Below are 57,671 nucleotides of genomic sequence, written 5' to 3'. Positions count from 1 at the left end.
CACGGTGCCGAGAACGCTTGGGCAGTCGGCGGTCAGAATCCATGTGTCTGGGGCGCGGCTCATAGTCGTGTTTCTCCTCTGATCGTTCCCACGCTCTGCGTGGGAATGCCGCCATGGACGCTCTGCGTCCGCCTTTATGTGACGCGGAGCGTCACGGGATGCATTCCCACGCAGAGCGTGGGAACGATCATTACGCCTGAACGCTTAGGCCGTATTCGGCAGCCGCATCCTGCAACCACAACCACCAATAATCCGAGAAGCTGCGACGAATCAGCAGTTCCCAGGTGTCTTCGGCGGTATGGCGGATCACCAGTTGCGACTTGGCAAACACGGTGCCCACGGCCTTACCCACCGGGAAACTGTTGGGGTGCACGTCGTAGCTGGTGGACTTCATCAGCACCTGGCGCACGTTCGGGCCGCTCAGTTCGAGGATCTGCTGGCCGCCGCTGACGTTGGTGATCGCGATGTGCAGATCGCCCAGCGCTTCGCGCAGCTTTTGCTCGGCGGCGAATTCTTCACCGGTCGGCACGATCAGCAGCCATTCATCCGGCCCCATCCATTGCAGGCTGGTTTCGCCTTTGACGACGACGGTCAGCGCACCCGGCAATTCGATACCGAGGGCCTTGTGCACGCCAGCGGCGAAGGCAGCATCGTGGCCATCGCCACGGATGGTCAGGTGGCCGAGGAGTTTTTTCTCACGCACGGTCACTCCGGCGCTTTTGCGGCCCTTGCCCACCAGGCTGGCGAGGTCGGCGTGATGCAGCGACGACTCGGCCTTGGCCCCGGTGGTTGGGCGTTGTTGGTAAACATTGGCTGTGGTCATAAAGCACCTTTCCTGAATTCTTGCATTTCACCTGTGGGAGCGAGGCTTGCCCGCGAAGGGAGCCACGCGGTCTGGCTGATGCACCGCGTTATCGTTCTTCGCGGGCAAGCCTCGCTCCTACAGGGGCGGTGGTGTTAAATGTTCTGGCGATCGCCTTTCGGATCGAAGAACACCGAAGAAACGATTTCCGCCTCGATCACGCTGCCATCCGCCAGCGGTGCGAACACGCGCTCACCGATGCGCTTCAAACCGCCCTTCACCACACCCATGGCAAACGAATAGCCGAGGGAGTTGTGCAGGTAGCTGGATGTCACGTGGCCGACCATCGTCATCGGAATCGCTTGCTTGGTGTTGAACACCAGTTGCGCGCCTTCCGGCAGCCATTTGGTCGGATCGATCGGCTTCAGGCCGACCAACTGTTTGCGCTGATCACGCACGCAGTCTTCACGGTTCATGCCACGCTGGCCGATCCATGAGAAAGGTTTAGTGCGACCGACGCACCAGCCCATGTTCAGGTCGTCCGGAGTCATCGAGCTGTCAGTGTCCTGCCCGACGATGATGAAGCCCTTCTCGGCCCGCAGAACGTGCATGGTTTCAGTGCCATATGGCGTCAGGTTGTACTGCTTGCCAGCATCAACAATTTTTTCCAGCACGCCCATCGCATAGTCGGCTTGCACGTTGACTTCGTACGACAGCTCACCGGTAAACGAAATCCGGAACACCCGCGCCGGCACACCGCCGACCAGGCCTTCTTTCCAGGTCATGAACGGGAACGCTTCGTTGGTCAGATCGATGTCGGTGACTGCGCTGAGCAGCTTGCGGCTGTTCGGCCCGGACAAGGTCATGGTTGCCCAGTGGTCAGTCACGGAAGTGAAGTACACCTTCAGGTCTGGCCATTCGGTCTGGGAGTAGATTTCCAGCCATTGCAGCACGCGTGCCGCGCCGCCTGTGGTGGTGGTCATGACGAAATGGTTGTCGGCGAGGCAAGCGGTGACGCCGTCGTCGAAGACCATGCCATCTTCTTTGCACATCAGGCCATAACGCGCCTTGCCCACGTCGAGCTTGGTCCAGGCGTTGGTGTAGATGCGGTTGAGGAACTCACGCGCATCCGGGCCCTGAATGTCGATCTTGCCCAGGGTCGAAGCGTCCAGCAGGCCGACGCTGTCGCGCACGGCTTTGCATTCGCGTTTCACGGCGGTATGCAGGTCTTCACCGGTTTTCGGGAAGTACCAAGGACGTTTCCACTGACCGACGTCTTCAAACTCGGCGCCGTTCTTCACGTGCCAGTGATGCAGCGCGGTGAAACGAACCGGCTCGAATATGTGCCCACAGTGACGGCCGGCCACGGCGCCGAAGGTCACCGGCGTGTAGTTCGGACGGAACATGGTAGTGCCCATCTGCGGGATGGTCACGTTCAGCGAACGGGCGGCGATGGCCAGACCGTTGACGTTGCCGAGCTTGCCCTGGTCAGTACCAAAGCCCAGTGCGGTGTAGCGTTTGACGTGTTCGACCGACTCGAAGCCTTCGCGGGTCGCCAGTTCGATGCCGGCCGCAGTGACGTCGTTCTGCAGATCAACGAATTGCTTCGGTCCGCGTGTCGTGCCTTTTTCGTGCGGCACCTGGAACAGCGCCAGAGTCGGTTCTTCCAAACGGCTCAGGGCTTTCGGCAAAGTGCCTTCGACCACGCTGAAACCGGCTTCGCTGGCCGCGCGAGCGCCGCCTTCAAAACCATCGGCCAGGGAATCGCCGAGACCGTAGACGCCATTGATGCCGCCGACGCACACGCGTTTCTGCGGTGCTTCGCCCGGTACGAAACCGAGGATGTCTTCACGCCAGGTCGGCTTGCCGCCCAGGTGCGAGGCCAGGTGAACCACCGGGCTGTAACCGCCGGAACTGGCAATCAGGTCGCAATCAAGCCACTCACCAGGACTGGTCACAGCGTGCGCTTTGACATCGATCGCGGCAACGCGAGCAGCGGTCACGCGCTTGCTGCCACGGGTTTCGATTACAGCGCTACCGGTCAGGATGCGGATGCCTTTGGCGCGCGCTTCTTCAACCAGCGCACCGCGCGGGTTGCTGCGGGCATCGGCGATGGCCACGACTTGCAGGCTGGCGTCGAGCCAATCCAGAGCAACACGGTAAGCGTGGTCGTTGTTGGTCGACAGCACGAGCTTTTTGCCCGGTGCCACGCCATAACGACGCACGTAAGTCGACACAGCGCCAGCGAGCATGTTGCCCGGCACGTCGTTGTTGCCATAAACCAGTGGACGCTCGTGAGCGCCGGTCGCCAGCACCACACGCTTGGCGCGAACACGGTGGATGCGCTGACGCACCTGGCCAATCGGTGCGCGGTCGCCGAGGTGATCGGTCAGGCGCTCGTGAATGGTCAGGAAGTTATGGTCGTGGTAACCGTTAACCGTGGCGCGCGGCAACAGCAGCACGTCCGGGGTGTCTTTGAGTTCGGCGATGACGCTGGCGACCCATTCGGTAGCCGGTTTGCCGTCGAGACTTTCGCGGGAGTCGAGCAGGCTGCCGCCGAACTCTTCCTGCTCATCGGCGAGGATGACGCGGGCACCGCTGCGAGCTGCTGCCAGTGCGGCGGCCAGGCCTGCGGGGCCACCGCCGACGATCAGCACGTCGCAGTGCTGGTTCATGTAGTCGTAGGTGTCCGGATCGTTCTCGGTCGGCGAGCGGCCAAGACCGGCGGCCTTTCGAATGTACTTTTCGTAAGTCATCCAGAACGATTGCGGGTACATGAAGGTTTTGTAGTAGAAGCCCGGCGGCATCAGCTTGCCGCCGACCTTGCCGAGAATCCCCATCATGTCGTTGTTCACGCTCGGCCAGCCGTTGGTGCTGGTGGCGACCAAACCTTGATACAGCGCTTGTTGCGTGGCGCGTACGTTCGGGATCTGCGTGGCTTCGGTCGCGCCGATCTGCAGCACGGCGTTCGGCTCTTCAGCACCGGCGGCAAAGATGCCGCGCGGACGGGAGTACTTGAAGCTGCGGCCGATAATGTCGACACCGTTGGCCAGCAAGGCGGCGGCCAGGGAATCACCTTCAAAGCCTTTGTAGGTCTGGCCGTTGAAGGTGAAGCTCAGCACTTTGTTGCGGTCGATCCGTCCGCCGTTGGACAGGCGATTGATCTGGCTCATACCTTCTCTCCCAGAGCCGTCGTGGCCGCTTTCGGGCTATCGGTCTTGTCGGTGAACTGCGGCTTGGCGCCGATCTTGTAGGTTTCGAGAATCTCGTAGGTCACGGTGTCACGGGTGGCGTTGAAGTACTGACGGCAACCGGCGACGTGATCCCACAATTCGTGGTGCAGACCGCGAGGGTTATCGCGGAAGAACATGTAGTCGCCCCACTCCTCGTCGGTGCAGGTCGTCGGGTCCAGTGGGCGCGGGATGTGCGCCTGGCCGGATGCATGGAATTCCTCTTCGGAGCGCAGCTCGCCGCAGTGAGGACAGAAGATATGCAACATGGGGATTTCTCCTGTTAGTGGGCAACCGCAGCAGCGCCGTGTTCGTCGATCAACGCACCGTTGTGGAAACGGTCGATGGAGAAAGGTGCAGCCAATGGGTGCATTTCACCCTTGGCCAGACTCGCGGCAAACACGTTGCCCGAGCCAGGTGTTGCCTTGAAGCCACCGGTGCCCCAACCGCAGTTGAAGAACATGTTCGGCACAGGTGTTTTCGAAATGATCGGGCACGCATCCGGCGTGGTGTCGACGATGCCGCCCCACTGACGGTTCATGCGTACGCGGGACAAGACCGGGAACATCTCGACGATGGCCTGAACGGTGTGCTCGATCACCGGGTACGAACCACGCTGGCCGTAGCCGTTGTAGCCGTCGATGCCGGCGCCGATCACCAGGTCGCCCTTGTCGGACTGGCTGATGTAACCGTGTACGGCGTTGGACATGATCACGCTGTCGATAATCGGTTTGATCGGTTCGGACACCAGCGCTTGCAGCGGATGGGATTCGATCGGCAGACGGAAACCGGCAAGTTTGGCCATGTGCCCAGAGTTACCGGCGGTCACTACACCGACGCGTTTGGCGCCGATGAAGCCTTTGTTGGTTTCAACGCCGATGCACACGCCGTTTTCCTTGCGGAAACCGATCACTTCGGTCTGTTGAATCAAATCCACGCCCAGTGCGTCGGCGGCACGGGCAAAGCCCCACGCCACGGCATCGTGACGGGCCACGCCGCCGCGACGCTGGACGGTTGCACCCATCACCGGGTAGCGCGTGTTCTTCGAGCAGTCGAGGTACGGAATCTCGTCGGCCACTTGTTTGGCGTCGAGCAATTCGCCGTCCACGCCGTTGAGGCGGTTGGCGCTGACCCGACGCTCGGAATCACGAATGTCCTGCAGGGTGTGGCACAGGTTGTAAACGCCGCGCTGGGAGAACATCACGTTGTAGTTCAGGTCCTGGGACAGGCCTTCCCACAATTTCATCGCGTGTTCGTACAGGTGCGCCGACTCATCCCACAGGTAGTTGGAGCGAACGATGGTGGTGTTGCGCGCGGTGTTACCGCCGCCCAGCCAGCCTTTCTCGACCACGGCCACGTTGGTGATGCCGTGCTCTTTGGCCAGGTAGTAGGCGGTCGCCAGACCATGCCCGCCACCGCCGACGATGACCACGTCATAGACCTTTTTAGGGGTCGGCGTGCGCCACATTTTCTGCCAGTTTTCGTGATGGCTGAGGGAGTGTTTGAAGAGGCCGAAGCCCGAGTAGCGTTGCATAGTCATTTACTCCAAAACCGCGCTCAGCGATAAACCGGGAAGTCCGCGCACAGGGCCGAAACTTGCTGGGCGACGTTCGCTTCAACATCGGCGTCGCCGAGGTTGTCGAGGATGTCGCAGATCCAGCCGGCCAGCGTGACGCACTGGGTCACCTTGAAGCCGCGAGTGGTCACCGCCGGGGTGCCGATGCGCAGACCGGAGGTGACGAACGGCGACTGTGGATCGTTCGGCACAGCGTTCTTGTTCACGGTGATGTGGGCGCGACCGAGTGCTGCATCCGCCTCTTTACCGGTGAGGCCCTGACGGATCAGGCTGACCAGGAACAGGTGGTTGTCTGTGCCGCCGGACACTACATCGTAGCCGCGTTTTATAAAGATGCTGGCCATGGCCTGGGCGTTGTCGATCACTTGTTGCTGATAGGCCTTGAAACCAGGCTCCAACGCTTCCTTGAAGCACACCGCCTTACCGGCGATCACGTGCATCAACGGGCCGCCCTGACCACCGGGGAATACGGCAGCGTTGAATTTCTTTTCCAACTCTTCATTGGCCTTGGCCAGGATCAGACCGCCACGAGGACCGCGAAGGGTTTTGTGAGTAGTGGTAGTGACCACATCAGCGTACGGCAGCGGGTTCGGGTACAGCCCGGCAGCGACCAGACCGGCCACGTGAGCCATGTCGACAAAGAGATAAGCGCCGACTTTGTCAGCGATCTGACGGAAGCGCGGGAAGTCCAGGGTCTTCGAGTAAGCGGAGAACCCGGCGATGATCATTTTCGGCTTGTGCTCGACCGCCATGCGCTCGACTTCGTCGTAATCGATCAGGCCGGTGACGGTGTCGATGCCGTACTGCACAGCGTTATAGAGCTTGCCGGAGAAGCTGACCTTGGCGCCGTGGGTCAAGTGACCGCCGTGGGCCAGGCTCATGCCCAACACGGTGTCGCCCGCCTGCAGCAGCGCAAGGAATACCGCGGCGTTGGCCTGGCTGCCGGAGTGCGGCTGAACGTTGGCGTAATCGGCGCCGAACAGCTGCTTGGCGCGTTCGATGGCCAGCGCTTCAACCTTGTCGACGTGCTCGCAGCCGCCGTAGTAGCGCTTGCCCGGATAGCCTTCGGCGTATTTGTTGGTCAGGCCACTGCCTTGCGCTTCCATGACGCGTTTGCTGGTGTAGTTTTCGGACGCGATCAGCTCGATGTGATCTTCCTGGCGTTGCTCCTCGGCATTCATCGCCGCCAGCAGTGCATCGTCGTAACCCTGGATCTGGTCTTGCTTGCTGAACATCGCGTCTCTCCCAGCGGCGGCGGTGCGCCATTCGTCTCGGTGAGGCACGTACCTTTCGGCAGTGCCCTTTGGATGCGATGGTATGACCGGCGCAGACAGGTCAAATGCCTATGGACGCCACGCAAAGGTGCGTTTACGACATGGGCTGAAATGGCTGTTCAGACACAGCCCTCTAATCAGCGAAGAACCCTGTGGGAGCGGGCTTGCTCGCGAATGCAGTGTGCCAGTCGACAACAATGCTGAATGACACACTGCATTCGCGAGCAAGCCCGCTCCCACAGGGTTATGCGAGAACTTCGCGCAAGGCCAGCAGCAGCAGGAAATGCGCGGGATAGAGCGCGTACGCCCAGCGACGCATCGGTGGTGGCGGTTTCAGTCGGCCGGCATGTCGCAACAGCAGCAAGCCAGCCAGTGGCGCGATCAGACAAGTGGTGATGCCGAGGATGGCCGCACGGTTACCAAATCGAGCGGAGTCATACAGCACCTCCCATTGGTTGGCGGCCAGACAGACCAGTCCGGGCAGCAGACTGAAGTACCAGGGCCGCTTGATCACCAGCAACATCACCAGCGGTAACAATACGCCGAAGAAACCGAACATCAGTCGCTCCGGGAACAGCGCCGCCAGCGTTAGGGCGCCGACCGCGAGTAGTCGCGATTGCAGCGTTTCCTGCTGCCAGCCACGCGCTACCAATAGCCCCAGAACCAGCGTGGGCAGCACGTTCAAGGTGTTGGGATCAGGAATGTACATCCGGTAGGGAATTTCGCTGATAGCGCTAAACAGCAGCAACCAACCCAGATAACGCCACTGGCCGTCAGTCGTCACCGCGCGGGGCCGCGCCAGGTTTGCGGCCATCGCCAGACAGAACCACGGAAAGGCCAGCCTGCCCGGAACATACAGAATATCGACGGAATAACCGACATATCGCAGGTGATCGAGCACCATACTCAACAGCGCCAGCCACTTGAGCAGGTCCAGTGCCCCATCCCTTTGCGTCATGTGCATAATTGCCCGGCGTCTTTGTATTTTTCTGACAGCATCATCGCGTGTGCTCTCCTGACGATCTTGGGTAAAGTGCGCACCATCATTGACCACGAAGCTCTTCACCATAAGAGTTTCGACCACGGAAGCCGGCCATGACCGATAAGAGCCAACAATTCGCCAGCGACAACTATTCCGGTATCTGCCCTGAAGCCTGGGCTGCCATGGAACAGGCCAACCACGGCCACCAACGCGCCTATGGCGACGACGAGTGGACCGCACGCGCGTCCGACGATTTCCGCAAACTGTTCGAAACCGATTGCGAAGTATTCTTCGCCTTCAACGGCACCGCCGCCAACTCCCTGGCCCTGTCGTCGCTGTGTCAGAGTTACCACAGCGTGATCTGCTCGGAAACCGCCCATGTCGAAACCGACGAATGCGGCGCACCGGAATTCTTTTCCAACGGCTCCAAGCTGCTCGTCGCCCGCACTGAAAACGGCAAGCTGACCCCGGAATCGATCCGCGAAATCGCGCTCAAGCGCCAGGACATCCACTACCCGAAACCGCGCGTAGTCACCCTGACCCAGGCCACCGAAGTCGGCAGCGTCTACACCCCGGAAGAAATCCGCGCCATCAGCGCCACGTGCAAGGAACTGGGCCTGAACCTGCACATGGACGGCGCGCGGTTTTCCAATGCGTGTGCGTTCCTCGGCTGCTCGCCAGCGGACCTGACCTGGAAGGCCGGCGTCGACGTGTTGTGCTTCGGCGGCACGAAAAACGGCATGGCAGTGGGTGAGGCGATTCTGTTCTTCAACCACGCACTCGCCGAAGACTTCGACTACCGCTGCAAACAGGCTGGGCAACTGGCCTCGAAGATGCGTTTCCTCTCGGCACCTTGGGTCGGGATTCTGGAAAACGGCGCCTGGCTCAAATACGCCAAACACGCCAACCACTGCGCGCAGTTGCTGGCTGAACTGGTGAGCGATATTCCAGGCGTGGAACTGATGTTCCCAGTGCAGGCCAACGGCGTGTTCCTGCAACTCTCGGAACCGGCGATCGCCGCACTGACGGCCAAGGGCTGGCGCTTCTACACCTTCATCGGCAACGGCGGCGCACGCTTCATGTGCTCGTGGGACACCGAAGAAGAACGCGTACGGGAACTGGCGGCGGATATTCGCGAGGTCATGTCCCGCTAATCTCCCACATGATCGTTCCCACGCTCCGCGTGGGAATGCCTCTCGGGACGCTCCGCGTTCCAGCTTCACCACCGGCGCAATGCCGAACGCCGTTTTGACGCAGAGCGTCACGGGCTGCATTCCCACGCGGAGCGTGGGAACGATCTTTATCCTGCCCTTGGTGCTGATCATTCCTACGTTCCACTCGGAAGCTACCGTCTAGCCACCCTGCAACAAACCCCGCAACCTGATCGTTCCCACGCTCCGCGTGGGAATGCAGCCCGGGACGCTCCGCGTTCCATCCCGCCGCACTACAAGATTCAAGGACGAATCCCATGGGTCGAAGCCGCTACACCATCACCGAACCCGACAAACCCCACTTCCTCACCTGCACCCTCATGGAATGGCTCCCGCTGTTCATCCGCCCTTACATCGTCGATCACCTGCTAAATTGCTGGCGCTATCAGCAAATCCATCAAGATCTAAAGCTGTATGGCTATGTGGTCCTGGAGAACCATCTCCACTTCGTTGCCGAGGCTCCAGACCTAAGCAAATGCCTCAGCCAATTCAAATCCTTCACCGCCCGACAAATCCTCGACGACCTGCAAAGCAAAGGCGCCGAACGCGCGTTGCAGCGTCTGCGTTTCAGCAAACGCGCGCACAAGCAGGACCGGGTGTATCAGCTATGGCAGGAAGGTTCGCATGCGGAAATGGTGTACAGCGAAGCGGTGATGCGCCAGAAGCTGGATTACATCCACTACAACCCCGTAAAACGCGGTTATGTGGATTTGCCGGAGCACTGGAGGTATTCAAGCGCCCGAAATTACGCGGGCATGGAAGGACTGATCGAGATTCAGCGCTGGTATTGAGGCGTCTCTCCCAACTGATCGTTCCCACGCAGAGCGTGGGAACGATCAGTTTCGGGGAGTTAGTCTACATTGACTGCGAGCTGCTTCGATCCGCTCAGACAATAATAATCAGGAGCGCACGCATGTCCTTACAAGGCAAAACCCTGTTCATCACCGGCGCCAGTCGCGGAATTGGTCGCGAGATCGCACTGCGGGCCGCGCGGGATGGGGCCAACATTGTGATTGCTGCCAAGAGCGCCGAACCTCATCCCAAACTGCCGGGTACGATTTTCAGCGTGGCGAAGGAAGTCGAAGCCGCGGGCGGCAAGGCGTTGGCCTTGCAGGTAGATGTGCGTGATGAAGTCGCGGTGCGTGAGGCGCTGGCCCAGGCCCATGAACATTTCGGCGCCATTGATGCACTGATCAACAACGCCGGGGCAATCAAGTTGACCGGAGTCCAGCACATCGAACTCAAGCGCTTCGACCTGATGCACCAGATCAACACCCGCGCCGTGCTGCTGTGCAGTCAGGCCGCCCTGCCCTACCTGAAAAAAACCAGCGGCCACATCCTCAACCTGTCTCCGCCGCTGAACCTGGCCACCAAGTGGTTCGCCCAGTACAGCCCGTACACCGTGACCAAGTACGGCATGAGCATGCTGACCTTGGGCATGAGCGAGGAATTCAAGAACTACGGCATCAGCGTCAATTCATTGTGGCCGCAGACGATGATTGCGACCGCCGCCATCGAATTTCAACTCGGGTCACGCGAGTCCTTCAAGCATGCGCGCACGCCTGCGATCATGGCGGATGCCGCTCACCTCATTCTGGACAGCAGCGCTCGCAGCATTACCGGTCGCTTGCTGATCGATGAGGAAATTCTGGGTGAACACGGAGTGACGGATTTTGAACAGTATCGATTTGCACCGGATACAACCGACACACTGATGCCGGATCTGTTTGTCGACTAAACGAAAGCGATCCCATCCCGATATCGGGATGGGATAACAAAGGCTTAAAACTCGATCCGCACATCACCCTTCGGCACGCTGCAGCACGAAAGAATAAACCCCTCGGCCTCATCTTCCTCGGTGATCCCGCCGTTGTGATCCATTTCGACCTCGCCACCCAGCTTCATCACCTTGCACGTCCCGCAGATCCCCATCCCGCAAGCCTTCGGAATCAACAGACCCAACTTGGCCGCCGCCGCATGCACGGTTTCACCCGGCGCTACACGAATGCTCTTGCCGGACGCGGTGAATTCCACCTGATGCAGGTCCGCCACATCGATGTCCGGTGCGTCTGCTGCTATTTCGGCCTGCTCCACCGCATCGGCACGGGCTTCCGGTGGTGTAGCACCGAAGGATTCCTCGTGATAACGCGACATGTCAAAGCCGACCGCTTCCAGCATGCGCTTGACCGCGGTCATGTACGGCGTCGGCCCGCAGCAGAAAACTTCGCGCTCAAGGAAGTCCGGCGCCATCAATTCGAGCATCTTGTGGTTCAGGTAACCGCGATACCCGGCCCACGGCTCGCCCAGACCATGCTTCTCGCAGATCAGGTGCAGGCTGAAGTTATCGATCCGCGACGCCATGTGTTCCAGTTCGCGGTGATAAATGATGTCTTTCGGCGAACGGGCGCTGTGGATAAACACCATGTCGACGTTGCCGTTGGTGTCATAGAACCAGCGAGCCATCGACATGACGGGCGTGATACCGACGCCACCGCTGAGGTACAGCACCTTCGGCGCAGTGAAGTCCATGGCGTTGAACAGCCCGACCGGCCCGTGCACGGCCAGCTCCTGGCCTTCATGCAGGGTGTCGTGCAGCCAATTGGAGACCTTGCCGCCCGGTACGCGCTTGATCGTCACCGAAAAGCTGTACGGCACCGATGGCGAGCTGGAAATGGTGTAGGAGCGCATGATCGGCACGCCTTCGATCTCCAGCTCCAGGGTGACAAACTGCCCCGGTTTAAAGAAGAACAAAATCGGCTGGTCAGCCATAAAGCAGAAGGTGCGCACATCCCAGGTTTCCTGGATGACTTTGACGCAACGGACGATGTGCCGACCATTGGCCCAGGTCTGGGTGGTTACCGGATTCAGGAAGCTGTTGGACATGCTGTTCTCCACCGCCGATGCTCGGCCTTATGTTGGCAATTCTGCGTAACGCGCGAACCACCCATTTACCTATCTGCGACATTCACATACTTATCGCGACCAGCCCATAACTACCGGGGGTTGCGCGTCGGGAACAGATTGGGCCATGTCGCCCATGGATAAGGTTCTGGCGTGCGCCGGCCCCACACTCGGTCCCACACAAAGACGTTTTCTTTACACCCTTGCGTAGCAAACCGTATCAGCCACTATTTCGCCGGCCACACAGAATGGCCTTGAGGATCAAATCGATGGACGTCACCGCAAAAATCAGTCTGGGCGATCCGCTGGAACCCGCACGCAAGGCCACCGCGCAAATGCTTCAAGAGCGCGAACGCACTTTCTCGCTGCCGCAGCCGTTTTACTCTGACGAGCGGCTGTTCGATATCGACATGCAGGAAATCTTCTCGAAAGAGTGGTTGATCGCCGGCATGACCTGCGAGATCCCGTCCAAGGGCAACTACCTGACCTTGCAAGTCGGCAAGAACCCGATCATCGTGATTCGCGGCGCCGAAGGTGTGGTGCATGCGTTCCACAACGTCTGCCGTCACCGCGGTTCGCGGCTGTGCACCAGCGAAAAAGGCAAGGTCGCCAAACTGGTTTGCCACTACCACCAGTGGACCTACGAACTGGACGGTCGCCTGCTGTTCGCCGGCACCGAAATGGGTGCCGACTTCGACATGAAGGACTATGGCCTCAAACCGGTGAACGTGAAGACGGCCGGCGGCTACATCTTCATCAGCCTGTCGGAAAACCCGCCAGCCATTGATGACTTCCTGTCGACGCTGAACCATTACATGGAACCGTACGACATGGAGAACACCAAGGTGGCGATCACCACCACCTTGATGGAAAAGGCCAACTGGAAACTGGTGCTGGAAAACAACCGCGAGTGCTACCACTGCAACGCATCGCACCCGGAACTGTTGAAAACCCTGCTGGAATGGGACGACGTCACCGACCCGCGTGCCGACCAGGCCTTCAAGGACCACGTCGCCGCCTCCGCCGCGTCCTGGGAAGCCGAAAAGATTCCTTACGCCCACGCCAGTTTCGGCCTGCGTAACCGCATCGTGCGCATGCCGCTGCTCAAGGGCACCGTGTCGATGACCCTCGACGGCAAACAGGGCTGCGCCAAACTCATGGGCCGCATCAAGAACCCGGACCTGGGCTCAATGCGCATCCTGCACCTGCCACACTCGTGGAACCACTGCATGGGTGATCACATCATCGTCTTCACCGTGTGGCCGATCAGCGCGCAGGAAACCATGGTCACCACCAAGTGGATCGTCCACAAGGACGCGGTTGAAGGCGTGGACTACGACGTGGACCGTATGCGTCAGGTCTGGGACGCCACCAACGACCAGGACCGTCGTCTGGCTGAAGAGAACCAGCGCGGGATCAACTCCACGGCGTACCAGCCAGGTCCGTATTCCAAGACCTATGAGTTCGGCGTGGTGAACTTCGTGGATTGGTACAGCGAGCGTCTGCTGAACAACCTTGGGGCTGAACCTGCGCCTTATCTCAAAGGCGTGCCGGTTCAAGGCTGACCGACCCCGCTGAGACAAAAAACCGCGAACAAGTTTCGCGGTTTTTTATTGTTCAAATTTCGATCAATCGCTTTAGAGCTGCCACGGGTGTGGGGCTGTAGAGGTTCGCGAACAAGTTATCCACACCTTCACCCACAGCAAATGGGGACAACTCGTTTTACAGCGAAAACTTTCTACACAGAAACCGAAGAAAATCCGTGACTTATCCAGAAGCAGGGTTTTGAACTGCGATTGGTTGTTTTTTGATCGGAAGCCTGTAGGGCACGAATTACGTGGCTTGCAAAGGATGGCGAACACCTTATCCACAGAAGCGCCAACAGACTTTGGGGGCAACTTCGATGGATCTGTGGAAAACCGTTGAAGGCCGCGATATACCGGGGTTTATGCGAGGTTTATCGAACTAAAACGATGATTTGATCGTTTTTTGATCACTCGCCTGATAAGCCCGTTTTATATGGCCTGTAGCGGTCAGCGAACATCTTATCCACAGATGCGCTAACAGAGATTGGGGGCAAGTATTAGCTTGCGTGAAAAGTTATCCTCAGGAAAAAGTGTGAAAAAACCGCAAGTTAGGCTGGTTGTTTTTTGTACGAAGGGTTGCAGGGCTTGATTTGCATGCTGTGTAGCGATGGGCGAACACGTTATCCACAGAAGCGCTAACAGGGATTGTGGATAAACACATCACCCCTGTGGGAGCGGGCTTGCTCGCGAAGGCGGACTGACATCCAACATTGATGTCGACTGAACCGCCGCATTCGCGAGCAAGCCCGCTCCCACAGGGATTGGGTTCGTGCCTTAAGGCCGATACACCAGATAGGCCTCACCCGTGACCCGAATCATCGGGTGCGGTGTGATCTGGCAGGTATCGACGACACGGAAGCCATGTCGCTCGTAGAACCGGCGGGCGCCGGTGTTCACGGCGTAGTCGATCAGGCTCAAGCCATTGAGCCCAAGCTGGTTGGCACGGTCGTAGGCGTAGGCGAGGAATTGCTTGCCCAGCCCCTGATTTCGCCAGCCTTCATGCAGCGCCAGGCTGGAAATATAGAGGGTGTCGGGAATTTCCATCGTGGCATAGGGCGCCAGGACCGGATCGGTCACAGGGGCCGCCAGCGGATCGTGACGCATCACGTAGCTGTGCATCATGCCGATGACATTTCCCCCTGCCTCGGCAATGAGGCAGTTCTGCCAGGAAAAATCCACGTCTTCACGGGCGTAGCGACTGGCGCCCACTTCCAGCAAATCCTGGCCGGGCTGCGCTAGCTGGCTCCAGATGTAATCCGCAGCGCCTTCTGATGAAATCTGAAACAAACGAGCAATCTCCCGCGCATCCGCGCGCAGGGCCGAACGAAATTCAACTGCCATTTTGCTGACTCCACAGGACCGTTAGCGAACTACGCCTTCCTCAATCAACAACTTGAGAATCGCCTCAGCCCCAGCCTCCGCACTCAACCCCTTAAGCACCTGCCCGCCCCCGCCGCTGGCCTTGGCCGTCGCGGCTTTCATCCGGTCCGCGCCGCTCTTGGCCTTGATCACCTTCAAGCGTTTAGGCCGTGGCTTGGCCGGTTGCAGGGTGGCGAGCGCCAGCAGTTCATCGTCGATCACTTCGACTTCATCCGCCTGCAACACCCCGCGTCGGGCCGGGCCGTAAGCGCTCTGCCGAGGTTTCGGCGCAGCGTTATCCACAGTGGCGAGAAACGGTAACCGCACCTTCAGACGACGGCGTTGACCACGTGGCAAGGCTTGCAGCACCAGCGCCGAACCGCCGTCGATGGATTCAACTTGAGCCAGCCCTATGACCAGCGGCCAGCCCAGATTTTCCGCCAGCAGAAACGGCAACATGCCCGAGCCTTCGCCGGTTTCCGCCTGGCTGCCGGTCAGCACGACCTGAGCCCCGGCGTCACGCAAATACGCGGTCAATGCCGGCAGTGCATCGGCGCCTGAAGGTTGTTCAAGCACATGCAACTGTTCCAGGCCCATGCCCAGGTACGCGCGCAATGCAGGTTCTGCGACGTCGCCGGCATGCAGCACTTGCAAGTTATCCCCAGCCAATTGCAGACCCAGTTCCACTGCTCGCGCATCCTGCTCAGCGCGACGTGGCCGGCCGGAAGTCGGGTGGGCGCCGATGGACACCAGGCTGATGATTTTTGTGCTCATGACCCTTTCCTTTCCTTAAGCCGCATCGCGCTTGGCTTCATTGCGGTAAGCCTCTACCGCGTCGATCAAGGCTTGAAGAATTTCGGCGCTTTCACCGATCACTGACAGGTCGGCCCGTTTGATCATGTCGCAGCCAGGATCGAGGTTGATCGCCACCACCTTGTCGCAGGCACCGATGCCTTGCAGGTGCTGGATCGCCCCGGAAATCCCCACCGCCACGTAGACCCTTGCGGTAACCCAGGTGCCGGACGCACCGACCTGACGGTCGCGCGCCATGAAGCCATCGTCCACTGCCACCCGGGACGCGCCTTCGGTAGCGCCCAACGCTTCGGCCGTCCTGTGGAAAAGTCCCCAGTCCTTGACCCCGTTGCCGCCGGAGAAGATGAATTCGGCTTCGGCCATCGGAATCGCCGCCGGATCCACCGCCACGGAGCCTAAATCTTCGATGCGCGAGAGACTGCGGGCAACCGTTGTGGATAACTCCACCGGCAAGGCTTCGTGACGGGTTTCGCTGACCGGTTCGGCGCATTCGACGGCGGCCAGAATCAAGCGAGCGACCGGGCGCGCAAGGTCTTGCAAACCAGCACCGGCGCGGCCGATGCACTCCTGATCCTTGACCTGCCAGACCCGCGTGGCCGGGCGTTCGCCCAGTGCAGCGGCAAAGCGTCGACCCAGTTCGCCACCGCCACTGCGGCTGTCCGGCAGCAACCAGTGACGAGGGCTGAACTGGTTATCCACAGCCCGCAGGCCCTGGACCCTTTGTTCCGGTGCATAACCGCTGAATTCGTCGCCTTCCAATACCAGCAAGCGGTCGACGCCCGCCGTAGCGAATGCGTTTTCCTTGTGTTCGCCGAAGACCACGGCCAACACGGCACCGTCGTTGCCGGCCAACTGATGAGCCAGACCGAGCAAGTCGCGGTCGTGGCTGCTCAAGCGGCCGCCGACCATGTCCGGCACCACGCTGATGTAAAACGCAGGTGCAGGCACTTGATGCAGCGGCAATTGCACTTCAACCGCGGCCGAGCGTTTGCTCGCCCCGCCCTGTTGAGCGCCGCTGCGGTCGATCCGTTTGATGCCGTTGGGACCGATAAAACCGATGCCATGGGGATTCTTGCGGATGATGCCATTAGGTCCCATCCAGCTGTGCTGCGCCGGTTGCATGGCTGCGTGCAGCGGGTGCAGACGGTTGCGGGCGATCCATTCGGCGCGTGGGTCGCGGCGGATAATGTCGCTCATCAGTGGGCCTCCGCAGGTTCACGTTGGGCCGGTGTGGTCGGCCTAGGCGCAGCGTCTTCGAGCAACGCGTCCGCCACCAGTTCAGCGATGTCCTTGATCAGCGGTCGCGGTTCGACCACGCCTTCGAGCATCGCAGTGCATTGTGGACAACCCACGGCCACCAGTTCGGCGCCGGTTTCGCGGATGTCATCCATGCGCATGTCGGGGATCCGTTGTTTCCCTGGAATGTCGGTAATCGGCGCACCGCCGCCACCGCCGCAGCAGCGCGAGCGGAAACCGGAGCGTTGCATTTCCTTGATCTCGATCCCGAGGGCGCGCAGTACTTCACGCGGTGCCTCGTATTCGCCGTTGTAACGGCCGAGGTAGCACGGGTCGTGATAGGTCACGCTGCTGCCTTTGTGCTGGCCGAGGTTCAGGGCGCCAGCGCCGATGATTTCGGCCATGTAGGTGCTGTGGTGCTGCACGAGGTAGTGGCCGTCGAAGGCGCCGTACTCGTTTTTCAACACGTGGAAGCTGTGCGGGTCGCAGGTGACGATACGGTTGAAGCTGTACTTGGCCAGGGTCTGGATGTTGCGTTTAGCCAACAACTGGAACGTCGCTTCATCGCCCAGACGTCGGGCCACGTCACCGCTGTCGCGCTCTTCAAGACCGAGCACCGCGAAGTCGACCTTGGCCGCTTTCAGCACTTTGACGAAGGCGCGCAAGGTGCGCTGGTTGCGCATGTCGAAGGCGCCGTCGCCGACCCAGAACAGCACGTCGACCGATTTCTTCTCGCTGAGCAGGTTCAGGTTCAAGTCCGCCGCCCAGTTCATCCGCCCGCCCGGCGCGAAACCGCCAGGGTTGTCGGTGGCGATCAGGTTTTCGAGGACTTCGGCACCTTTGTTCGGGGTCGCGCCTTTTTCCAGAGTCAGGTGACGACGCATGTCGACGATGGCATCGACGTGCTCGATCATCATCGGGCACTCCTCGACGCAGGCACGGCAGGTGGTGCAGGACCACAAGGTTTCAGCGTCCACCAGACCGTTGACGATGGGTTGATGCGGGTTGCCGGCGTGTTCGCCGATGGCTTTGCCCCCGCCCTCCAGAGATGGATAGGGGCTGCCAGCGAACTTGGCATCGGTGCCACCGGCGAGGCCGACCACCATGTCCTGAATCAGTTTTTTCGGGTTCAGCGGCTGGCCGGCGGCGAACGCCGGGCACGCGGCTTCGCACTTACCGCACTGCACGCAGGCGTCGAAGCCGAGCAGTTGGTTCCAGGTGAAATCCTTGGGTTTTTCCACGCCCAGTGGCGCGGTCGGATCGTTCAAGTCCAGCGGTTTCAAACCGGTGGAACGGCCGCCACCAAAACGCTCGGCGCGACGGTGCCAAGCCAAGTGCAGGGCACCGGCGAAGGCGTGCTTCATCGGCCCACCCCAGGTCATGCCGAAGAACAGTTCGCTAACGCCCCACAGCACACCGACGCCGAGGATCGCAGCCAGCACCCAGCCACCGAAGTTTTCCGGAAGGATGCCCGCCACCGGCAGGGTCAACAGGAAGAAGCTCGCAGAGAACGCCAACAGGCTTTTCGGCAGGCGCATCCATGGCCCTTTGGACAGGCGAGCCGGTGGGTTGCGACGGCGCAGAAACATGAAAATCGCACCGACGAACATCACCGCCGAGGCAATCAACAGGGCAACACCGAGAATGCGACTGTGCAGGCCGAAACCGTGGACCAGTATCGCCAGCACCATTGACGCCACCGCACCACCCGCCGTGGCGACGTGAGTGTTGGCGATGTATTTGTCCCGCGCGACAACATGGTGCAAGTCGACCATGTAACGCTTGGGCATGGCGAACAGGCCGCCGATCAGGTCGACTTTCGAAGCTCGACCTCGGCGCCACATAGCCACCCGCCGCAACGCGCCCAGGACAGCAAGTCCGGTGGCTGCGAACAACAGGATTGGAAGAAGGGTGTTCAACATGGTGGAGCTCCCAAAGACCTCGGGTCTTGCAGGCCTAACTAGCTGGATGCCTTGCTCGAATTCCTGTAGGAGCGAGGCTTGCCCGCGAAGGCGATGGATCAGCCGACATCAATGTTGAATGTCAGGACGCCTTCGCGGGCAAGCCTCGCTCCTACAGGGTTATCCACAAGCTCTTAGAAATCCTTGCACAACCGCAGCGCGTCGTAGATCGCCGCGTGGGTGTTGCGCTGGGCCACGCAGTCGCCGATGCGGAACAGCAAGTAACCGTCACCCGCCTGGCTCAGCGAAGGCTGCGGCTTGATCGCGAACAAGGCTTCGATGTCCATCTGGCCTTTGTTGCGCGACGCTTCCTTCAGGGCGTAGTAGATTTCTTCGTCCGGACGCACGCCGTTTTCGACGACCACCTGGTCCACCACCCGCTCCTCTTTGGCGCCGGTGTATTCGTTTTCCAGCACCGCCACCAGCTTGTCGCCTTCGCGGTAGACCTTCTCCAGCATCATGTCCCCGGTCATGATCACTTCTTTGGGGTACATGCTGCGGTAGTAAGTCGGGAACGACGTGCCGCCAATCGCCACGCCCGGTTTGATGTCGTCGGTGACGATCTCGACCTGGCTGCCCTTGTCGGCGAGGAAGTCGGCGGTCGACATCCCGGTGAATTCGCAAATGGTGTCGTAGACCAGCACGTTCTTGCCCGGTGCGACCTTGCCATCGAGGATGTCCCAGCTGCTGACCACCAGGCCTTCAGCCGCGCCCCAATGTTCGTTCTGCTCCAGGAATGGATGACCGCCGACGGCGAGCACCACCACGTCCGGACGCAAGTCCAGAATAGTTGCCGCATCGGCCGCCACGCCCAGGCGCAGGTCGACTTTCAAACGGGCCAGCTCAAGCTGGAACCAGCGAGTGATGCCGGCAATCTGGTCACGCTGTGGAGCTTTCGAGGCGGTCGTGATCTGGCCACCGATGAATTCTTTCTTCTCGAACAGGGTCACGTCGTGGCCGCGTTCGGCCGACACGCGAGCGGCTTCCATCCCGGCAGGACCGGCACCGACCACCACCACTTTGCGCTTCACACCGGTCGATTTCTCGATGATGTGCGGCACGCCCATGTATTCACGGGAGGTCGCGGCGTTCTGGATGCACAAGACGTCCAGGCCCTGGTACTGACGGTCGATGCAGTAGTTGGCGCCGACGCATTGTTTGATCTGGTCGATCTGACCCATTTTGATCTTGGCGATCAGGTGCGGGTCGGCGATGTGGGCGCGGGTCATGCCGACCATGTCCACGTAGCCGCCTTCCAGAATACGGGTCGCCTGGTTCGGGTCCTTGATGTTCTGCGCGTGCAAAACAGGGGCCTTGACCACTTCTTTGATACCGGCAGCCAGGTGCAGGAACGGCTCCGGTGGATAACTCATGTTCGGGATAACGTTGGCCAGGGTGTTATGGGTGTCGCAACCCGAACCCACCACGCCGATGAAGTCGATCATGCCGGTGTCGTCGTAGTACTTGGCGATCTGCTTCATGTCCTCGTGGGACAAGCCGTCCGGGTGGAATTCGTCACCGCACAGACGGATGCCGACGCAGAAATCCGGGCCGACTTCAGCCCGCACAGCCTTGATCACTTCCAGGCCGAAACGCATGCGGTTCTCGAAACTGCCGCCCCACTCGTCGGTGCGTTTGTTGACCCGCGGACTCCAGAACTGGTCGATCATGTGTTGGTGCACGGCGGACAATTCGACGCCGTCCAGGCCACCGGCCTTGGCGCGGCCAGCCGCAGTGGCGTAGTTGCCGATTACCCGCCAGATTTCTTCCGGCTCGATGGTTTTGCAGGTCGCACGGTGCACCGGCTCACGGATGCCCGACGGCGACAACAGGGTTGGCCAATGCTCGCCGTCCCAACGGGAACGACGGCCCATGTGGGTAATCTGGATCATGATCTTGGCGCCATGCTTGTGCATGGCATCGGCCAGGTTCTGGAAGTGCGGAATGATCCGGTCGTCGGCCAGGTTGACCGACTTCCACCAGCCTTGCGGGCTGTCGATGGCCACGCTGGAGGAACCGCCGCAAATCGCCAGGCCGATCCCGCCCTTGGCTTTCTCTTCGTAATACTTGACGTACCGGTCGGTGGTCATGCCGCCGTCGGTGGCGTAGACCTCGGCGTGCGCGGTGCTGAGCACGCGGTTACGGATGGTCAGTTTGCCGATCTGGATCGGCTGGAACATTGCTTCGAAAGCCATGGCGGGGTCCTCGACTTACAACGGCTTGACGGTGAACAAACCGTCGTCGTGGCCTTCTTCGGAGCCACCGTAGACTTGTTCGGCAACCGTGCGAATTTTGCTGCCGCGGGCTTGCAGAATCTGGTCCATGGCACCGGCAAACCAGCCGGTGAACATGTAGTCGACCTTACGTCCGACCTTGCCGTACACGTAGACGAACGCCGAGTGTTCGAGCTTGACGCTGGCAGTGCCTTTGTCGAGGTCGATGTCCTGGATCTTGAACAGGCCCCAGCCGCGTTGCGACAGGCGCTTCATGTAGTGTTCGAACACCGCAACGCCTTCCAGGCCGTGGCATTCAGCTTCTTTTTCACACCAGTGCCAGGCGGATTTGTAGCCGGCCTTGTAGAGGATTTCGGCGTAGGCGTCGGCGCCCAGCACTTCCTCGATGCCCATGTGGTTGTTGACGAAGAAGTGACGCGGCACATACAGCATTGGCAGGGCATCGGAGGTCCAGATACCGGTTTCGCTGTCGACTTCAATTGGCAATTGCGGGGCGATCTTGGCCATGGAAACTTAACTCCAGAAAATTTTTTGTGTTGCCCCCGGCGCGGACGGCCTGGGGAAAGGATTCAGAGGTGCTGTGGCTTACTCGCCCCAGACGTCCTTGAGGACGTTGACCCAGTTCTCGCCCATGATCTTGCGGACCACGCGCTCGGGATGGCCGCGCTTGAGCAGGGTTTCGGTCAGGTTCGGGAACTCGCCGACGGTGCGGATGCCCAGCGGGTTGATGATCTTGCCGAAGCTGGTCAGGCGGCGGGCGTAGCCCTTGTCATGGGTCAGGTATTCGAAGAAGTCCTGGCCATGGCCCTGGGTGAAGTCCGTGCCAATGCCGATCGCGTCTTCGCCGACGATGTTCATGGTGTATTCAATGGCTTCGGCGTAATCGTCGATGGTCGAATCGATGCCCTTGGCCAGGAACGGCGCGAACATGGTCACACCGACGAAGCCGCCGTGATCGGCGATGAACTTCAGTTCTTCATCGGATTTGTTGCGCGGGTGAATTTTCAGACCCGACGGCAGGCAATGGGAGTAGCAGACCGGCTTCTTGGATTCAAGGATGACCTCTTCGGAGGTTTTCGAACCCACGTGGGACAGGTCGCACATGACGCCGACGCGGTTCATCTCTGCGACGATTTCACGACCGAAACCCGACAGGCCGCCATCGCGCTCGTAGCAGCCGGTACCGACCAGGTTTTGGGTGTTGTAGCACATCTGCACAATACCGACGCCGAGCTGCTTGAACACCTCGACGTAGCCGATCTGGTCTTCGAAGGCGTGAGCATTCTGGAAGCCGAACAGGATCCCGGTCTTGCCCTGCTCCTTGGCCTTGCGAATATCGGCGGTGGTGCGCACTGGAATCACCAGGTCGCTGTTTTCGCGGATCAGCTTCTGGCTGGCGGCGATATTGTTGACGGTGGCCTGGAAGCCCTCCCACACCGACACGGTGCAGTTGGCTGCGGTCAGACCGCCCTTGCGCATGTCTTCGAACAGCTCACGGTTCCACTTGGCAATAATCAGCCCGTCGATAACGATGCTGTCGGCGTGCAATTCGGCTGGGCTCATCAGGCTGTCCCCTATTAGCGATTCGTGCGCCGAATCGTGTGCCGGCGCTTTGGGGCCAGCATATGCCTGAGGGACGGGGTAGCCGGGTGCAAAAACGACAGGGGGTTTGCCGAAAGCGTCAATCTGCGACAAAGGGTCGTTGATGGACGCAATCACCCACCTGTTCAAGGGCCGCGGCTTGGGCCAGAATTCGCTGCATTACTGAATAGGCACTAAAAAAAAGGGGCTGCGTCGCAATGAGAACGATCTTCCTGGCTTTGGCACTGATAGCGACCGGCGTACACGCGGCTGAAGAGGCCGACGACAACCCCTGCGACAAAGTCGAAAACGACGTCCAGACCCTGGAATGCTCCGCCTACAGCAGGACCACCGCCGAAGACCTGCTCAAAGACAACTACCAAAGTCTGAACGAGCGCATGCAAACGGCCTACGGCAAGAATCAGGCGCAACTGGCCGACATCACCGCCAAGCTCAAGGCTGCGCAACAACAGTGGCTGAAAACCCGGGATGCGGATTGCGCGGTTGAGGCGTTTCCGGCGACCAGTGGTAGCAAGGCGTTCACGATTGCGCAGAATGATTGCGTGGCGCGGATGAGTGATGAGCGGTCGGAGTTTTTGGAGTCGATTGGGCAGGAGTGATCCTGAATTTCTGTCGGAAGCTGGCACCCTCGCCGGCTTTCGATTCTCAAGAGATGCTGTTTCCTACAAACCTTGCTGACTAAACCTACAGCACTCCCTACACCTCGCAGCAGACCCTATTGCCCGGGCAACATCCCGACATGCTTCGTTAATTGGCCGAGAGAGAAATATAAGTAACGATTGGAAAATCTTATAAAAGACTTATATTCTCCCATGAACAGCATTCACTGGACTCGAAAAGCCGTTAAGCAGCTTCTGAAATTGCATTCCGCTCACCAGATCCAGGTTCGTGATGCAGTCACTGTGCTGACTGACATGCCTGACATCGGCAATGTCAAAGCACTGGTCGGTCATGACTACGCCTATCGACTTCGAGTGGGTAACTATCGAGTCATGTTCGACTGGGATGGCGCAATCAAAGTGGTCAGTATTCAAGAGGTCAAAAAACGCGATGAACGCACCTACTGACGTTCAAATCATCAATGACGCAGACGGAAACCCGGCATTCGTGGTTATCCCTTACGCGCAATACGTGGCACAAAAAATTGAGCCCGACCTGATCCCACACGAAGTGGTCAGCCGTATCGTCGATGGCGCTACACCGATTCGCGCCTGGCGCGAACACTTGAACCTTACACAAGATGAGGTGGCCAAACGTATGGGCATTTCTCAACCGGCTTTTGCCCAGCAAGAGACCGTCGCGAAGCCACGCAAGGCCACTCGCGAGAAAATTGCCGCGGCGTTTGGTATCACGGCCAATCAACTTGAGCTGTAGGCTGCACACAACCATTGGTGAAAGGAATCGACATGAAAATCTGCGGCATCGAAATCAAAGGCAGCGAAGCGATCATTGCCGTGGCCGCCCTGGACGGGCAGACGCTTGGCCACGTCGCCCTGACCACCAAGAAAATCGCTTTGGACGATGACGACGAAGCCGCCAACGTCAAAGTGTTTGCTGCTCAGGTGGCGTCGTTCGTGCGTGAGAATTCCATCGACCGGATCGCGATCAAGAAGCGCAGCAAGAAAGGTGAGTTCGCCGGTGGGCCGACCACGTTCAAGATCGAGGGCGTTTTTCAGTTGCTGGAGAGTTGTGAGGTGACGTTGCTGTCGCCGCAGACGATCAATGCGCAGAACAAGAAATTCGACTTTGCACTGCCAGAGACGCTGAACAAGTATCAGCATGAGGCATTTAAAGCGGCCTGCTCCGCACTGATGAAAAAGTAAGTGGCACAGACCCTGTAGGAGCGAGGCTTGCCCGCGAAGAGGCCGGCACATCCAAAATCAGTGTCGACTGATACGCCGCCTTCGCGGGCAAACCTCGCTCCTACAGGGTCCGGTTTCACCGCTGGACGTTCAGGCCTTCTGGCTTTGTCGGCGATCTTCCCGCGGGCACCGCGCAAACCGCGCCCGATAGCTGCGGGTGAAATACGACGGCGATTCAAACCCGCACGCGATGCTCACTTCCAGCACACTCATGTCCGTCTGCCGCAGCAACTGCCGCGCTTTCTCCAGCCGTAAGCGCAGGTAGAAATTGCTCGGCGTGTCGTTCAGGTGCAGGCGAAACAATCGCTCCAACTGCCGCCGCGTCACCTTGATCGATTCGGCTAACGCCAATGTGCTCAACGGTGGTTCGCTGTGCTGCTCCATCTCGCCAATCACCTGCACCAATTTCTTATTGCTGATGCCATAACGCGTGGCGACTTCCATGCGCTGGTGGTCTTTGCGCGGGCGGATGCGCCCCAGTACGAACTGTTCGCTGACCTGGATCGCCAGTTCCGGGCCGTGAGCCTGGCTGATGAGGTCGAGCATCAGGTCGATGGACGCCGTGCCGCCGGCGGAGGTAATGCGCCGGCGGTCGATCTCGAACAGTTCCTGGGTGACGCTGAGCTGTGGATAGGACTCCTTGAACGCGTCGATGGCTTCCCAGTGCAGGGTCAGTCGATGGCCGTCGAGCAGGCCGGCTTCGGCGAGGACGAAGCTGCCGGTGTCGATAGCGCCGAGGGTCACGCCTTCGTTGTCGAGTCGGCGCAGCCAATGCTCCAGCGCCGGAGTGGCGAATTTGAGGGGTTCGAAGCCGGCGACCACCAAAAGGGTCGCGCCTTTCTTCAACGGTTCCAGCGCCGCATCGGCGTTGACCGACATGCCATTGCTGGCCAGCACCGCCCCGCCGTCAACGCTCAGCACATGCCAGCGATACAGCTCGCCGCGAAAGCGATTGGCGACCCGCAGCGGCTCGATCGCCGAGATGAAACCGATGGCCGAGAAACCCGGCATCAACAAAAAGTAGAAATCCTGGGACATGGAGCGCACTCGGTTGACGGGTAGCGTGTGGACGTTGATACGCCAGTTGTCGATGGCATTCAAGAGGACAGGTCGCTGCAGTGCAAGAGCTGGTCGCCGTAGTGCGCTTTCACAGGGGCTATGCTGCGTAACTTGAGCATCACCGGCGCACGAAGACGCCCGGACCCACAATAACGACCTGCCGAGGAACCCGACATGAAACGACTGATCAGCAGCTGTGTTCTTGCACTCAGCGGTACCGCTTTCTTGAGCGCCAGCGTCATGGCGGCCGAACCTGCTTCATGCCAGAACGTGCGCATGGGCGTAGTGAACTGGACCGACGTGATCGCCACCAGCGCCATGACCCAGGTCCTGCTCGACGGCCTCGGCTACAACACCAAACAAACCAGCGCTTCCCAGCAAATCATCTTCGCCGGGATCCGCGACCAGCGCCTGGACCTGTTCCTGGGCTACTGGAACCCGCTGATGACCCAGACCATCACGCCGTTCGTCGATGGCAATCAGGTCAAAGTGCTTGAAGCGCCAAGCCTGAAAGACGCTCGCGCCACCCTCGCCGTACCGACTTACCTCGCCGACAAGGGCCTGAAAACCTTCGCCGACATCGCCAAGTTCGAAAAAGAACTGGGCGGCAAGATTTACGGCATCGAGCCAGGCTCGGGCGCCAACACCCAGATCAAGGCGATGATCGCCAAGAACCAGTTTGGCCTCGGCAAATTCCAGCTGGTCGAGTCCAGCGAAGCCGGCATGCTCGCGGCGGTGGATCGCGCGGTGCGCCGCAAAGAGGCCGTGGTGTTCTTCGGCTGGGCGCCGCATCCGATGAACGTCAACGTGCAGATGACTTATCTCACTGGCAGCGAAGACGCGCTCGGCCCGAACGAAGGCATGGCCACAGTCTGGACCGTCACCTCGCCGAACTACGCGCAGCAATGCCCGAACATTGGCAAATTGCTGAGCAACCTGACCTACACCGCCGAAGACGAGAGCCGGATGATGCAGCCGCTGCTCGATCACAAAGACGCTTTCGAGTCGGCCAAGCAATGGCTGAAAGATCACCCGCAAGACAAGCAACGCTGGCTCGAAGGCGTGACCACCTTCGATGGCAAACCGGCGGCTGACAATCTGAAACTGACCAGCAAATAAACCCCGATTGAACCACCGACTCGCAGCCCTACGGGGCTGCGAACGGAACCATCACGCCTGCAAGGAACCCGCCTCATGAACCACGACGTCATCATCACCTGCGCACTTACCGGTGCTGGCGACACGACCGCCAGAAGCCCACACGTGCCGGTCACCCCGAAACAAATCGCCGCCGCCGCGATAGAAGCCGCAAAAGCGGGCGCTACGGTTGTTCACTGCCATGTGCGCAACCCGGAAACCGGCAAGTTCAGCCGTGATGTGGCGCTTTACCGCGAAGTGATGGAGCGCATCCGCGAGGCCGACGTCGACATCATCGTCAACCTCACTGCTGGCATGGGCGGCGACCTGGAAATCGGCGCGGGCGAGAACCCGATGGAGTTCGGCCCGAACACCGACCTGGTCGGCCCGCTGACCCGTCTGGCCCACGTTGAAGAACTGCTGCCGGAAATCTGCACCCTCGATTGCGGCACCCTGAACTTCGGCGACGGCGACACCATTTACGTGTCCACCCCGGCCCAGCTACGCGCTGGCGCCAAACGCATTCAAGAGCTGGGCGTGAAGGCCGAACTGGAAATCTTCGACACCGGTCACCTGTGGTTCGCCAAACAGCTGATCAAGGAAGGCCTGCTCGACGACCCACTGTTCCAGCTCTGCCTGGGCATCCCGTGGGGCGCGCCGGCCGACACCACCACCATGAAAGCCATGGTCGACAACCTGCCTGCCAATGCGGTCTGGGCTGGCTTCGGCATCGGACGCATGCAAATGCCGATGGCGGCACAAGCCGTGCTGCTCGGCGGCAACGTGCGGGTCGGTCTGGAAGACAACATCTGGTTGGACAAGGGCGTACTGGCGACCAACGGCCAACTGGTCGAACGCGCCTCGGAAATCCTCAGCCGCCTCGGCGCCCGCGTTCTGACGCCGGCTGAAGGCCGGGCAAAAATGGGCCTGACCAAGCGCGGTTAAACCCACACACAAAACCTGTAGGAGCGAGGCTTGCCCGCGAAGGGGCCGGTACATCCGCCACATTGTCTGTGGCTGAAATACCGTCTTCGCGAGCAAGCTTCGCTCCTACAGGGATCACCGAATTTCCTTAGGACGACGCCATGAGCTTTATCACCGAAATCAAAACCTTCGCAGCGTTGGGCAGCGGTGTCATCGGCAGCGGCTGGGTATCTCGCGCCCTCGCCCACGGCCTCGACGTTGTCGCCTGGGACCCGGCGCCCGGTGCAGAAGCCGCGCTGCGCAAACGCGTCGCCAATGCCTGGGGTGCGCTGGAGAAACAAGGCTTGGCGCCTGGCGCCTCGCAGGATCGGCTGCGCTTTGTCGCGACGATTGAAGAGTGCGTTCGCGACGCGGATTTCATTCAGGAAAGCGCCCCGGAACGCCTCGATCTGAAACTGGAACTGCACAGCAAAATCAGCGCAGCGGCCAAGCCCAATGCCTTGATCGGTTCCAGCACCTCGGGCCTGTTACCGAGCGAGTTTTACGAGAGTTCGACGCACCCGGAACGCTGCGTGGTCGGGCACCCGTTCAACCCGGTTTACCTGCTGCCGCTGGTGGAAGTGGTCGGTGGCAAAAACACGGCGCCTGAAGCGGTTCAAGCGGCGATGAAAGTGTATGAATCCCTGGGCATGCGTCCGCTGCATGTGCGCAAGGAAGTGCCGGGCTTTATCGCCGACCGTTTGCTCGAAGCGCTGTGGCGTGAGGCGCTGCACCTGGTTAAGGACGGTGTGGCGACCACTGGCGAAATTGACGATGCGATCCGCTTTGGCGCGGGACTGCGCTGGTCGTTCATGGGCACGTTCCTGACCTACACCCTGGCGGGTGGCGATGCGGGGATGCGGCACTTCATGGCGCAGTTCGGCCCGGCGTTGCAGTTGCCGTGGACGTACTTGCCAGCACCGGAACTGACCGACAAATTGATCGATGATGTGGTGGACGGGACCAGTGATCAGCTGGGCAAACACAGCATTTCGGCCCTGGAGCGCTATCGTGATGATTGTTTGCTGGCGGTGCTGGAGGCGGTAAAAACCACCAAAGAGAAACACGGCATGGCGTTTAGCGAGTAACGAGCCAGCAGGCCTGCCCCCTTCGCGAGCAAGCCCGCTCCCACATTGGTTCTGCGTTGTGACATAGACAGTGTTCACACCACTAATCCCTTGTGGGAGCGGGCTTGCTCGCGAAAGCGGCCGCCCAGTCACCACACATCTTGGATCACCCATCATGCCCACCCTCACCACCTACCAAACCAAAATCATCCCCGACTGGGTCGACTACAACGGCCACCTGCGCGATGCCTTCTACCTGCTGATCTTCAGCTACGCCACCGATGCGCTGATGGATCGGCTAGGCATGGACAGCAACGACCGCGAAGCCAGCGGCAATTCGCTATTCACCCTCGAACTGCACCTCAATTACCTGCACGAAGTGAAGCTCGACGCCGACGTCGAAGTGCACACTCAAATCATTGGCCACGACAGCAAACGCCTGCACCTCTATCACAGCCTGCATCTGGTGGGCGATGACAAGGAACTGGCGGGCAACGAACAAATGCTGCTGCACGTCGACCTTGACGGGCCGCGATCCGCGCCCTTCAGCGAAGACATCTTGAGCAAGCTGCAAGCCATCGTCACCGAGCAGACCGACCTGCCCGCCCCCGCCTGCATTGGCCGAGTGATCGCATTGCCCCCTAAAAAATAACAAGGAGATCGCCATTGAACACCGCCGCTTTTGCCGACTTCCGTACCTACCCGTTGATCAGCGCGTTGACCGCCGTGCACACCCTGGCGGATCGCATTCAAGTGAAGTGGGCCGACGGTCGAGTCAGTCCCTTTCATCATCAATGGCTGCGGGACAACTGCCCGTGCCCGCAATGCGTCTACACGGTGACCCGCGAGCAAGTGCTGGAAATCGTCGATGTCGCAGAAGATTTGGTGCCGAGAGAGGCGACCGTCGATGCCGATGGTTGCCTCAGTGTCGAATGGCAGGACGGCCACCTCAGCCGCTTCGATCCGGGCTGGTTACGAGCCCACGCTTATGACGACGAGTCCCGGGCCGAACGCCGCGCCGCCAAACCCGGAAGCCAGCTGTGGAACAGCCATCTGAAGCTGCCGGTATTCGAATACCACGCACTGATGAACGACAACGAAGCACTGCTGCAATGGCTGCTTGCGGTGCGTGATATCGGCCTGACTCAAGTGCGCGGCGTGCCCACCGAACCCGGTTCACTGAAGCTGATCGCCCAGCGGATTTCCTTCATCCGCGAGAGCAATTTCGGCGTGTTGTTCAACGTACAATCCAAGTCCGATGCCGACAGCAACGCCTACACCGCTTTCAACCTGCCGTTGCACAGCGACTTGCCAACTCGAGAGTTGCAACCGGGGCTGCAATTTTTGCATTGCCTGGTCAATGACGCCGACGGTGGCGAAAGTATTTTCGTCGACGGCTTTGCCATCGCCCAGGCGTTACGCGAGGAGGATCCCGAGTCGTTCAAAGCCCTGTGTGAAATTCCCGTGGAGTTCCGCAACAAGGACCGCCACAGCGACTACCGCTGCCTGGCGCCGATCATCGCCCTGGACGCGTTGGGGCAGGTGTCGGAGATCCGCATGGCGAACTTTCTGCGTGGGCCGTTTGATGCGTCGATCGAGGACATGCCCAAGCTTTACCACGCTTACAGACGTTTTATTGCCATGACCCGCGAAACGCGATTCCGGGTGATGACGCGGCTAAAACCCGGCGAAATGTGGTGTTTCGACAACCGCCGCACCCTCCACGCCCGCAACGCCTTCGACCCCGCCAGCGGCGCCCGGCATTTTCAGGGTTGCTATGTCGACCGGGATGAATTGTTGTCGCGCATTCTCGTGTTGCAGCGCTAGACCGCGTCATCGTTCATCGCGAGCAGGCTCGCTCCCACAGGTATTGCGTCGTTCGCCCAATCCGCGACCGCCCCCAAACCTGTAGGAGCGAGGCTTGCCCGCGAAGGCGTCAGTCTGGACACCTCAAATCTCCCGGATTCACAGGCAAAAAAAACCCCGATCAAGCCGTGACAAGATCGGAGCTGAGGAGGGTACTGTTGAGGAGCCGTTGCGCGAGGGTGACCAAACCTTCGTGAAGCCAGCTGAATCCAGTGTGCCCACTCTCACCTCTGGCAAGTTAGCCGAAAACGACCTGTTCATAGGTATCGCGGCCATTGCGACAAATCGTCCTTGCCGACGCCCACGGCCCCTACGAGAATCGAGCCACGACACCGTTCCCTGAAGAAGGATTGCGTCATGATGTACGCCGATTTGATTGACCAGGAAGACCTGTTGGGCCAGCTGAAATCGCTGGGTTTTCAAGTACCGAGCGGCTCCACAGCCGAGCAGGCTTGCGAGTGTGCAGTGCGAGGCTTGAACGATGAACGGGCGATGACGCTGCGGACCATGGTCAAGCAGATGTACACCAGTAGCGCGACCATCCTGCCGGCCGTTCGTCAGGCCATCGACAAGCAATTGTTGCCAGCGTTGGCGCAATATCAGCAGAGCCGTAGCGCCTGATAAACCGCTTTCGCGAGCAAGCCCGCTCCCACAGGTGACCGAGTTCTCTCAGGTGAGCGCGGTCGAATGTGGGAGCGGGCTTGCTCGCGAAGCAGGCGCCTCGGTTTAGAGCCTTACACTGGCGAACGTCGACTCGTTGCGCGCCTGACTCAGCGCCGACAACGGCCCGGACAACGGCGACAGCACCAACGCTTGTGGCAGCGGCATCATCGCCACTTGTTGCGTGGTGTTGGAACCTACGCGCTCGTCACGCGGTGGAATGCCGAAGTATTCGCGGTAGCACTTGGAGAAGTGCGGTGTGGAAACGAAGCCACACACCGACGCCACTTCGATGATCGACATCGGCGTTTGCTTGAGCAACTGCCGAGCACGGATCAGGCGCAGTTTGAGGTAGTAACGCGACGGCGAGCAGTGCAGATACTTCTGGAACAGCCGCTCGAGTTGACGACGCGAAACAGCGACATACACCGCCAGTTCGTCGAGGTCGATCGGCTCTTCCAGGTTGGCTTCCATCAGCGCAACGATTTCCTGCAACTTCGGCTGGTTGGTGCCGAGCATGTGCTTGAGCGGCACACGCTGGTGATCCTGTTCGTTGCGGATGCGCTCGTAGACGAACATTTCCGAGATCGCGGCCGACAGTTCACGGCCGTGATCGCGGCTGATCAGGTGCAGCATCATGTCCAGCGGCGCGGTGCCGCCGGAACTGGTGAAACGGTTACGGTCGAGGGTGAACAGGCGTGTGCTCATGGCCACACGCGGAAACGCTTCCTGCATTGAGGCCAGGCATTCCCAGTGCACGCTGCAATCAAAACCGTCCAGCAGGCCGGCGCACGCCAGAGCCCAGCTGCCGGTGCAGACCGCACCGAGACGGCGGGACTGCCGCGCCTGGCTTTGCAGCCACGAAACGTGTTCACGGGTAACAGTGCGCTGGATGCCAATACCGCCGCAGACAATGATGATGTCCAGGGCGGGAGCTTTGTGCATGGAGCAGTCGGGAGTGATCTGCAGGCCGTCACTGGCCCAAACCTGACCGCCGTCGACGCTGAGTGTGGACCAGCGATACAGCTCGCGGCCGGACAATTGGTTGGCCATGCGCAGGGGTTCTACTGCGGAGGCCAGAGAAATAAGCGTGAAATTGTCCAGCAGCAAAAAGCCGATGGATTGAGGCGCACGGTTCTGGGGTTGGGCCCCGGAGTTGAACGTCGTCATCGCGGTATCTCCTCACACAAAGCGGGTGATGGCCTCAGGCGGAGGCTCTTGTTATTGCCATCGTTCTCGCGTGGGAGACGGGCTTTGTAATGACAGAGCAATTGCCATGCCTAAAGTTGAATGGTCATTCAATAACTCCTGAAAACGACGTCGCAGTGCGTCTATATAAGCCGCGCCGTGAGTAGGGGTTATAGGTGCCATTATCGGCGGGAGACGCTCCGCCCCGTTGGGCGTGAGCAAATCGGTAGCACTTGTGGGAACAGGGCTACGGCGACCGGATGGAGAGTGTCACCGCAAGCACAGGTGACAGGCGGTACTGGCCAACTTGGATCCCTGATCTAGGTGAGGTCGCTTATCTGTAAGCGACGCGCTAAAACGTGGCGCGTTTCGATTCAGGTGTTCACTTAGCGCGCAGTTTTGATTGGTCTGACGCCTTCGCGAGCAAGCCCGCTCCCACAGGTGACCGAGTTCTCTCAGGGAAATGCGGTCGAATGTGGGAGCGGGCTTGCTCGCGAAACAGGCGACTCGGTCTTACTGAATCAACACTCAACCGCGCTAACCGCCAACCCACCGCGCGATGTCTCTTTATATTTGTCATGCATATCGGCGCCAGTATCACGCATCGTGCGGATCACCCGATCCAGCGAGATAAAGTGCTGACCATCGCCACGCAGCGCCATCTGCGCCGCGTTGATGGCTTTCACCGCGGCAATCGCGTTGCGCTCGATGCACGGCACTTGCACCAGCCCGCCCACCGGGTCGCAGGTCAGGCCGAGGTTGTGTTCCAGACCGATTTCCGCCGCGTTGCACAGTTGCTCCGGTGTGGCGCCGAGAATCTCCGCCAACCCGGCCGCCGCCATCGCGCAGGCCGAACCGACTTCACCCTGGCAACCGACTTCGGCACCGGAAATCGAAGCGTTCTTCTTGCACAGAATCCCTACCGCCGCCGCACTGAGGAAATAGTCGACCACGTTGGCGTCGGTCACCACCTCACTGAACTTCATAAAGTAGTGCAACACCGCCGGAATGATTCCCGCCGCGCCATTGGTCGGCGCCGTGACCATGCGCCCGCCAGCGGCGTTTTCTTCGTTGACCGCCAGAGCGAACAGGTTGACCCACTCCATGGCACTCAGCGTTGAGCCGATTACGTTAGGTTTCCCCAGCTCTTGCAGGCTGCGATGCAACTTGGCTGCGCGACGACGCACATTAAGTCCGCCGGGCAGGATGCCTTCGTGCTTGAGGCCTTGTTCGACGCAATCCTGCATGGCGCGCCAGAGTTTCATCAGGCCGGCGCGAATTTCCTCTTCGCTGCGCCAGACCTTCTCGTTGGCCATCATCAATTCGGCAACGCGCAGGTTGTGCTGCTTACAGAGGCTGAGCAGCTCGACGGCGCTGGAGAAATCGTACGGCAGCACCGTGCGATCCAGATCGACCACGCCGCTGGAGGCCTGCGCCTCATCGACGACAAAACCGCCGCCGATGGAATAGTAGGTGTCGCGATGCAGTTCGCCGTGATCGCCTTCGACAATCAGGGTCATGGCGTTGGGATGGAATGGCAGGTTTTCGTCGATCAGGCGCATGTCCCGGGCCCAAATGAACGGGACCGACAAGTGACCGTCGAGCAACAGCGTGTGAGTTTCGCGCAGGGTTTCGATGCGGATGCCGATTTGCGACGGATCGATCGCATCCGGCCACTCGCCCATCAGGCCCATGATCACCGCGTTGTCGCTGCCGTGACCAACGCCGGTGGCCGACAACGAACCATAAAGCTGAACTTCGACGCGACGCACTTGTTCCAAAAGACCCTGCTCACGCAAACCTTGCACGAACAACGCGGCGGCCCGCATAGGTCCCACGGTGTGCGAACTGGAAGGTCCAATGCCGATTTTGAACAGGTCGAAAACGCTGATTGCCATGACTGCCGAACTCCTGGGTGTGCCAACTCCGGACGCAAAAGCGCCCAGTGACGGAGCTGCTACGCTCAAGCTGCAATCCGTCGGGATGGCCGCATCATCGGGCTTTTACCATGTCGTTCGACGTCTGACACCGACCCACTCATGCCCACCAACGTCGCAGGCCATCAGCGCTACGTTTTCACGGTTTCTTTACGGTTCAAACGGGCAGAAAGGGCTGAAAATAGCTGTAAACGACGTCACCGACACTGGATGCGACCATCCCTGTACTGGTTACGACGCCCCCTGTAGGCGTCAGATTTTCACTGGTACATGATCGTATCGACTCGATTGCAAGGCGCCGTGGTAGAGCTGTCTCCAAAACGCCATCCAACCGCAACCTATAAGTGCGGTGGTCCAGTCGGAACACTGCCAAAAAAAACACCAAGGAGTCCATCCATGAAAGGTTCCCCGTCGTTGTTGTTGGCCGCCATGCTGAGTCTGCCGTTTCTGGCTCAAGCCGCCGAGCCGGCTCAATGCAGCACCGTAAACTTCTCCGATGTCGGCTGGACTGACATTACCGTCACCACCGCCACCACCAGCGTCGTCCTCGATGCCCTCGGCTACAAGACCAAAACCACGATGATTTCCGTACCGGTGACCTACAAGTCCCTGGCCGACGGCAAGAACATGGACGTGTTCCTGGGTAACTGGATGCCGACCATGGAAAACGACATCAAGGCCTACCGCGATGCCGGCACCGTGGACACCCTGCGTGCCAACCTGGAAAACGCAAAATACACACTCGCCGTCCCGGAAGAGTTGTATAACAAAGGTCTTAAAGATTTCGCCGACATCGCCAAGTTCAAGAAAGAACTCGACGGCAAGATCTACGGCATCGAACCGGGTAACGACGGCAACCGTCTGATCCAGAGCATGATCGACAAGGACGCCTTCGGCTTGAAAGCCGCCGGCTTCAAGGTGGTCGAGTCCAGCGAGGCAGGCATGCTCTCGCAAGTCGATCGCGCCCAGCGCCGCAACACCGCCGTGGTGTTCCTGGGCTGGGAACCACACCCGATGAACACGCGCTTCAAGATGAAGTACCTGACCGGCGGCGACGAGTATTTCGGCCCGAACTTCGGCCAGGCAACCATCTACACCAACACCCGCAAGGGCTATGCGCAGGAATGCAGCAACGTGGGTCAGCTGTTGAAAAACCTGCAGTTCACTCTGGACATGGAAAGCACCCTGATGGGCAACGTCCTGGACGACAAAATGAAGCCTGACGCGGCCGCCAAGGCCTGGCTGAAAAAGAATCCACAGGTGCTCGATACCTGGCTCGCTGGCGTGACCACCATTGACGGTAAACCAGGCCTGGAGGCCGTGAAAGCCAAGCTCGCGCAGCCTTGAATTAAGAAGCATCGCTTACGCCGGACGGCTTCGGCCGTCCGGGCTGTTTATTTCCTTGCATGCGGACGTTCACTACCATGCTGATTGATCAGAAAATACCTCTAGGCCAGTACATCGCGGGCTTCGTTGAATGGTTGACGCAACACGGCGCCAACACTTTCGACGCAATCGCCGTGTCACTGGAAACGATGATCCACGGCGTGACTTTTGCGCTGACCTGGTTCAACCCGCTGGCATTGATCGGCCTCATCGCGCTACTGGCACACTTCATTCAACGAAAGTGGGGGCTGACCGTTTTCGTTATCGCCTCCTTCCTGCTGATCCTCAATCTGGGGTACTGGCAGGAAACCATGGAAACCCTTGCCCAGGTGTTGTTCGCCACCCTGGTCTGCGTGGTCATCGGCGTGCCGCTGGGCATCGTCGCTGCACACAAACCGATGTTCTACACACTGATGCGTCCGGTGCTCGATCTGATGCAGACCGTGCCGACATTCGTGTACCTCATTCCTACCCTGACCCTCTTCGGTCTGGGTGTGGTCCCGGGCCTGATTTCTACGGTGGTGTTCGCGATTGCCGCACCTATCCGCCTGACTTACCTGGGTATTCGCGATGTTCCGCAGGAACTGATGGACGCCGGCAAAGCCTTCGGCTGCTCGCGCCGCCAACTGCTCGCACGCATCGAACTGCCCTACGCCATGCCAAGCATCGCGGCCGGTATTACCCAGTGCATCATGCTGTCGTTGTCGATGGTGGTGATCGCGGCACTGGTGGGCGCCGACGGCTTGGGCAAACCCGTGGTCAACGCACTGAACACTGCTGATATCGCCCTGGGCTTCGAAGCGGGCCTGGCGATCGTACTGCTGGCGATCATGCTCGACCGTATCTGCAAACAACCCGACGCTAAAGTAGGGGGTGACGCATGAGCATTATTCGCTTCGAAGACGTCGACGTAATCTTCTCCAAAGACCCGCGTGAGGCGCTCAAGCTTCTCGACCAGGGCATGACCCGCGACCAGATCCTGAAAAAGACCGGGCAGATTGTTGGCGTTGAAAAAGCCAGCCTGGACGTCGAAAAAGGTGAAATCTGCGTATTGATGGGCTTGTCCGGCTCCGGTAAATCCAGCCTGCTGCGCTGCATCAACGGCCTCAACACCGTCAGCCGCGGCAAGCTGTTCGTCGAGCACGAAGGCAAGCAGATCGATATCGCCTCCTGCACCCCGGCAGAACTGAAAATGATGCGCACCAAGCGTATCGCGATGGTGTTCCAGAAATTCGCCCTGATGCCTTGGCTGACAGTGCGCGAGAACATCAGTTTCGGTCTGGAGATGCAGGGTCGCCCGGAAAAAGAACGGCGCAAACTGGTGGACGACAAGCTTGAGCTGGTGGGCCTGACCCAGTGGCGCAACAAGAAACCTGACGAACTCTCCGGTGGTATGCAGCAACGTGTGGGCCTGGCCCGTGCGCTGGCGATGGACGCGGACATTCTGCTGATGGACGAACCGTTCTCGGCCCTCGACCCGCTGATCCGCCAGGGCCTGCAAGACGAACTGCTGGAGCTGCAGAGCAAGCTGAACAAAACCATCGTGTTCGTGAGCCACGACCTCGATGAAGCACTGAAGCTCGGCAGCCGTATCGCGATCATGAAAGACGGTCGGATCGTCCAGTACAGCAAGCCGGAAGAGATCGTATTGAACCCTGCGGACGACTACGTGCGGACGTTCGTCGCCCATACCAACCCGCTGAACGTGTTGTGCGGTCGCAGCCTGATGCGCACCCTGGACAACTGCAAACGCATCAACGGTTCGGTATGCCTCGATCCGGGCGGCGACTCCTGGCTGGACCTGGCCGAAGGCAACACCATCAAAGGCGCACGCCAGAACGGCGCGAGCCTGGACCTGCAGAACTGGATTCCAGGGCAAGCGGTTGAAGGCTTGGGTCGTCGACCAACGCTGGTGGATTCGAACATCGGCATGCGCGACGCGCTGCAGATTCGATATCAGACGGGTAATAAGCTGGTGCTGCACGACAACAACAAGGTGGTCGGGATTCTGGGTGACAGCGAGCTGTATCACGCGTTGCTTGGCAAGAATCTGGGGTAAGGCAGCAGACACAAAAACGCCGCGAGAGGATCGCGGCGTTTTTGTTTAGGGGATATCGAGTCAAACAGTATTGCGGCTGATGGCCCCTTCGCGGGCAAGCCTCGCTCCTACAAGTTCAACGGAAATCCTGTAGGAGCGAGGCTTGCCCGCGAAGGATGCGACGCGGTGCATCTGATGCACCGCGCCCTTCAACATTAGCTATAGACCCGGCCAAGGAGCTGCCGATGGCTTTCAAACTGATCGAGCACGTCACGGGTGATCTGATCCTGAGTGAAGCCCATCAAGTCGTAATCCTGGCTGCCGTTGTGCAAGTACACCTCGGCGCGGTAGTAACGTGCACGTGGTTCATCAGCGCTTTCAGCCGAGACCGTGTCGCTCGCCGCCGCCAGATAACCGTCCAGGCTCACTTCGTAGACAAAAGGGTTGCCCTCTTCCATCTCGATCCGCAGGCCCATGCAACGCTTGGCCTTGCCCAGCAACGTTTGCACGTCCAGGCCTTGAGTACGCAGTTGCACCGCAGCCTCTTCCAGCGCCGGGCTGACTTGCTTGTCCATGAAACGCTGAACGATCGACTGATTCGGCTGCAAGTCCAGCTCGGTCAAACGCTCGCTAAAACCACGACGACCGCGCGCTGCGAGTTCCGCTTGCTCCTGTTCGATCTGCACGTCTTGGCGCATCGCCTTGTGCAAGCCGAACATGAAGAACACCAGTACCACCGAGAACGGCAGACCGGCCAGCACCACCATGGTTTGCATGGCTTCGAAGTTGCCGGCAAACAGCAGGCCGATGGTTACCAGGGTAATTACCGCCGACCAGAAGATCCGCAGCCAGTGCGGCGCATCTTCGTCAACGTTGCCGCCCTTGCACGAAAGGTTGGCCATCATCACCGCGCCGGAATCCGCCGGGGTCAGGAACAGCACAAAACCAACAAAGATCGACACGCCGATCACAATCTTCGACGCCGGGTAATGCTCCAGCAATTGGTAAATCGCCATGGACGGCTGTTCCAGCGCCGTCTTCCCGAGCTCCACCGCCCCATGGTTCATCACCAGGTCCAGGGCCGAGTTACCGAAGATCGACAGCCATGCCAGAGTGAAACCCAGCGGAATCAGCAGCACGCCGGCCACCAGTTCACGCACCGTGCGACCACGGGAAATACGCGCGATGAACATGCCTACAAATGGCGCCCAGGAAATCCACCACGCCCAGTAGAACAGGGTCCACAGGCCCAACCAGCGGTCGGATTTCTCACTGTCGCCTTCGTACACATAGAGGTCGAAGGTCTTCAGCACCACGCTGTTCAGGTAGTCGCCGACGTTTTGCACGAAGCCGTTGAGCAGGTGCAGGGTTGGGCCGAACAGCAGCACAAATATCAGCAGGCCGCTGAACAGCACAATGTTCAGGTTGGACAGACGACGGATACCGTTTTCCACGCCAGACACGGCAGCGATGGTCGCCACGGTGCTCATTACGATGATCACGATCAGCAGGTTGGTGTTGTTGTGCTCCATGCCGAACAGGTTTTCAAGGCCCGACGACACTTGCAGCGAACCAATCCCCAGGTTCGTCACCAGACCCAGCAGGGTCACGAACATGCCGAAGCCGTCCACCGCATGACCGGCCGCGCCTTTGACCCAACGCTCGCCGACCAGCGGATACAACGCCGAACGCAACGCCAGCGGCTGGTTATGACGGTAAGCAAAGTACGCCACGGCCAAACCGACCAGGGCGTAGATCGCCCAGCCATGCAGGCCCCAGTGCAGGAACGTCAGCTGTACGGCCTGACGTGCGGCAAGGTTGCTGCCGGCCACGCCTTCCGGCGGATTGAAGTAGTGGTCCAGCGGCTCGGAAGCACCGAAGTACAGCAGCGAGATGCCGATACCCGACGAGAACAGCATCCCCGCCCAGGCGCCGTAGCTGAAGTCCGGGGTGTCGTCCTTGCTGCCCAGCTTGAGTTTGCCGTAGGACGAAAACGCCAGGCCGAGCACGAAGACCAGGTAAGCGGCGATCACCACCATGTAGTACCAGCCGAAGCTGCGGGACAACCAGGCCTGGGCAATACCAAGCAATCTGCCGGCCTCTTGCGGGGCGATGATCAGAATGGCGGTCAACAGCAGGATCAACGCGGTAGAGGTGTAGAACACCCAACCGTTGACCGTCACCTTCTCGGGTGGGGTCTTTATAAGAGAGGCAGAACTCATGGCACAGATGCTCCAGGCAGTGCGAGAGAAGAACACAAGGCAACGCAGTACCCGACTAATCGGCTAGTTGGCAGCAGACAGGCGGGTGATATAAAGACACCCCGAAAAAAGCCCGAAACCCGGGAGCGCCAGTGCGCGCGGGTTTCGAGCGTTTTCGGATGTCGTTTTTCCGCCAACTACGTGTAGGAAAAACCTGTAGGCAGCGACGAATTGTCGCAGATCTTATTCTTTGTTGATTGAACGTTCAATCAAAACAAAATAGACTGGCCCTTAATCCGATAGACGTTTTACGTCCACCGGAGGGCCTAAGGAGATGTGCAAGATGCCCAAGGTCGGTATGCAACCCATCCGCCGCCAGCAGTTGATCGAAGCCACATTGCAGGCGGTAGATCAGGTCGGAATGGGGGACGCCAGCATTGCGCTGATCGCCCGTTTGGCCGGTGTCTCGAATGGCATCATCAGTCACTATTTTCAGGACAAGAACGGCCTGATCGCTGCCACGGCGCAGTACCTGATGAGTGTCCTCAGCGAGAACGTCACCGCGCGCCGTCAGGCGCTGGCAGATGACAGCCCACGGGCACATCTGCAGGTGATTATCGAAGGCAACTTCGACGCCAGCCAGGTCAATGGCCCAGCAATGAAAACCTGGCTGGCCTTCTGGGCTACCAGCATGCACCACCCGTCATTGCACAGGTTGCAGCGGATTAACGATCACCGCCTGTATTCCAACCTGTGCTGCCAGTTCCGCCGTGTATTGCCGCTCGATGACGCGCGCAGTGCAGCCCGGGGTCTGGCAGCCCTCATTGACGGTTTGTGGTTGCGCGGCGCGCTGTCGGGAGATGCTTTCGACACTGAGCAAGCGCACCAGATCGCTTACGAATACATGGATTTTCAACTGGCCAAGCAGGTGAGTTAGAGCACACATAACCGCTCAACCCCTGAACTGCCACTGACCAGCGTTGCCCAAAGCTATAGGGCACGCCCGGTGGCCAACGCCAACCACTTATGCACTTGCGAGGACTTTATGGCCCGTTTCGAACTGCAAAAACTCTACATCGATGGCGGCTACTCCGACGCCAGCAGCGACGCCACTTTCGAAGCCATCAACCCGGCTAACGGTGAAGTCCTCGCAAAAGTACAACGTGCGACCCAGTCAGACGTTGAGCGCGCTGTCGTCAGCGCTGAAAAGGGCCAGAAAATCTGGGCCGCGATGACCGCCATGGAGCGTTCGCGCATCCTGCGCCGTGCCGTGGACATCCTGCGCGAGCGCAACGATGAACTGGCCGCCCTGGAAACCCTGGACACCGGTAAATCGTTCTCCGAAACCAAGTATGTCGACATCGTCACCGGTGCTGATGTACTGGAATACTACGCAGGCCTGGTCCCAGCCATCGAAGGCGAGCAGATCCCGCTACGCACCACGTCGTTCGTTTACACCCGTCGCGAGCCGCTGGGCGTCGTGGCCGGTATCGGCGCATGGAACTACCCGATCCAGATCGCCCTGTGGAAATCCGCACCAGCCCTGGCGGCCGGTAACGCGATGATCTTCAAGCCAAGCGAAGTCACGTCCCTGACCACGCTGAAACTGGCCGAGATCTACACCGAAGCCGGCGTTCCGGCTGGCGTGTTCAACGTGCTGACCGGCAGCGGCCGTGAAGTCGGCACTTGGTTGACCGAACACCCACGCATCGAAAAAATCTCTTTCACCGGTGGCACCGACACCGGCAAGAAGGTCATGGCCAGCGCTTCCGCTTCGTCGCTGAAAGACGTGACCATGGAACTGGGCGGCAAATCCCCGCTGATCATCTTCGACGACGCCGACCTCGATCGCGCGGCCGACACCGCGATGATGGCCAACTTCTACAGCTCCGGTCAGGTCTGCACCAACGGCACTCGCGTGTTCGTACCGACGCACCTGAAAGCCGCTTTCGAAGCCAAGATCGCTGAGCGCGTTGCGCGCATCCGCATCGGCAACCCGGAAGACGAAAACACCAACTTCGGCCCGCTGGTCAGCTTTGCCCACATGGAAAGCGTGTTGGGTTACATCGCCAAAGGTAAGGAAGAAGGCGCTCGCGTCCTGTGCGGCGGTACTCGCCTGACCGACGGCGACTTCGCCAAAGGCGCATTCGTGGCACCGACCGTGTTCACCGACTGCACCGACGAGATGACCATCGTTCGCGAAGAAATCTTCGGCCCGGTCATGGCCATCCTGACCTACGACACCGAAGAAGAAGTGATCCGTCGTGCCAACGACACCGACTTCGGCCTGGCGGCTGGCATCGTCACCAAAGACTTGAACCGCGCTCACCGCGTGATTCATCAACTGGAAGCCGGTATCTGCTGGATCAACGCCTGGGGCGAGTCCGACGCGAAGATGCCGGTCGGTGGCTACAAGCAGTCGGGTGTGGGCCGTGAGAACGGCATCAGCTCGCTGAACAACTTCACACGCATCAAATCGGTACAGGTCGAACTGGGCGATTACGCCTCGGTTTTCTAAGCAGGCATCTGCTTCGCCTGCGAGGCCGCCTTCGCGGGCAAGCCTCGCTCCTACAGGATCGGGGTTTGCCGCGGTTTTGTGCACGACGCAAAACCTGTAGGAGTGAGCGGGCGGCGTTCCGACTTGCCCGCGAACGAGTGCGCAGCACTCGCCATGGCCATGACCTGACCACTTTCAAAGAGGGTGCATTTAATGTCCCAAGAATTCGATTACATCATCATTGGTGCCGGCTCGGCCGGTAACACCCTGGCGACCCGTCTGACTGAAGACGAAGGCGTCACCGTCCTGCTGCTCGAAGCGGGTGGCCCGGACTACCGTTTGGACTTCCGTACGCAAATGCCGGCTGCCCTGGCGTTTCCGCTGCAAGGTCGTCGCTACAACTGGGCCTACGAAACCGATCCAGAGCCACACATGGACGGTCGCCGGATGGAATGCGGTCGCGGCAAGGGCCTGGGTGGTTCTTCGCTGATCAACGGCATGTGCTACATCCGCGGCAACGCGATGGACTACGACAACTGGTCGAAACTGCCAGGTCTGGAAGACTGGGACTACCTGAACTGCCTGCCGTACTTCCGCAAGGCTGAAACTCGGGACATCGGCGCGAACGACTACCACGGTGGCGACGGCCCGGTCAGCGTGACCACCCCGAAAGCCGGCAACAACCCGCTGTTCCACGCGATGGTTGAAGCAGGCGTGCAAGCCGGTTACCCGCGCACCGAAGACTTGAACGGTTACCAGCAAGAAGGCTTCGGCCCGATGGACCGCACCGTGACGCCGAACGGCCGTCGCGCCAGCACCGCTCGCGGTTACCTGGACGTCGCCAAGAAGCGTTCGACCCTGACCATCGTCACTCACGCCCTGACCGACAAGATCCTGTTCGAAGGCAAGCGTGCAGTCGGCGTGCGTTACTTGATCGGCGCCGCTGAAGAGCGCGTTGAAGCCCGCGCCCGCAAAGAAGTGCTGCTGTGTTCCGGCGCCATCGCGTCGCCGCAGATTCTGCAACGCTCCGGTGTCGGCCCGGCCGAACTGCTGAACAAACTCGACATCCCGGTGGTCCATGACCTGCCAGGCGTCGGCGAAAACCTGCAGGATCACCTCGAGTTGTACCTGCAATACGCCTGCACCCAACCGGTCTCGCTGTACCCGTCGCTGCTCTGGTACAACCAGCCAGCCATCGGTGCCGAGTGGCTGTTCAACGGCACCGGCATCGGCGCCAGCAACCAGTTCGAAGCCGGCGGTTTTATCCGTACCCGCGAAGAATTCGATTGGCCGAACATTCAGTACCACTTTCTGCCGGTTGCGATTAACTACAACGGCAGCAATGGCGTGAAAGAGCACGGTTTCCAGGCGCACATGGGTTCCATGCGTTCGCCGAGTCGCGGTCGTATTCAGGCCAAGTCCAAGTATCCGCGCGAGTACCCGAGCATCCTGTTCAACTACATGGCCACCGAGCAGGACTGGCAGGAATTCCGCGACGGCATCCGCCTGACCCGTGAAATCATGCAACAGCCTGCACTGGACGCTTTCCGTGGCCGCGAAATCAGCCCCGGCATCGACGTGCAAACCGATGAGCAGCTGGACAAGTTCATCCGCGAACACGCCGAAACCGCGTTCCACCCGTCCTGCTCGTGCAAGATGGGCACCGACGAAATGGCCGTGGTCGATGGCGAAGGTCGTGTGCATGGCATGCAAGCCTTGCGTGTGGTCGATGCCTCGATCATGCCGATCATCACCACCGGCAACCTGAATGCGCCAACGATCATGATCGCCGAGAAAATCGCCGACAAGATCCGTGGTCGCCAGCCGTTGCCGCGCAGCACCGCCGACTACTTCGTGGCCGGTGATGCACCGGTGCGTGGCAAGCCGTTGCGGGATGTGAGCCTGGCTGCTCAGTAAGACCGTTACACCAAGGTGCGGCCTTCGCGGGCAAGTCGAATCGTCGCACCGCTCGCTCCTACATGGGATCGTGTTTCCTTGTAGGAGCGAGGCTTGCCCGCGAAGGGGTCCTCCCAACCAACACACAACCTCCTGATACACCCTGGTAATCCATTCCTACACCGCTCCGCCCTTGATCCTACCCCCACGCAGGCCTAATCTAGCGCCACGCAAACGTTTCACCCCCTCGCAACATCGATACACCGCCACTCCATACCAAGGAGGTTCCCGAATGTTCGATTTCCACCCCCAGCTCAAGCAGCGCTTCGCTGCCTTGCGCACGGGCGCTGAATTCTTTTCGCTGCGTTATGTGCGCGAGTCCGGCCAATACCTCTCGGTGCGCAAGAATGTCGCCGAACCTCCGAGCCTGAGCCGCGACGAAGGCGCGATGCTGACCGTTCGGGTCAACGGCGTCGAAGCCTACGCCGCGACCAACGACCTGTCCCAATCAGGCCTGCAAGCCGCCCTGGAGCGTGCCGAGCAACAAGCTCGCCGACTCAAGCCCCACGCCCTGCTCGACCTGCTCGACCTGCGCGGCCAAGCCGTCTCCAGCGACCGCGCCGATTACTTCTCGCCGAACTTCGACCAGCCCTTCCCGTCCCTGAGCGATTGCTATCAACTGCTCGGCGCCGAATCCGCCGCCGTACCCAAGGACGAGCGGCTGGTGAACTGGCAGGTGAGCATCGGCATCACCCACGTCGAGCAGATCTACCTCAACAGCGTCGGCGCCGAACTGCGTCAGGCTCAACGTTTCGTCTACCCGGGCCTGGATGTCACCGCCTATGACGGCAGCGACAGCCAGACCCGCACCCTGGGCCGTGAAAACTTCGGCCAGCAAGGCGGCTTCGATGTGATCAGCCGCTGCGGCCTGGTGGGTGCCGGCCCGCTAGTCGCTGATCAAGCGCTGCAATTGCTGCTGGCGCCGAACACCCCGCAAGGCCCGCGCGACCTGCTGTTGATGCCGGACCAAATGATGCTGCAGATCCACGAATCCATCGGTCACCCGTTGGAACTGGACCGCATCTTGGGCGACGAACGCAATTACGCTGGCACCAGTTTCGTCAAGGCAGAAGACTTCGGCCGCCTGCAATACGGCTCCAAACTGCTCAACGTGACCTTCGACCCGGACATCCCCGAGCAGCTCGCCAGCTACGGCCATGACGACGACGGCACGGCTGCAAGCAAGCAATTCCTGATTAAAGAAGGCCTGCTGCTGCGTCCATTGGGCGGCGCGCTGTCGCAATTTCGAGCCGGCATGGACGGTGTCGCCAACAGCCGCGCCTGTGGCTGGAACCGTCCGCCGATAGACCGCATGGCCAACTTGAACATCGAGCCCGGCGATCAGCCGCTGGAACAACTGATCGGCAACATCGAGCACGGCATCATGATGTCGACCAACCGCTCGTGGTCCATCGACGATGCGCGCAACAAATTCCAGTTCGGTTGCGAATGGGCGCAGTTGATCGAAAACGGCGAACTCAAAGGCGTGGTGAAAAACCCGAACTACCGGGCGATTTCCGCACAGTTCTGGAAAAGCCTCAGCGCCGTCGGCGATGCGAACACCGTCAAGGTCCTGGGCACGCCGAACTGCGGCAAGGGCGAACCGAATCAGGTCATTCGCGTCGGGCATGCCTCGCCGGCCTGTGTGTTCAGCAACGTAGATGTATTTGGGGGAGACGCCTGATGAGTACTTCAAACAATCAGGCCGAGTCGTTCAAGGCTTTGGTCAACTGGCTGCGCGATGCGATTCGCAAGCCGGAACAATTCACCCTCAGCTACGCCGCCGAATCGTCGGCCTTCGTGCGCTTCAACCACGCCAAGGTTCGTCAGGCCGGTCAGGTGCAGCAGGCGAGTGTCGGTTTCAAACTGATCAACGAGGGGCGCCACGCCGACCTCAACATCACCCTGGCCGGTGATGCGGAAGTCGACGTTCAGCGACTGGCCGAAGGTCTGCAACAGCTGCGCGAAACCTTGCCATTGCTGCCGCAGGATCCGTACCTGCTGCTCAACCACAACGACTGGCAGAGCAAGAACGTGCAGGAACATCCGCTGCCGGACACCGAACAGGTGGTGGCCGAAATCACCCAGGCGGCCGAAGGGCTGGATCTGGTGGGCTTCTATGCCGCCGGGCCGATCAGCCGTGGTTTCGCCAGTTCCTCGGGCGCGTTCGGTTGGCATCAGGCCAACAGCTTCAATTTCGATTTCAGCTTGTTCCACGAAAACGGCCAAGCGGTGAAGGCCAGCTACGCCGGGCACGACTGGAACAGCGAAGGGTTTGCCAAACGCTTTGCGCAGGCACGCGAGCAATTGGCATTCCTGGGCAGACCGCAACGCACCCTGGCGCCGGGTCAGTACCGCGCCTACCTGGCGCCTGCAGCCCTGGGCGAAATCATGGACATGCTGGGCTGGGGCGGTTTCTCGGCACAGTCGATTGCCAGCAAAAACAGTCCGCTGCAGAAGCTTTACGCGGGCGACAGTGCGTTCAGCCCGTTGGTGTCGGTCGATGAAAAGGTCAGCGGTTCGTTGAGCCCCGCATTCTCCGGCGAAGGTTATCCGCGCAGCGATTTGGGGTTGATCGTCAACGGCAAGGCCGGCGCGCAGATGGTCAGTTCACGCAGTGCGGCCGAGTACGGCCTGACCGCCAACGGCGCCAGCGGCGGTGAAATGCCAAGCGCAGTGAACATGGCGGCGGGCGCGATGCCTGACGCAGAGATTCTCAAGCAACTGGGCACTGGTTTGTACATCAGCAACCTCTGGTACCTGAACTATTCGGACCAACCGGCGGCGCGCCTGACCGGCATGACGCGGTTTGCGACCTTCTGGGTCGAGAACGGCGAGATTCAGGCGCCGGTCAGCACCATGCGGTTTGATGACAGTGCTTACAGCTTGCTGGGATCGCAGCTGGAAGCGTTGACCCAGGAACGCGAATTGATGTTGTCGGCCAGCACGTACAGCCAGCGAGCGACTGCCTCCGCGTTGTTGCCGGGGGCGCTCGTCAGCCGACTCACGTTGACCCTGTAAAAGCTTTGCGGGCAAGCCTCGCTCCTACGGGATCGGGGGTTGTCGCAGGTTTTTCGGCCGATGCTGAACCTGTAGGAGCGAGGCTTGCCCGCGAAGAAGTCACCACGGACTCCCTGATTCACACTGACAAGAGGTCCCATGCCCAACCGCCTGCCTCTCGACGCTGTCACCGCCCGCTGGGTGCCGTGGGTCGTCGCCATCGCTTTCTTCATGCAATCCCTCGACGGCACCATTCTCAACACCGCCCTGCCCGCCATGGCCCGAGATCTCGCCGAAGATCCGCTGCGCATGCAGGGCGTGATCATCGCCTACATGCTCACCGTCGCATTATTGATCCCCGCCTCCGGCTGGATCGCCGACCGTTTCGGCACCAAGAAAATTTTCTTCGGCGCCATTCTGCTGTTCAGCCTCGGCTCATTGCTCTGCGCGTTGTCGAGCACCCTGAACATGCTGATCGGCGCGCGGGTGATCCAAGGCCTGGGCGGCGCGCTGATGCTGCCGGTCGGGCGATTAGTGGTGTTACGCGCTTATCCGCGCTCGGAACTGGTGCGGATCATGGGCTTCATCACCATTCCCGGCCTGCTCGGCCCGTTGATCGGCCCGACCATGGGCGGCTGGATGGTCGAATACCTGACCTGGCACTGGATTTTCCTGATCAACCTGCCGGTGGGCGCTGTCGGTTGCTACGCCGTGTGGAAGTTCATCCCCGACCTGCGGGGCAGCGAACGCACGCGTTTCGACAGCCTCGGTTTCTTGCTGTTCGGTGCGGCGATGGTGCTGATCACCATCGCCATGGAAGGCCTCGGCGAACTGCACCTGCCGCACTTGCGGGTGATGTTGCTGCTGTTCGGCGGCATGGCGTGTCTGGCGGCGTATTGGTTGCGCGCCGGGCACATCGATAATCCGCTGTTCGCGCCTTCGCTGTTCAAGACCCGGACGTTTGCCGTGGGCATCCTCGGCAACCTGTTCGCCCGCCTGGGCAGCGGCGCCTTGCCGTTCCTCGTGCCGTTGCTGCTGCAAGTGGCGCTGGGTTACTCGCCGTCCCAGGCCGGGATGAGCATGTTGCCGCTGGCGGCTGCGGCCATGGTCGCCAAGTCGGTGGCGCGGCCGCTGATCGAGCGCCTGGGTTATCGCATCGTGCTCACCGGCAACACCCTGGCGCTGGGACTCATGCTCGCGAGCATGGGCCTGGTCAGCGAGCAGACGCCTTACTGGCTGCTGCTGGGGATGCTGGCGATTCTCGGCGCGATCAACTCCTTGCAGTTCACCGCAATGAACACCGTGACCCTGATCGACCTCGACGACGCCAGCGCCAGCAGCGGCAACAGCCTGCTGTCGGTGGTCGCGCAATTGTCCCTGAGCCTCGGCGTTGCCTGCGCCGGCGCCTTGCTCGGCGGCTTTACCGCAGAGATCGGCAACGACGGTGTGGACACAATTCTAGGGGCTTTCCAGCTGACGTTTGTCACGGTCGGAATCATGGCGATGCTGGCCGCGACGATCTTCTCGCAGCTCTCAAAGGAAGACGGACGGCGCGTCAAACGTCCGGAACAGCACATCGAACATTGAACAAGGCACTTGTGGCGAGGGGATTTATCTGTGGCGAGGGGATTCATCCCCGTTGGATTGCGCAGCAATCCTGAGAAGGTTGATCTGACCCACCGAGGCGCCAGATTAAAAGGGGGCGCTGCGCACCCCAACGGGGATGAATCCCCTCGCCACAGTAAATCCCCATCGCCACAGGTTTGCGTTCGTCCAGAAGTTGCAGGTAGAGCGCGCGGGACTGATACACTGCGCGACATTTTGTTTTGCAGGCCAGTCCCGTGACCACCATCGCCACCGCTTTTAATACTTTGCCGCTGTCCGCCGCCATGCTGGCTAACCTCGACTCCCTCGGTTATGCCCAGATGACGCCGATCCAGGCGCAAAGCTTGCCGGTGATCCTCAAGGGGATGGATCTGATCGCCCAGGCCAAGACCGGCAGCGGCAAGACCGCCGCCTTCGGTATCGGCCTGCTGAACCCGATCAATCCGCGCTTCTTCGGTTGCCAGGCGCTGGTCATTTGCCCGACGCGCGAGCTGGCTGACCAGGTTGCCAAGGAAATCCGTCGCCTGGCCCGTTCCGAAGACAACATCAAGGTCCTGACCCTGTGTGGCGGCGTGTCCTTCGGCCCGCAGATCGGCTCTCTGGAGCATGGCGCGCACATCATCGTCGGCACCCCGGGCCGCCTTCAGCAACATTTGCGCAAAGGTTCACTGGTGCTCCATGGCCTGAACACGCTGATCCTCGACGAAGCCGACCGCATGCTCGACATGGGTTTCTACGATTCCATCGAAGAGATCATTGCCCAGACCCCGGAACGCCGCCAGACCCTGCTGTTCTCCGCCACGTACCCGACGGGTATCAAGCAACTGGCGGCGAAATTCATGCGCACCCCTCAGATCGTGAAGGCCGAGGCGTTCCATGACGACACGCAGATCGAGCAGCGTTTCTACGAAATTTCTCCGGAAGAGCGCATGGACGCCGTGGTCAAAGTCCTCGCGCATCATCGTCCGGCCTCCTGTGTAGCCTTCTGCTTCACCAAGCAGCAGGTTCAGGAAACCGTCGATCACCTGACCTCCAAAGGTATCTCCGCCGTCGGCCTGCACGGCGATCTGGAACAGCGTGACCGTGACCAGGTGCTGGCCATGTTTGCCAACCGCAGCACTTCGGTGTTGGTTGCTACCGACGTCGCCGCGCGCGGTCTGGACATCGATGCGCTGGACATGGTGATCAACGTCGAGCTGGCCCGTGATTCGGAAATCCACATCCACCGTGTTGGCCGTACCGGTCGTGCTGGTGAGAAAGGGATTGCGATCAGTCTGGTCGCGCCGTCCGAAGCGCATCGCGCCCAAGCCATCGAGCAACTGCAGAAGTCGCCGTTGAGCTGGGATCAGCTGGATAACCTCAAGTCTCAGGGCGGCGGTCCGCTGCTGCCGGTGATGAGCACGCTGGTCATTGGCGCTGGCCGTAAAGACAAGGTGCGTCCGGGCGACATTCTGGGCGCACTGACGGGCGATGCCGGTATTCCAGGTGCCCAGGTCGGCAAGATTGCGATTTTCGACTTCCAGGCGTACGTGGCCGTGGAACGCGGGATCGCCAAGCAAGCCTTGCAGCGCCTGAACGACGGCAAGATCAAGGGCCGCTCGTTGCGCGTTCGCATCCTCTGACCCTGATCGTTCCCACGCTCTGCGTGGGAATGCATCCCGTGACGCTCCGCGTCACATAACGGCGGACGCAGAGCGTCCATGGCGGCATTCCCACGCAGAGCGTGGGAACGATCATTGTGTGAGGACACCGTTTTGCGCTCTACCGAAGTCGTGATCATTGGCGCTGGCGCCGCAGGGTTGATGTGTGCGCTGACCGCCGCCGGGCGAGGGCGCAAGGTGATGTTGCTCGACCATGCGAACAAGGCCGGCAAGAAAATCCTGATGTCGGGCGGTGGCCGCTGCAATTTCACCAACATGTACACCGAACCTGGCAATTTTCTCTCGCAGAACGAACACTTCTGCAAATCCGCACTGGCGCGCTACACCCAGTGGGATTTCATCGGCATGGTCGCCAAGCACGGCGTGCCGTACCACGAGAAGAAACTCGGCCAGTTGTTCTGCGATAACAAATCCAGCGACATCCTGGAGATGCTGCTCAATGAGTGCGATCAGGTCGGCGTGAGCCTGCACCTGGACACGTCAATCCAGACCATTGAGAAACTCGAAAGCGGTTATCTTCTGGACACTACGCTGGGCCAGATCACCTGTGAATCGCTGGTGATCGCCACGGGCGGTCTGTCGATCCCGACCCTGGGCGCCACCGGCTTCGGTTATCAGGTCGCCAAGCAATTCGGCCACGACTTGCTGCCGACCCGCGCCGGCCTGGTGCCATTCACCATCACCGATCAGCTTAAGGAGCTTTGCACCGAGCTGTCCGGCACGTCGGTTGATTGCCTGGTGAGCTGCAACGACCAGAGCTTTCGCGAGAACATCCTGTTCACCCATCGCGGCCTCAGCGGACCGGCGATTTTGCAGATCTCCTCGTTCTGGGAATCCGGCGACACGGTTGAGATCAACCTGATGCCGGACCACGACGTGCCGACCTGGTTGCAACAGCAGCAAGCCGAGCGTCCGAACAGCGAGTTGAAAACCCTGCTCGGTGAAGTCTTCACCAAGAAGATGGCCAGCCTGCTGGCGGACAACTGGTTCGTCTCCAAACCGATGAAGCAGTACACCCACGCCGAAATCGCCGACATCGCCGAGAAACTGGCGAGCTGGAAAGTGGTTCCTGCCGGGACTGAAGGCTATCGCACTGCCGAAGTGACCTTGGGTGGCGTCGATACTCACGAAGTGTCGTCCAAGACCATGGAATCGCTGAAAAGCCCGGGGTTGTACTTCATCGGCGAAGTGCTCGACGTGACCGGACACCTAGGCGGCTTCAACTTCCAGTGGGCCTGGGCCTCCGGCTACGCCGCCGCGCAATACGTCTGATATACCGCGTCATCGTTCTTCGCGGGCAAGTCGGATCGCCGCACCGCTCGCTCCTACAGGTCATACGCCAATTTTGAAATGACGCAAAACTTGTAGGAGCGAGCGGTGCGGCGATCCGACTTGCCCGCGAAGGCGTCCTAACAGGCAACATCGATGTTGCATGTGCCGGCCTCATCGCGAGCAGGCTCGCTCCCGCATAGGTGATGTGGTGTTGGTTAAAGGAACAGATTTTGCTGTCAGATGTGATCGGCGCCATTGCGTCGGCGTCATTACTGGCTCAATTTAGCGGCATTGCCTCGGAAGGCCTTCGCACTTCATGTCATCGACCTCATTTCGTCAGTCTCTGCGCCGTCTCTGGGCGCTGGATAAATTCAGCTACAGCGTGCGGGTGTTCATCGCTCTGACCGGCAGCATGGCCGTCTGTTGGTACCAGGATGAAATGGGGCTGCTGATCCCGTTGTTCCTGGGCATCATCGCCAGCGCTCTGGCCGAGACCGACGACAGTTGGCAGGGTCGTCTCAACGCGCTGGCCGTGACGCTGGTGTGTTTTCTGGTCGCCGCGCTGTCGGTCGAACTGCTGTTCCCTTATCCCGTCTTTTTCATCATCGCCTTCGCCCTCGCCGCCTTCTGCCTGACCATGCTCGGCGCATTGGGCGAACGCTATGGTGCGATTGCCTCGGCGACGTTGATTCTGTCGGTCTACACCATGATCGGCGTGGACCAGCGCGGCGGCGCGGTCACCGACTTCTGGCACGAACCGGTGCTGCTGGTGGCCGGCGCCGCCTGGTACGGTTTGCTCTCGGTGCTGTGGCAGGCAATGTTTTCCAACCAGCCGGTGCAGCAGAGCCTGGCGCGGTTGTTCCGTGAGTTGGGTTATTACTTGAAACTCAAGGCGTCGCTGTTCGAGCCGATCCGACAGATGGACGTGGAAGCGCGCCGACTGGAACTGGCCCAGCAAAACGGTCGGGTGGTGGCGGCGCTCAACGCGGCCAAGGAAATCATCCTGCACCGGGTCGGCAACGGTCGGCCGGGCTCGAAAGTCAGCCGTTACCTCAAGCTGTACTTCCTCGCTCAAGACATCCACGAGCGCGCCAGCTCTTCGCACTACCCTTACAACGCGCTGGCCGAGGCGTTCTTCCACAGCGACGTGCTGTTCCGCTGTCAGCGCCTGCTGCGCCAGCAAGGCAAGGCCTGCCGGGCGCTGGCCGAATCAATCCAGATGCGCCAGCCGTTCATCTATGACGCCAGCTTCGCCGAAGCGTTGAGCGACCTGCACGCCGCCATCGAACACCTGCGTACCCAGAGCAACCCGGCCTGGCGCGGCTTGCTGCGTTCCTTGCGGGCACTGGCGGCCAACCTCGGCACGCTCGACCGATTGCTCAGTGACGCCAGCAACCCCGACGCCCTGGCCGACGCCACCGACAGCAGCCTGCTCGACCGCTCCCCGCGCAGTCTCAAGGATGTGTGGATTCGCTTGCGCACGCAGCTGACCCCGACGTCGCTGCTGTTCCGTCATGCACTGCGTCTGCCCCTGGCGCTGAGCATCGGCTACGGCATGGTGCATTTGATTCACCCGTCGCAAGGTTACTGGATCATCCTCACCACGCTTTTCGTCTGCCAGCCGAACTACGGCGCCACCCGGCGCAAACTCGGGCAGAGGATCATCGGCACCGCAATTGGCCTGACGGTGGCCTGGGCGCTGTTCGACCTGTTCCCCAACCCCTTGGTCCAGTCGTGCTTCGCGATCGCTGCCGGGGTGGTGTTCTTTATCAACCGCACCACCCGCTACACCTTGGCCACTGCCGCGATCACCTTGATGGTGCTGTTCTGCTTCAATCAGGTCGGGGATGGTTATGGGCTGTTCCTGCCGCGACTGTTCGACACCTTGCTCGGCAGCCTGATCGCCGGGCTCGCGGTGTTCCTGTTCCTGCCGGACTGGCAGGGCCGACGCCTGAACAAAGTGCTGGCGAACACCCTGACCTGCAACAGCATTTACCTGCGCCAGATCATGCAGCAATACGCCGCCGGCAAAAGCGACGACCTGGCATATCGCCTGGCCCGACGCAACGCGCACAACGCTGACGCGGCACTGTCGACGACGCTGGCCAACATGCTCATGGAACCGGGGCATTTTCGTAAGGAAGCGGATGTCGGGTTTCGGTTCCTGGTGCTGTCGCACACCTTGCTCAGTTATCTGTCCGGATTGGGTGCGCACCGTGAAACCCAACTACCGCCGGATGTTCGCGAGCACTTGATCGACGGCGCGGGTGTGAGCCTGGCGGCCAGCATCGATGAAATAGCCCAAGGGCTGGCGAGCAAACAGCCGATTGCGATTCAGAGCGATGCGGAAGAGGCGCTGGCCAATACGCTTGAGCAGATGCCGGATGAAATCGATGAAGGGCAGCGGTTGGTGCAAACGCAGTTGGCGTTGATCTGTCGGCAGTTGGGGCCGTTGCGGACGTTGGCGGCGCATCTCATCAAGGACACCAGCGAGGCCTGAGATCTGTGGTGGCTGGGCGGGCCTCTTCGCGGGCAAGCCTCGCTCCTACAGGACTTACGCGATCTCTGTAGGAGCGAGGCTTGCCCGCGAAGGCGCCATCAGCCTCACCACAAAAACCAATCCTCACATCCCATGCTGCTTCATCAACCGCTCATAGCTCCCATCAGCCTTCATCTCGGCAATCTCGCGATCGAAGTTGGCGACGATTTGCTTATGCTGCGGATTTTTCAGGCTAACCAAGATATGCAGGCTGTTCTCGCTCAACGCCTTGGGCAGGAACTCCACGGCATTGCGCACCTTGGAGGATTCCCGCGCAAGGTAATAACGGGCGACGTACTCGTCTTCAAGCGTCAACTTGACCCGGTCCGCCGCGACCATCCGCACGGCCATGGCGAAGTTATGCACGGGGACTTTCTGCAACGACACGTCTTCATCGAATTCCGATGAGTAGGCGTAACCGCGCACCACCGCAATCGGATAGGTGTGCAGTTGCTGCAGATTACTGAACTCGATCGGCGCGTCCTTGCGCTTGAGAAAGCGCACGCGGTTGAGCAGATATTCGCCGGAGAACTGGCCCAGTTTGGTGCGTTCGTCGGTGTACCAGGCGTTGACCAGCACGTCGTAACGACCTTCACCCAACCCGAGCAACGCTCGCGCCCAAGGCACCTGTTCGAAATCACTGGCGTAACCGGCCCGGGCCAGCGCGGTGCTGACAATGTCGGTGGCCAAGCCTCCGTTGACCAGCGTGGCGTCGGTAAAGGGTGGCCAGGCGTCGGCGACCAGACGCAGCCTTTCCGCTGCCGCGCTCTGGGCCAGCAACAGCAATCCAATCAAAGCAAACGCTCGATGCAATCGCGGCATGCTAGAAAATCCTTAGCGGGCGGGCTGCCCGGCGTATTTTTCTGCCAAAACTCCAAGACCCGTGTACCGACACTCAGGTACTCAACATTAGCTCATTGGAGCCACTGCACAGCGCTTCATCGCAGATTACACAAAGAAGACAGTTCCGCGCGAAATGAATGGTGGCATTTTGGCCTTTGTCACAAATTTCTTCGCCATAAAGACATATTTCGCCGGGGCGCTTAGTATCGGAACGACGTTGCTCAAGGAAAGTGAAAATGACAATCGATTGGGTCTGCAAACACCACAGCGATCTGGGTAAAGAGCAGCTGTACGCCATTCTGCAGCTGCGCGCGGAGGTGTTCGTCGTCGAACAGAAATGCGCATATCAGGATGTCGATGGCCAGGATCTGGAAGGTGACACTTGCCATTTGATGGCGTGGGAAGGGGATCGGCTGGTGGCTTATCTGCGTTTGCTCGACCCTGAGCTACAGGGCGGCGACGTGGTGATTGGGCGGGTGATTATTGCGCCCGGAGCGCGTGGCACCGGGCTTGGGCATGAGTTGATGGCGCAGGCGTTGAAGCAAGCTGAGAAACGCTGGCCTGAGGTGCCGATCTATCTCTCGGCGCAATCCCATTTGCAGGGGTATTACGGGCGTTACGGGTTTGTTGTGACGGGCGAGGAATATCTTGAGGATGACATTCCGCATATCGGGATGCGTCGCTCCTAAGGGCCTCTTCGCGGGCAAGCCTCGCTCCTACGGGATTCGCGTGATCTGTAGGAGCGAGGCTTGCCCGCGAAGACGTCAGCCGCAACACCGTAAATCTTACGGATATTCCAGCACCGCTTTAATCTGCCGCAAATTGCGCTCGATCCACCCCCGATCAATCGCCCCCCACTCGCGAATCCGATAGCGCCCCGCATGGTTGCGCGCGCCCTCTTCCTGCTCGAATTCGCAAATAATGTCCAGGTCTGCCAACGCCGCAATCGTGTCCTGCGCCGTGCGCCGGGGCATGCCGGTCACTTCGGTCAGCGCCGGGACGCTGATCGCCAACCCTCTGTCGATCAGGTACGCCACGTATAAGCGGCGGTAGAAACTGCTCTTGGTCTTGCTCACGTCCACCTGTGCGCTCCTTGTTCTTTTTATTGCATATCCCGCCACGTCAGGTACACCCGCAGATCAAACTCCACCTGGTGATACCCCGGCAACATGTGTTCGCAGAGCTTGTAGAACGCCTTGTTGTGATCCGACTCTTTAAAGTGTGCCAGTTCATGCACCACGATCATTTTCAGAAACTCGGAGGGCGCCTCCTTGAACAACGAGGCCACGCGGATTTCCTTCTTGGACTTGAGCTTGCCGCCCTGCACCCGCGAGATCGTCGTGTGCAGGCCTAGGGCGCGATGGGTCAGGTCCAGGCGGTTGTCGAATAAAACCTTGTCGATGGCCGGAGCGTTGCGCAGGTATTCCTGCTTGAGGTCCAGCGCAAAGGTGTACAGCGCCTTGTCGCTCTGCACGGCGTGCTTTTCCGGGTAGCGCTTGCTCAGGTAGTCGCCCAGCCGACCGTCGGCGATCAACTGGCGAACCTGGTCCTGCAACGCAGCGGGATAGGCCTGGAGGTATTTCAACGCGGTCATTAGAGGCGGCAACACGAATCACGAAAAGGTCGCCAGTGTAGCGAATTCAGCGGGTCAGCGCGCTCCAGTCAAACGGCGCGACAAAGTCGCCGGCGTCCTCGGCCATCATCGGTCGCCCCACCAGAAAACCTTGCACATACTGGCAACCATTGGCTTGCAGCCATTCATATTGCGCAACGGTTTCCACCCCTTCGGCAATCACCAGCATCCCGTATTGCTTGCACAGGTCGATCACATTGCGCACCAGCGCCGCATCCCGTTCGGACGCCGGCAAGCGGGCGATCAGATGCCGATCGAACTTGAGTGTATCCAGCTCAAGATCGCGCAAGTGAGACAGCGAGCACGGCCCGGAGCCGAAATCATCCAGCGCCACCCGCACCCCGAGGTTGCGCAGCAAGCGTAGTGTCTTGCGGGTTTCTTCGGGGTTTTGCATCAACGCTTCTTCCGTCACTTCGACTTCCAGATAACGCGGTTGCAAGCCGTGACGTTCCAGCACTTGGCGCAATTCAGTGACCAGGTTAGGCATGCCGAACTGAGTGCTGCTCAAACTGACGCCCAGCACCAGATCCTCGG

General features: G+C 60.0%; 50 protein-coding genes (2 of these 50 running past the window's edge). 27 read left to right on the top strand and 23 right to left on the bottom strand.

The genetic code is table 11. The features are described from left to right. From purU to EYC95_RS12645, 7 genes are all read right to left on the bottom strand, one after another. On the bottom strand, positions 1-63 hold the 5' end (the start) of the coding sequence (gene purU / locus EYC95_RS12675; RefSeq protein WP_131060662.1) for a formyltetrahydrofolate deformylase. It extends 795 nt beyond the left edge of the window; 63 of the gene's 858 nt are visible here — the first part of the coding sequence; the start codon lies at positions 61-63; its stop codon lies off the left edge, out of view. 127 nt (positions 64-190) lie between these two features. Then, on the bottom strand, positions 191-823 hold the full coding sequence (locus EYC95_RS12670) for a sarcosine oxidase subunit gamma (protein WP_131060661.1): 633 nt from the start codon (positions 821-823) through the stop codon (positions 191-193). A gap of 134 nt (positions 824-957) precedes the next feature. After that, the gene (locus EYC95_RS12665; protein WP_131060660.1) at positions 958-3,975 is read right to left on the bottom strand and encodes a sarcosine oxidase subunit alpha; all 3,018 of its coding nucleotides are present in this window, start codon (positions 3,973-3,975) and stop codon (positions 958-960) included. After that, positions 3,972-4,301: a sarcosine oxidase subunit delta gene (locus tag EYC95_RS12660; RefSeq protein ID WP_131060659.1), complete on the bottom strand. Its 330-nt coding sequence runs from the start codon at positions 4,299-4,301 to the stop codon at positions 3,972-3,974. Before EYC95_RS12660 ends, EYC95_RS12665 begins: the two co-directional genes overlap by 4 nt. 14 nt (positions 4,302-4,315) lie before the next feature. Further along, complete coding sequence (locus EYC95_RS12655) at positions 4,316-5,566, bottom strand: sarcosine oxidase subunit beta (RefSeq protein ID WP_038981138.1); 1,251 nt, start codon at positions 5,564-5,566, stop codon at positions 4,316-4,318. 23 nt (positions 5,567-5,589) lie between these two features. Then, on the bottom strand, positions 5,590-6,843 hold the full coding sequence (glyA, locus tag EYC95_RS12650) for a serine hydroxymethyltransferase (protein WP_131060658.1): 1,254 nt from the start codon (positions 6,841-6,843) through the stop codon (positions 5,590-5,592). A gap of 283 nt (positions 6,844-7,126) precedes the next feature. Beyond that, positions 7,127-7,846, bottom strand: a complete 720-nt coding sequence (locus EYC95_RS12645; RefSeq protein WP_131060657.1) for a TraX family protein — start codon at positions 7,844-7,846, stop codon at positions 7,127-7,129. 131 nt (positions 7,847-7,977) lie between these two features. On the opposite strand from EYC95_RS12645, the gene EYC95_RS12640 reads away from it, so the two are divergent. From EYC95_RS12640 to EYC95_RS12630, 3 genes are all read left to right on the top strand, one after another. Then, positions 7,978-9,018, top strand: coding sequence for a low specificity L-threonine aldolase (locus tag EYC95_RS12640; protein ID WP_131060656.1), 1,041 nt, complete (start codon positions 7,978-7,980; stop codon positions 9,016-9,018). Positions 9,019-9,332: 314 nt separating this feature from the next. Next, positions 9,333-9,866, top strand: coding sequence for a transposase (locus tag EYC95_RS12635; RefSeq protein WP_131060655.1), 534 nt, complete (start codon positions 9,333-9,335; stop codon positions 9,864-9,866). 122 nt (positions 9,867-9,988) lie between these two features. Continuing rightward, on the top strand, positions 9,989-10,813 hold the full coding sequence (locus EYC95_RS12630) for an NAD(P)-dependent oxidoreductase (RefSeq protein WP_131060654.1): 825 nt from the start codon (positions 9,989-9,991) through the stop codon (positions 10,811-10,813). Positions 10,814-10,857: 44 nt separating this feature from the next. Here EYC95_RS12630 and gbcB read toward each other — a convergent pair whose 3' ends face one another. Then, positions 10,858-11,958: a glycine-betaine demethylase subunit GbcB gene (gbcB, locus tag EYC95_RS12625; protein WP_131060653.1), complete on the bottom strand. Its 1,101-nt coding sequence runs from the start codon at positions 11,956-11,958 to the stop codon at positions 10,858-10,860. A 287-nt stretch (positions 11,959-12,245) separates the two neighbouring features. Here gbcB and gbcA point away from each other — a divergent pair, with 287 nt between their 5' ends. Continuing rightward, positions 12,246-13,541 (top strand): glycine-betaine demethylase subunit GbcA, encoded by a 1,296-nt coding sequence (gene gbcA / locus EYC95_RS12615; protein ID WP_131060671.1) that lies wholly within the window; start codon positions 12,246-12,248, stop codon positions 13,539-13,541. Between the two features lie 795 nt (positions 13,542-14,336). Here the strand turns inward: gbcA and EYC95_RS12605 are convergent. From EYC95_RS12605 to EYC95_RS12575, 7 genes are all read right to left on the bottom strand, one after another. Then, a complete protein-coding gene (locus EYC95_RS12605; protein ID WP_131060652.1) occupies positions 14,337-14,903 on the bottom strand; it encodes a GNAT family N-acetyltransferase in 567 nt (188 codons plus the stop codon). A gap of 21 nt (positions 14,904-14,924) precedes the next feature. Further along, positions 14,925-15,695, bottom strand: a complete 771-nt coding sequence (locus EYC95_RS12600; RefSeq protein WP_131060651.1) for an electron transfer flavoprotein subunit beta — start codon at positions 15,693-15,695, stop codon at positions 14,925-14,927. 15 nt (positions 15,696-15,710) lie between these two features. Continuing rightward, on the bottom strand, positions 15,711-16,931 hold the full coding sequence (locus EYC95_RS12595) for an electron transfer flavoprotein subunit alpha/FixB family protein (protein ID WP_131060650.1): 1,221 nt from the start codon (positions 16,929-16,931) through the stop codon (positions 15,711-15,713). Next, on the bottom strand, positions 16,931-18,892 hold the full coding sequence (gene dgcB, locus EYC95_RS12590) for a dimethylglycine demethylation protein DgcB (protein ID WP_131060649.1): 1,962 nt from the start codon (positions 18,890-18,892) through the stop codon (positions 16,931-16,933). The genes EYC95_RS12595 and dgcB overlap by 1 nt, the downstream gene beginning before the upstream one ends. Before the next feature lie 173 nt (positions 18,893-19,065). Beyond that, positions 19,066-21,126, bottom strand: a complete 2,061-nt coding sequence (dgcA, locus tag EYC95_RS12585) for a dimethylglycine demethylation protein DgcA (protein WP_131060648.1) — start codon at positions 21,124-21,126, stop codon at positions 19,066-19,068. A 15-nt stretch (positions 21,127-21,141) separates the two neighbouring features. Continuing rightward, positions 21,142-21,672, bottom strand: a complete 531-nt coding sequence (locus EYC95_RS12580) for a DUF5943 domain-containing protein (protein ID WP_131060647.1) — start codon at positions 21,670-21,672, stop codon at positions 21,142-21,144. 78 nt (positions 21,673-21,750) lie between these two features. Continuing rightward, the gene (locus tag EYC95_RS12575; RefSeq protein ID WP_131060646.1) at positions 21,751-22,728 is read right to left on the bottom strand and encodes a dipeptidase; all 978 of its coding nucleotides are present in this window, start codon (positions 22,726-22,728) and stop codon (positions 21,751-21,753) included. A gap of 236 nt (positions 22,729-22,964) precedes the next feature. Between EYC95_RS12575 and EYC95_RS12565 the strand changes: the two genes are divergently transcribed. The 4 genes from EYC95_RS12565 to EYC95_RS12550 all read left to right on the top strand — a co-directional run bounded on the left by EYC95_RS12565 (position 22,965) and on the right by EYC95_RS12550 (position 24,590). Then, positions 22,965-23,366, top strand: a complete 402-nt coding sequence (locus tag EYC95_RS12565) for a lysozyme inhibitor LprI family protein (RefSeq protein WP_131060644.1) — start codon at positions 22,965-22,967, stop codon at positions 23,364-23,366. 213 nt (positions 23,367-23,579) lie between these two features. Beyond that, a complete protein-coding gene (locus EYC95_RS12560; protein WP_131060643.1) occupies positions 23,580-23,834 on the top strand; it encodes a type II toxin-antitoxin system RelE/ParE family toxin in 255 nt (84 codons plus the stop codon). After that, a complete protein-coding gene (locus tag EYC95_RS12555) occupies positions 23,818-24,141 on the top strand; it encodes a helix-turn-helix domain-containing protein (protein ID WP_131060642.1) in 324 nt (107 codons plus the stop codon). Before EYC95_RS12560 ends, EYC95_RS12555 begins: the two co-directional genes overlap by 17 nt. Before the next feature lie 32 nt (positions 24,142-24,173). Then, positions 24,174-24,590, top strand: a complete 417-nt coding sequence (locus EYC95_RS12550) for a DUF3010 family protein (protein ID WP_131060641.1) — start codon at positions 24,174-24,176, stop codon at positions 24,588-24,590. 129 nt (positions 24,591-24,719) lie between these two features. Here the strand turns inward: EYC95_RS12550 and EYC95_RS12545 are convergent, their stop codons facing one another. Beyond that, complete coding sequence (locus EYC95_RS12545) at positions 24,720-25,667, bottom strand: GlxA family transcriptional regulator (protein ID WP_131060670.1); 948 nt, start codon at positions 25,665-25,667, stop codon at positions 24,720-24,722. A gap of 195 nt (positions 25,668-25,862) precedes the next feature. Between EYC95_RS12545 and choX the strand changes: the two genes are divergently transcribed. From choX to EYC95_RS12510, 6 genes are all read left to right on the top strand, one after another. After that, the gene (gene choX / locus EYC95_RS12540) at positions 25,863-26,807 is read left to right on the top strand and encodes a choline ABC transporter substrate-binding protein (RefSeq protein WP_131060640.1); all 945 of its coding nucleotides are present in this window, start codon (positions 25,863-25,865) and stop codon (positions 26,805-26,807) included. Positions 26,808-26,882: 75 nt separating this feature from the next. Further along, entirely contained in the window at positions 26,883-27,770 is an 888-nt protein-coding gene (locus EYC95_RS12535) for a 3-keto-5-aminohexanoate cleavage protein (RefSeq protein ID WP_131060639.1), read from the top strand. Positions 27,771-27,910: 140 nt separating this feature from the next. Next, entirely contained in the window at positions 27,911-28,876 is a 966-nt protein-coding gene (locus EYC95_RS12530) for an L-carnitine dehydrogenase (RefSeq protein ID WP_131060638.1), read from the top strand. Positions 28,877-29,030: 154 nt separating this feature from the next. Continuing rightward, positions 29,031-29,507: a thioesterase family protein gene (locus EYC95_RS12525; RefSeq protein ID WP_131060637.1), complete on the top strand. Its 477-nt coding sequence runs from the start codon at positions 29,031-29,033 to the stop codon at positions 29,505-29,507. A 14-nt stretch (positions 29,508-29,521) separates the two neighbouring features. Continuing rightward, positions 29,522-30,682, top strand: a complete 1,161-nt coding sequence (locus tag EYC95_RS12520; protein WP_131060636.1) for a gamma-butyrobetaine dioxygenase — start codon at positions 29,522-29,524, stop codon at positions 30,680-30,682. 396 nt (positions 30,683-31,078) lie between these two features. Next, positions 31,079-31,342, top strand: coding sequence for a hypothetical protein (locus EYC95_RS12510; protein WP_131060634.1), 264 nt, complete (start codon positions 31,079-31,081; stop codon positions 31,340-31,342). A gap of 105 nt (positions 31,343-31,447) precedes the next feature. Here EYC95_RS12510 and EYC95_RS12505 read toward each other — a convergent pair whose 3' ends face one another. Together EYC95_RS12505 and EYC95_RS12500 are read right to left on the bottom strand one after the other, a co-directional pair. Then, on the bottom strand, positions 31,448-32,551 hold the full coding sequence (locus EYC95_RS12505) for a GlxA family transcriptional regulator (protein ID WP_131060633.1): 1,104 nt from the start codon (positions 32,549-32,551) through the stop codon (positions 31,448-31,450). Between the two features lie 539 nt (positions 32,552-33,090). Beyond that, on the bottom strand, positions 33,091-34,467 hold the full coding sequence (locus EYC95_RS12500; RefSeq protein WP_131060632.1) for an L-serine ammonia-lyase: 1,377 nt from the start codon (positions 34,465-34,467) through the stop codon (positions 33,091-33,093). Positions 34,468-34,902: 435 nt separating this feature from the next. On the opposite strand from EYC95_RS12500, the gene EYC95_RS12495 reads away from it, so the two are divergent. The 3 genes from EYC95_RS12495 to choV all read left to right on the top strand — a co-directional run bounded on the left by EYC95_RS12495 (position 34,903) and on the right by choV (position 37,951). Further along, positions 34,903-35,853 carry a choline ABC transporter substrate-binding protein gene (locus EYC95_RS12495; protein ID WP_131060631.1) on the top strand — a complete coding sequence of 317 codons (951 nt, stop codon included), beginning with the start codon at positions 34,903-34,905 and terminating at the stop codon, positions 35,851-35,853. A gap of 77 nt (positions 35,854-35,930) precedes the next feature. Next, positions 35,931-36,776 (top strand): choline ABC transporter permease subunit, encoded by an 846-nt coding sequence (gene choW / locus EYC95_RS12490; protein WP_131060630.1) that lies wholly within the window; start codon positions 35,931-35,933, stop codon positions 36,774-36,776. After that, a complete protein-coding gene (gene choV, locus EYC95_RS12485; protein WP_131060629.1) occupies positions 36,773-37,951 on the top strand; it encodes a choline ABC transporter ATP-binding protein in 1,179 nt (392 codons plus the stop codon). The genes choW and choV overlap by 4 nt, the downstream gene beginning before the upstream one ends. A gap of 194 nt (positions 37,952-38,145) precedes the next feature. Here the strand turns inward: choV and EYC95_RS12480 are convergent, their stop codons facing one another. After that, positions 38,146-40,095, bottom strand: a complete 1,950-nt coding sequence (locus tag EYC95_RS12480) for a BCCT family transporter (RefSeq protein ID WP_256656953.1) — start codon at positions 40,093-40,095, stop codon at positions 38,146-38,148. 379 nt (positions 40,096-40,474) lie between these two features. Here EYC95_RS12480 and betI point away from each other — a divergent pair, with 379 nt between their 5' ends. The 9 genes from betI (at position 40,475) to yccS (ending at position 54,622) form a co-directional block, all read left to right on the top strand. Then, positions 40,475-41,068 carry a transcriptional regulator BetI gene (gene betI / locus EYC95_RS12470; RefSeq protein ID WP_131060627.1) on the top strand — a complete coding sequence of 198 codons (594 nt, stop codon included), beginning with the start codon at positions 40,475-40,477 and terminating at the stop codon, positions 41,066-41,068. Positions 41,069-41,176: 108 nt separating this feature from the next. After that, positions 41,177-42,649 (top strand): betaine-aldehyde dehydrogenase, encoded by a 1,473-nt coding sequence (gene betB, locus EYC95_RS12465; RefSeq protein WP_131060626.1) that lies wholly within the window; start codon positions 41,177-41,179, stop codon positions 42,647-42,649. Positions 42,650-42,841: 192 nt separating this feature from the next. Then, entirely contained in the window at positions 42,842-44,545 is a 1,704-nt protein-coding gene (gene betA / locus EYC95_RS12460; protein ID WP_131060625.1) for a choline dehydrogenase, read from the top strand. Between the two features lie 271 nt (positions 44,546-44,816). Next, positions 44,817-46,268, top strand: a complete 1,452-nt coding sequence (locus EYC95_RS12455) for a TldD/PmbA family protein (protein WP_131060624.1) — start codon at positions 44,817-44,819, stop codon at positions 46,266-46,268. Next, positions 46,268-47,605, top strand: a complete 1,338-nt coding sequence (locus tag EYC95_RS12450; RefSeq protein WP_131060623.1) for a TldD/PmbA family protein — start codon at positions 46,268-46,270, stop codon at positions 47,603-47,605. The genes EYC95_RS12455 and EYC95_RS12450 overlap by 1 nt, the downstream gene beginning before the upstream one ends. A gap of 138 nt (positions 47,606-47,743) precedes the next feature. Further along, positions 47,744-49,171, top strand: coding sequence for a multidrug transporter subunit MdtD (gene mdtD, locus EYC95_RS12445; protein WP_131060622.1), 1,428 nt, complete (start codon positions 47,744-47,746; stop codon positions 49,169-49,171). Positions 49,172-49,473: 302 nt separating this feature from the next. Beyond that, on the top strand, positions 49,474-50,811 hold the full coding sequence (gene dbpA, locus EYC95_RS12440; RefSeq protein ID WP_256656952.1) for an ATP-dependent RNA helicase DbpA: 1,338 nt from the start codon (positions 49,474-49,476) through the stop codon (positions 50,809-50,811). A gap of 132 nt (positions 50,812-50,943) precedes the next feature. Beyond that, positions 50,944-52,122, top strand: a complete 1,179-nt coding sequence (locus EYC95_RS12435; protein ID WP_131060620.1) for an NAD(P)/FAD-dependent oxidoreductase — start codon at positions 50,944-50,946, stop codon at positions 52,120-52,122. Positions 52,123-52,438: 316 nt separating this feature from the next. Continuing rightward, on the top strand, positions 52,439-54,622 hold the full coding sequence (gene yccS, locus EYC95_RS12430) for a YccS family putative transporter (protein WP_131060619.1): 2,184 nt from the start codon (positions 52,439-52,441) through the stop codon (positions 54,620-54,622). Positions 54,623-54,745: 123 nt separating this feature from the next. Here yccS and EYC95_RS12425 read toward each other — a convergent pair whose 3' ends face one another. Then, on the bottom strand, positions 54,746-55,483 hold the full coding sequence (locus tag EYC95_RS12425) for an ABC transporter substrate-binding protein (protein ID WP_131060618.1): 738 nt from the start codon (positions 55,481-55,483) through the stop codon (positions 54,746-54,748). Between the two features lie 257 nt (positions 55,484-55,740). On the opposite strand from EYC95_RS12425, the gene EYC95_RS12420 reads away from it, so the two are divergent. After that, positions 55,741-56,193 (top strand): GNAT family N-acetyltransferase, encoded by a 453-nt coding sequence (locus tag EYC95_RS12420; RefSeq protein ID WP_131060617.1) that lies wholly within the window; start codon positions 55,741-55,743, stop codon positions 56,191-56,193. A gap of 96 nt (positions 56,194-56,289) precedes the next feature. Here EYC95_RS12420 and EYC95_RS12415 read toward each other — a convergent pair whose 3' ends face one another. The 3 genes in view from EYC95_RS12415 to EYC95_RS12405 are tightly spaced (at most 46 nt apart) and all read right to left on the bottom strand, a layout consistent with a single transcriptional unit that may run on beyond the window. After that, a complete protein-coding gene (locus EYC95_RS12415) occupies positions 56,290-56,586 on the bottom strand; it encodes a helix-turn-helix domain-containing protein (RefSeq protein ID WP_131060616.1) in 297 nt (98 codons plus the stop codon). 20 nt (positions 56,587-56,606) lie between these two features. Beyond that, entirely contained in the window at positions 56,607-57,098 is a 492-nt protein-coding gene (locus EYC95_RS12410) for a M48 family metallopeptidase (protein WP_131060615.1), read from the bottom strand. Positions 57,099-57,144: 46 nt separating this feature from the next. Further along, on the bottom strand, positions 57,145-57,671 hold the 3' end of the coding sequence (locus tag EYC95_RS12405; RefSeq protein WP_131060614.1) for a bifunctional diguanylate cyclase/phosphodiesterase. The gene runs 1,597 nt beyond the window's last position; 527 of the gene's 2,124 nt are visible here — the last part of the coding sequence; the start codon falls outside the window, past its right edge; its stop codon occupies positions 57,145-57,147.

It is taken from the genome of Pseudomonas sp. BGI-2, assembly GCF_004310295.1.
GTDB lineage: Bacteria > Pseudomonadota > Gammaproteobacteria > Pseudomonadales > Pseudomonadaceae > Aquipseudomonas.
Note: the sequence above shows the minus strand (reverse complement) of the source record. Positions and strands in the feature narration are given on the sequence as shown.

Excerpts from the sequence above, each read along its gene's own strand:
- EYC95_RS12550 (WP_131060641.1), top strand. The coding sequence starts at position 24,174 with ATGAAAATCTGCGGCATCGAAATCAAAGGCAGCGAAGCGATCATTGCC.
- EYC95_RS12450 (WP_131060623.1), top strand. The coding sequence starts at position 46,268 with ATGAGTACTTCAAACAATCAGGCCGAGTCGTTCAAGGCTTTGGTCAAC.
- mdtD (WP_131060622.1), top strand. The coding sequence starts at position 47,744 with ATGCCCAACCGCCTGCCTCTCGACGCTGTCACCGCCCGCTGGGTGCCG.
- EYC95_RS12575 (WP_131060646.1), bottom strand. The coding sequence starts at position 22,728 with ATGAGCCCAGCCGAATTGCACGCCGACAGCATCGTTATCGACGGGCTG.
- EYC95_RS12600 (WP_131060651.1), bottom strand. The coding sequence starts at position 15,695 with ATGAGCACAAAAATCATCAGCCTGGTGTCCATCGGCGCCCACCCGACT.
- EYC95_RS12425 (WP_131060618.1), bottom strand. The coding sequence starts at position 55,483 with ATGCCGCGATTGCATCGAGCGTTTGCTTTGATTGGATTGCTGTTGCTG.
- EYC95_RS12665 (WP_131060660.1), bottom strand. The coding sequence starts at position 3,975 with ATGAGCCAGATCAATCGCCTGTCCAACGGCGGACGGATCGACCGCAAC.
- dgcB (WP_131060649.1), bottom strand. The coding sequence starts at position 18,892 with ATGTTGAACACCCTTCTTCCAATCCTGTTGTTCGCAGCCACCGGACTT.
- choW (WP_131060630.1), top strand. The coding sequence starts at position 35,931 with ATGCTGATTGATCAGAAAATACCTCTAGGCCAGTACATCGCGGGCTTC.
- EYC95_RS12495 (WP_131060631.1), top strand. The coding sequence starts at position 34,903 with ATGAAAGGTTCCCCGTCGTTGTTGTTGGCCGCCATGCTGAGTCTGCCG.
- betB (WP_131060626.1), top strand. The coding sequence starts at position 41,177 with ATGGCCCGTTTCGAACTGCAAAAACTCTACATCGATGGCGGCTACTCC.
- EYC95_RS12545 (WP_131060670.1), bottom strand. The coding sequence starts at position 25,667 with ATGTCCCAGGATTTCTACTTTTTGTTGATGCCGGGTTTCTCGGCCATC.
- EYC95_RS12565 (WP_131060644.1), top strand. The coding sequence starts at position 22,965 with ATGAGAACGATCTTCCTGGCTTTGGCACTGATAGCGACCGGCGTACAC.
- EYC95_RS12605 (WP_131060652.1), bottom strand. The coding sequence starts at position 14,903 with ATGGCAGTTGAATTTCGTTCGGCCCTGCGCGCGGATGCGCGGGAGATT.
- EYC95_RS12530 (WP_131060638.1), top strand. The coding sequence starts at position 27,911 with ATGAGCTTTATCACCGAAATCAAAACCTTCGCAGCGTTGGGCAGCGGT.
- EYC95_RS12505 (WP_131060633.1), bottom strand. The coding sequence starts at position 32,551 with ATGACGACGTTCAACTCCGGGGCCCAACCCCAGAACCGTGCGCCTCAA.
- EYC95_RS12555 (WP_131060642.1), top strand. The coding sequence starts at position 23,818 with ATGAACGCACCTACTGACGTTCAAATCATCAATGACGCAGACGGAAAC.
- betI (WP_131060627.1), top strand. The coding sequence starts at position 40,475 with ATGCCCAAGGTCGGTATGCAACCCATCCGCCGCCAGCAGTTGATCGAA.
- dgcA (WP_131060648.1), bottom strand. The coding sequence starts at position 21,126 with ATGGCTTTCGAAGCAATGTTCCAGCCGATCCAGATCGGCAAACTGACC.
- gbcB (WP_131060653.1), bottom strand. The coding sequence starts at position 11,958 with ATGTCCAACAGCTTCCTGAATCCGGTAACCACCCAGACCTGGGCCAAT.
- EYC95_RS12560 (WP_131060643.1), top strand. The coding sequence starts at position 23,580 with ATGAACAGCATTCACTGGACTCGAAAAGCCGTTAAGCAGCTTCTGAAA.
- gbcA (WP_131060671.1), top strand. The coding sequence starts at position 12,246 with ATGGACGTCACCGCAAAAATCAGTCTGGGCGATCCGCTGGAACCCGCA.
- EYC95_RS12525 (WP_131060637.1), top strand. The coding sequence starts at position 29,031 with ATGCCCACCCTCACCACCTACCAAACCAAAATCATCCCCGACTGGGTC.
- EYC95_RS12595 (WP_131060650.1), bottom strand. The coding sequence starts at position 16,931 with ATGAGCGACATTATCCGCCGCGACCCACGCGCCGAATGGATCGCCCGC.
- EYC95_RS12410 (WP_131060615.1), bottom strand. The coding sequence starts at position 57,098 with ATGACCGCGTTGAAATACCTCCAGGCCTATCCCGCTGCGTTGCAGGAC.
- dbpA (WP_256656952.1), top strand. The coding sequence starts at position 49,474 with ATGCTGGCTAACCTCGACTCCCTCGGTTATGCCCAGATGACGCCGATC.
- choX (WP_131060640.1), top strand. The coding sequence starts at position 25,863 with ATGAAACGACTGATCAGCAGCTGTGTTCTTGCACTCAGCGGTACCGCT.
- EYC95_RS12455 (WP_131060624.1), top strand. The coding sequence starts at position 44,817 with ATGTTCGATTTCCACCCCCAGCTCAAGCAGCGCTTCGCTGCCTTGCGC.
- EYC95_RS12580 (WP_131060647.1), bottom strand. The coding sequence starts at position 21,672 with ATGGCCAAGATCGCCCCGCAATTGCCAATTGAAGTCGACAGCGAAACC.
- EYC95_RS12660 (WP_131060659.1), bottom strand. The coding sequence starts at position 4,301 with ATGTTGCATATCTTCTGTCCTCACTGCGGCGAGCTGCGCTCCGAAGAG.
- EYC95_RS12645 (WP_131060657.1), bottom strand. The coding sequence starts at position 7,846 with ATGCACATGACGCAAAGGGATGGGGCACTGGACCTGCTCAAGTGGCTG.
- EYC95_RS12500 (WP_131060632.1), bottom strand. The coding sequence starts at position 34,467 with ATGGCAATCAGCGTTTTCGACCTGTTCAAAATCGGCATTGGACCTTCC.
- glyA (WP_131060658.1), bottom strand. The coding sequence starts at position 6,843 with ATGTTCAGCAAGCAAGACCAGATCCAGGGTTACGACGATGCACTGCTG.
- choV (WP_131060629.1), top strand. The coding sequence starts at position 36,773 with ATGAGCATTATTCGCTTCGAAGACGTCGACGTAATCTTCTCCAAAGAC.
- EYC95_RS12535 (WP_131060639.1), top strand. The coding sequence starts at position 26,883 with ATGAACCACGACGTCATCATCACCTGCGCACTTACCGGTGCTGGCGAC.
- yccS (WP_131060619.1), top strand. The coding sequence starts at position 52,439 with ATGTCATCGACCTCATTTCGTCAGTCTCTGCGCCGTCTCTGGGCGCTG.
- EYC95_RS12420 (WP_131060617.1), top strand. The coding sequence starts at position 55,741 with ATGACAATCGATTGGGTCTGCAAACACCACAGCGATCTGGGTAAAGAG.
- EYC95_RS12670 (WP_131060661.1), bottom strand. The coding sequence starts at position 823 with ATGACCACAGCCAATGTTTACCAACAACGCCCAACCACCGGGGCCAAG.
- EYC95_RS12655 (WP_038981138.1), bottom strand. The coding sequence starts at position 5,566 with ATGCAACGCTACTCGGGCTTCGGCCTCTTCAAACACTCCCTCAGCCAT.
- betA (WP_131060625.1), top strand. The coding sequence starts at position 42,842 with ATGTCCCAAGAATTCGATTACATCATCATTGGTGCCGGCTCGGCCGGT.
- EYC95_RS12630 (WP_131060654.1), top strand. The coding sequence starts at position 9,989 with ATGTCCTTACAAGGCAAAACCCTGTTCATCACCGGCGCCAGTCGCGGA.
- EYC95_RS12635 (WP_131060655.1), top strand. The coding sequence starts at position 9,333 with ATGGGTCGAAGCCGCTACACCATCACCGAACCCGACAAACCCCACTTC.
- EYC95_RS12640 (WP_131060656.1), top strand. The coding sequence starts at position 7,978 with ATGACCGATAAGAGCCAACAATTCGCCAGCGACAACTATTCCGGTATC.
- EYC95_RS12510 (WP_131060634.1), top strand. The coding sequence starts at position 31,079 with ATGATGTACGCCGATTTGATTGACCAGGAAGACCTGTTGGGCCAGCTG.